Origin of the sequence: Pedobacter psychrodurus (assembly GCF_032678585.1) — a bacterium.
GTDB classification, from domain to species: domain Bacteria; phylum Bacteroidota; class Bacteroidia; order Sphingobacteriales; family Sphingobacteriaceae; genus Pedobacter; species Pedobacter psychrodurus_A.
The window spans coordinates 1-45,005 of record NZ_JAVTSN010000055.1 but is presented as its reverse complement, the minus strand read 5'-3'; the positions used below and the strand labels follow the sequence as shown (position 1 = coordinate 45,005).

At 40.0% G+C, this 45,005-nt stretch carries 32 protein-coding genes; 7 read left to right on the top strand and 25 right to left on the bottom strand.

Annotated features, from left to right (window positions below):
• Positions 1-22: 22 nt before the first annotated feature.
• Positions 23-892: a serine protease gene (locus R2S57_RS26230; protein WP_316847882.1), complete on the bottom strand. Its 870-nt coding sequence runs from the start codon at positions 890-892 to the stop codon at positions 23-25.
• Between the two features lie 336 nt (positions 893-1,228).
• Between R2S57_RS26230 and R2S57_RS26225 the strand changes: the two genes are divergently transcribed.
• Positions 1,229-1,786, top strand: a complete 558-nt coding sequence (locus R2S57_RS26225; RefSeq protein ID WP_316847881.1) for a hypothetical protein — start codon at positions 1,229-1,231, stop codon at positions 1,784-1,786.
• Between the two features lie 36 nt (positions 1,787-1,822).
• Here the strand turns inward: R2S57_RS26225 and R2S57_RS26220 are convergent, their stop codons facing one another.
• The 7 genes from R2S57_RS26220 to R2S57_RS26190 form a co-directional block, all read right to left on the bottom strand.
• Positions 1,823-2,923, bottom strand: a complete 1,101-nt coding sequence (locus R2S57_RS26220; protein ID WP_316847880.1) for a TlpA disulfide reductase family protein — start codon at positions 2,921-2,923, stop codon at positions 1,823-1,825.
• 18 nt (positions 2,924-2,941) lie between these two features.
• Positions 2,942-4,495: a PKD-like family lipoprotein gene (locus R2S57_RS26215; RefSeq protein WP_316847879.1), complete on the bottom strand. Its 1,554-nt coding sequence runs from the start codon at positions 4,493-4,495 to the stop codon at positions 2,942-2,944.
• A 20-nt stretch (positions 4,496-4,515) separates the two neighbouring features.
• Entirely contained in the window at positions 4,516-5,205 is a 690-nt protein-coding gene (locus R2S57_RS26210) for a DUF4843 domain-containing protein (protein ID WP_316847878.1), read from the bottom strand.
• Between the two features lie 10 nt (positions 5,206-5,215).
• Positions 5,216-6,691, bottom strand: a complete 1,476-nt coding sequence (locus tag R2S57_RS26205) for a RagB/SusD family nutrient uptake outer membrane protein (RefSeq protein ID WP_316847877.1) — start codon at positions 6,689-6,691, stop codon at positions 5,216-5,218.
• Positions 6,692-6,713: 22 nt separating this feature from the next.
• Positions 6,714-10,139, bottom strand: coding sequence for a SusC/RagA family TonB-linked outer membrane protein (locus R2S57_RS26200; RefSeq protein ID WP_316847876.1), 3,426 nt, complete (start codon positions 10,137-10,139; stop codon positions 6,714-6,716).
• Positions 10,140-10,296: 157 nt separating this feature from the next.
• On the bottom strand, positions 10,297-11,436 hold the full coding sequence (locus tag R2S57_RS26195) for a FecR family protein (protein WP_316847875.1): 1,140 nt from the start codon (positions 11,434-11,436) through the stop codon (positions 10,297-10,299).
• A gap of 144 nt (positions 11,437-11,580) precedes the next feature.
• Entirely contained in the window at positions 11,581-12,159 is a 579-nt protein-coding gene (locus R2S57_RS26190) for an RNA polymerase sigma-70 factor (protein ID WP_316847874.1), read from the bottom strand.
• 413 nt (positions 12,160-12,572) lie between these two features.
• Here R2S57_RS26190 and R2S57_RS26185 point away from each other — a divergent pair, with 413 nt between their 5' ends.
• Positions 12,573-12,914, top strand: coding sequence for a hypothetical protein (locus R2S57_RS26185; protein WP_316847873.1), 342 nt, complete (start codon positions 12,573-12,575; stop codon positions 12,912-12,914).
• A 1-nt stretch (position 12,915) separates the two neighbouring features.
• On the opposite strand, the gene R2S57_RS26180 is transcribed toward R2S57_RS26185, so the two are convergent.
• From R2S57_RS26180 to R2S57_RS26135, 10 genes are all read right to left on the bottom strand, one after another.
• Positions 12,916-13,587 carry a hypothetical protein gene (locus R2S57_RS26180; protein WP_316847872.1) on the bottom strand — a complete coding sequence of 224 codons (672 nt, stop codon included), beginning with the start codon at positions 13,585-13,587 and terminating at the stop codon, positions 12,916-12,918.
• A gap of 246 nt (positions 13,588-13,833) precedes the next feature.
• Positions 13,834-14,022 (bottom strand): cold-shock protein, encoded by a 189-nt coding sequence (locus R2S57_RS26175; protein ID WP_055906587.1) that lies wholly within the window; start codon positions 14,020-14,022, stop codon positions 13,834-13,836.
• A gap of 163 nt (positions 14,023-14,185) precedes the next feature.
• On the bottom strand, positions 14,186-14,476 hold the full coding sequence (locus tag R2S57_RS26170; RefSeq protein WP_316847871.1) for a hypothetical protein: 291 nt from the start codon (positions 14,474-14,476) through the stop codon (positions 14,186-14,188).
• Positions 14,477-14,833: 357 nt separating this feature from the next.
• Positions 14,834-17,260, bottom strand: coding sequence for a DUF4982 domain-containing protein (locus R2S57_RS26165; RefSeq protein ID WP_316847870.1), 2,427 nt, complete (start codon positions 17,258-17,260; stop codon positions 14,834-14,836).
• A 21-nt stretch (positions 17,261-17,281) separates the two neighbouring features.
• Positions 17,282-18,745 (bottom strand): hypothetical protein, encoded by a 1,464-nt coding sequence (locus R2S57_RS26160; RefSeq protein WP_316847869.1) that lies wholly within the window; start codon positions 18,743-18,745, stop codon positions 17,282-17,284.
• 27 nt (positions 18,746-18,772) lie between these two features.
• Positions 18,773-19,822, bottom strand: a complete 1,050-nt coding sequence (locus R2S57_RS26155) for a hypothetical protein (RefSeq protein WP_316847868.1) — start codon at positions 19,820-19,822, stop codon at positions 18,773-18,775.
• Positions 19,823-20,018: 196 nt separating this feature from the next.
• Positions 20,019-21,071 carry an arabinogalactan endo-beta-1,4-galactanase gene (locus R2S57_RS26150; RefSeq protein WP_316847867.1) on the bottom strand — a complete coding sequence of 351 codons (1,053 nt, stop codon included), beginning with the start codon at positions 21,069-21,071 and terminating at the stop codon, positions 20,019-20,021.
• Positions 21,072-21,218: 147 nt separating this feature from the next.
• Positions 21,219-22,331: a SusE domain-containing protein gene (locus R2S57_RS26145; RefSeq protein ID WP_316847866.1), complete on the bottom strand. Its 1,113-nt coding sequence runs from the start codon at positions 22,329-22,331 to the stop codon at positions 21,219-21,221.
• Positions 22,332-22,342: 11 nt separating this feature from the next.
• A complete protein-coding gene (locus tag R2S57_RS26140; RefSeq protein ID WP_316847865.1) occupies positions 22,343-23,950 on the bottom strand; it encodes a RagB/SusD family nutrient uptake outer membrane protein in 1,608 nt (535 codons plus the stop codon).
• 28 nt (positions 23,951-23,978) lie between these two features.
• Positions 23,979-26,963, bottom strand: a complete 2,985-nt coding sequence (locus R2S57_RS26135; protein ID WP_316847864.1) for a TonB-dependent receptor — start codon at positions 26,961-26,963, stop codon at positions 23,979-23,981.
• Between the two features lie 654 nt (positions 26,964-27,617).
• On the opposite strand from R2S57_RS26135, the gene R2S57_RS26130 reads away from it, so the two are divergent.
• Positions 27,618-31,697 carry a two-component regulator propeller domain-containing protein gene (locus R2S57_RS26130; RefSeq protein ID WP_316847863.1) on the top strand — a complete coding sequence of 1,360 codons (4,080 nt, stop codon included), beginning with the start codon at positions 27,618-27,620 and terminating at the stop codon, positions 31,695-31,697.
• A gap of 273 nt (positions 31,698-31,970) precedes the next feature.
• On the opposite strand, the gene R2S57_RS26125 is transcribed toward R2S57_RS26130, so the two are convergent.
• The 4 genes from R2S57_RS26125 to R2S57_RS26110 form a co-directional block, all read right to left on the bottom strand.
• The gene (locus R2S57_RS26125) at positions 31,971-32,861 is read right to left on the bottom strand and encodes an SMP-30/gluconolactonase/LRE family protein (protein WP_316847862.1); all 891 of its coding nucleotides are present in this window, start codon (positions 32,859-32,861) and stop codon (positions 31,971-31,973) included.
• 133 nt (positions 32,862-32,994) lie between these two features.
• Positions 32,995-34,755, bottom strand: a complete 1,761-nt coding sequence (locus R2S57_RS26120) for an ABC transporter ATP-binding protein (protein WP_316847861.1) — start codon at positions 34,753-34,755, stop codon at positions 32,995-32,997.
• Positions 34,739-36,475 (bottom strand): ABC transporter ATP-binding protein, encoded by a 1,737-nt coding sequence (locus tag R2S57_RS26115; RefSeq protein ID WP_316847860.1) that lies wholly within the window; start codon positions 36,473-36,475, stop codon positions 34,739-34,741. Before R2S57_RS26115 ends, R2S57_RS26120 begins: the two co-directional genes overlap by 17 nt.
• Positions 36,476-36,753: 278 nt before the next feature.
• Positions 36,754-37,356 carry an LURP-one-related/scramblase family protein gene (locus R2S57_RS26110; RefSeq protein WP_316847859.1) on the bottom strand — a complete coding sequence of 201 codons (603 nt, stop codon included), beginning with the start codon at positions 37,354-37,356 and terminating at the stop codon, positions 36,754-36,756.
• Positions 37,357-37,627: 271 nt separating this feature from the next.
• Here R2S57_RS26110 and R2S57_RS26105 point away from each other — a divergent pair, with 271 nt between their 5' ends.
• Positions 37,628-38,473, top strand: a complete 846-nt coding sequence (locus R2S57_RS26105; protein WP_316847858.1) for a S1 RNA-binding domain-containing protein — start codon at positions 37,628-37,630, stop codon at positions 38,471-38,473.
• A gap of 376 nt (positions 38,474-38,849) precedes the next feature.
• Here R2S57_RS26105 and R2S57_RS26100 read toward each other — a convergent pair whose 3' ends face one another.
• The 3 genes from R2S57_RS26100 to R2S57_RS26090 form a co-directional block, all read right to left on the bottom strand.
• Positions 38,850-39,512, bottom strand: coding sequence for an MCP four helix bundle domain-containing protein (locus R2S57_RS26100; RefSeq protein WP_316847857.1), 663 nt, complete (start codon positions 39,510-39,512; stop codon positions 38,850-38,852).
• A 135-nt stretch (positions 39,513-39,647) separates the two neighbouring features.
• Positions 39,648-41,081, bottom strand: a complete 1,434-nt coding sequence (locus tag R2S57_RS26095) for an ATP-dependent RecD-like DNA helicase (RefSeq protein ID WP_316847856.1) — start codon at positions 41,079-41,081, stop codon at positions 39,648-39,650.
• 264 nt (positions 41,082-41,345) lie between these two features.
• Entirely contained in the window at positions 41,346-42,485 is a 1,140-nt protein-coding gene (locus tag R2S57_RS26090) for a putative sensor domain DACNV-containing protein (RefSeq protein WP_316847855.1), read from the bottom strand.
• A gap of 367 nt (positions 42,486-42,852) precedes the next feature.
• On the opposite strand from R2S57_RS26090, the gene R2S57_RS26085 reads away from it, so the two are divergent.
• The 3 genes from R2S57_RS26085 (at position 42,853) to coaD (ending at position 44,771) form a co-directional block, all read left to right on the top strand.
• On the top strand, positions 42,853-43,659 hold the full coding sequence (locus R2S57_RS26085) for a DUF3822 family protein (protein WP_316847854.1): 807 nt from the start codon (positions 42,853-42,855) through the stop codon (positions 43,657-43,659).
• A complete protein-coding gene (rsmD, locus tag R2S57_RS26080; protein WP_316847853.1) occupies positions 43,650-44,186 on the top strand; it encodes a 16S rRNA (guanine(966)-N(2))-methyltransferase RsmD in 537 nt (178 codons plus the stop codon). The genes R2S57_RS26085 and rsmD overlap by 10 nt, the downstream gene beginning before the upstream one ends.
• A gap of 123 nt (positions 44,187-44,309) precedes the next feature.
• On the top strand, positions 44,310-44,771 hold the full coding sequence (coaD, locus tag R2S57_RS26075) for a pantetheine-phosphate adenylyltransferase (RefSeq protein ID WP_316847852.1): 462 nt from the start codon (positions 44,310-44,312) through the stop codon (positions 44,769-44,771).
• The last annotated feature ends 234 nt before the right edge of the window (positions 44,772-45,005 follow it).

The following is a 45,005-nucleotide window of genomic DNA, read 5'->3' as shown; positions in this document are numbered from 1 at the left end:
AACAATATATTTAAGCTACAATTTATTCTGCCAGCAGTTTCTTGATCGCAATCACGGGAATTGCATTTTTGAAAGACATCTGCGGATTAATTTTCTGTTGTGGATTGCCATACAAAGCAACTGCCGAAGACACCAAACCAATCAGATTTCCATTGTTATCTACAATTGGTCCACCGCTCATTCCTAAACTGTAATCGGCCGTTACCGCCATCCTAAAATCTTCATCATCTTTTTGGTTTGATGGATTTCGGATAAAATTCCGGGCAACAATGCCCTTGCTAAAAAAGTAGGTAATATGTGCCGGATGTCCCATCACATAGATATCAGCCCCTTCTGGTGCAGTATCTCCAATGGCTACCGGATTCAGCTTTTGTTTGTCCAAGCCACCTATTTTAATGATGGCCAGATCATTTACTTTTGAGCAGGCTAAAATTTGGATTATTGGGTAAAAAATACCAGCATTGGTCATGGCAAACATTGGCTGATTGTTCTTTCTTAGCGTATCGCCAAACATTTCCAATACGTGGTAATTGGTTAATAATATACCGTCTTCATCCAATACAACTGCTGTTGCACGCAATCCACTCGAAATCAATATCAAAGTAGAACGTTTCAAGCCAGGGTAAATCTCTTTACCCGAAAGTTCCTTTTTTGAAGGTTTGGTAAGGGCGATTTTAATTTTAGTATTTATTGTTTTGTTCAGTTGGCCTGTTACATCGACCGATTTCAGGTAAGCACCACTTTGTGCTAATTCTTTAATCAATGGTGCAACGCGATCGAAACTGATCGCCCCCATTTCGTTTTCAACTTTAGTAATTTGGGCAAAACCACTAAAAGTTAAACCTGCAAGAAGAAAGATAATGATCAGTTTTATGCTTAATTTATTTTTCATGCCTATAAAAAGAGATTGTATCATAAATATATAATTGTCATTCTGAGGGTTAATTTCTTTTATAAATCAATATAAATGACAGGAGATAATGATGGTAAATCTCCTCAAAGTATCGTCATCCGATAGCTATCGGATGCGAGAAGGCTTTTTCAGCCGACGAAGCAATCTTACAACGATCGCTTTACTGGAGTCTGTCAATGGTAGCCCGTTGGAGCACTAGCTTAAATATCACAGCGGGTCAAGATCACAGATCCTGACCAACGACGGGATCTAAACCACCTAAAAGCTCCGATAGAGCACTTAAAAGCACCGACGCCGGACCTAAAAGCATCGACATTGCACCTAAAAGCTCCGATCAACCACTTAAAAGCACCGACGCCGGACCTAAAAGCATCGACACTGCACCTAAAAGCTCCGATCGATCACTTAAAAGCTCCGATGCCGGACCTAAAAGCATCGACACTGCACCTAAAAGCTCCGATCGACCACTTAAAAGCTCCGATCGACCACTTAAAAGCCCCGACACCGGACCTAAAAGCATCGACACTGCACCTAAAAGCTCCGATCGACCACTTAAAAGCCCCGACACCGGACCTAAAAGCATCGACACTGCACCTAAAAGCATCGACACTGCACCTAAAAGCTCCGATCGACCACTTAAAAGCTCCGACACCGGACCAAAAAGCATCGGCGATGCACCTAAAAGCTCCGATCGACCACTTAAAAGCTCCGACACCGGACCAAAAAGCATCGGCGATGCACCTAAAAGCTCCTATCGACCACTTAAAAGCCCCGACGTCGAACCTAAAAGCTTCGGCAATGCACCTAGAAGCTCCAAAATTGTACCAAGGCACACCAATTGGTGCGGGTCTGTTCAATAAACTGTGTCATTGATGCGCTTTGGTACTTTCAGATCTTACTAAAGCCTTTTTATTTTAAAATGCTTTCTAATTTCTTATCCAGTTGATCACCTCTTAAATCTTTTGCGATGATTTTTCCTGATGCATCAACCAGGAAACTCGTAGGAATTGCTTTAATGCCATATTCTGCTGCCAAATCGCTTTTCCAACCTTTAAGATCAGAAACATGCATCCAGCCCAATTGATCAGCCTCAATTGCTTTTAACCAGGCATCTTTTTTATTGTCTAAAGAAACACCAATAATCTCAAAACCTTTGTCGTGGTACTTGGCATAAGCTTTTACCAAATTCGGGTTTTCTTTACGGCATGGTGCACACCAGCTTGCCCAAAAATCAACAAGCACTACTTTTCCTTTTAAAGAAGACAGCGTTACATTTTTCCCATCACGGTCAGGCAAGGTAAAATCAGGTTTCACGCCTATTCCGGTTTTAGCGCTAATGGCTAAAGATGCCGCGATTTCCTTTCCATAAACAGAATTTTTTCCTGCTGCTGTTAAGGCAGCATAGGTACTTTTTGCTTTTTCCAAATTTGGGTAATTGATAAACCTATCGATAATGATATAAGGTGTTACTCCAGAAGAAGGATATTTTTTCACGATAACTTCTACTGAATCCACCAACCTTTGGTTCAGTTTACTAAACTCAGCATCTACGTAAGTGCGGTCGCCATCTTTACCTAAACTATCCAACTTTTTGTACAATTGACCAGCCCTGGCGGTTATCGTTTGCCAGCCTTTAGTCCACTCCTGCCAGATATGCTGGTCTTTTGCACCTGTTATCGAAACCTCATTCAGCTTTGCAAGGCTTCCGTTAATCACCACTTTTTCATTAGGCTGAACAGCCAGTACCAGGTATTTTTTTTCGGCACGAATGCCATAAATTAGGGTGCCAGGAGCCGTTCCTTTAAAGGTAAAACTTCCGTTTTGTGCAACCACCGAATCGGTAATGTTTTTATTATCGTAAGAGGTGCTTAAAAAAACCTTGTTGTTACCCAGGTCGTCAAATTTTCCACTGATCTGGTAGGTACCTGTAGTTTGTGCAATGGCAGTTGATCCAGCAAGGCACAGCACGCCAAATAAAACCGATTTTAATGTTGTATGATATAATTTCATGTTGTTTTTTGTTTTAGATTAATATTTATAAGCTACATCGACAATTTTACCAAAGCCGGTAAATTGTTTGGTTGGTTCGCCCATGGCGCCTGTTTGACTAATGGCAAAGTAATAAAGCTTGCCTTCGGTGCCGTTCCAGGTACCTACAACCAGGCGCGATTTTTTAACGGCGTCTTTATCGTTAAAATTGTATTTAGCATATTTAACCGCCGTAACCTGTTCGTTCGCTGGGAAACTGTAAGTTTCTACAATGGTATTCGATCCGGTTTCATATCTGGATAACACATTGTTATTGCTATAATAAATATGTCCGGTATTGGTAGAACCGGCAGCAGCAGTATAATTTAAAATGCCCGGTGCGTTCATTAAAGTTTTGCTTACCGATAAATTTGGTGTCGCAGTACTTGTATTGATCGTTTTGAAACGCAACAGGTAAGCATCACTTCCGCTTTTCATAATGGCATTATAATTATGCACTACATCGGCCGAATCCTGAAAAATCATTGTCATGCCCACGTTATTCATATCAAAGGCAGGCGAACTCGCATTTGCAGGCAATGGTGTCAACGATCCTGCGGCTGGTGTGGCACTAAAGGCAATAATGGTGTAAAAACGTTGCGCCGTATTGTCGTAAACAATGGAGGCCACATTTGGTCCGCCAGCGGTGTACGGTGCCAGAGCATAATTGGTATTGCCCTGATCGTTTAAAGCAATATCTCCCCATTTTTTTACGCCCGGGAAGCCACCCACCAGGTTTGAATGTGCTTTTCCGTTATTGATTACAATACCAATGTTTGGCGAGCGTGTGGCACCAGATGTGGTAGAGAGCCAGGTCATTACTTGCGGTTTAATAATAGCCGGTGCGCTAAAAAACTCAAAGCTGTAATCAAACTTTTTTACCATGGTTAAATAATTATATTCCTGGCTTCCACTTTCAGCAAGGATATACAACCTTTTTCCAACGGCAGAAATATCATCTGTTACCACAAAAGGCGTTAATTCCAGTTTTTTAGGACCAAGTAAGGGCGCAGTATTTCTACTGCTATAAATCTGGTGTTCTACCGAGCTGTCGGGAAAAATGAACGACATATCGCCTTTACCAGCCTTATCTTCCAGCACGAGCCAGCCACTTCCATATTTATTACCGATGGTAACGCGGTAGTTGAAGTATGAACTAACACCTGTTTCGGTATCTTTTACCTGCAAACGCAGCACATAGGGTTCGCCTAAGATAAAAGGATCACCTTTTATTGGATATTTGAGTTCATACTGATCGGAAATCTGTGTGCGCGGAGAAGCCAAACTGATGGCGCCATTGCTGTTGTACACCAACCAGGAGAACTGTAGTTTATTTATTTTCTCCGCCATACTTAGGGTTAACGTTGGCTTCAATTTAAGGGTATCGCCCTGAAAAACCGTGATATTGGTTAATGAAAGCGGGTCGCTGATCAATATGGTATTGATCGGTGTAAGGCCATCATTACTTTCATCTTTAGAACAACTTTGCAGCATGATGGCCACTAAGCATAGCAAAGCGCCAATTAACTTATAGTTTTTTATATTGATCTTCATGTTATGTTTGATAATGGTTGTTAAGGAAAATAAACCTGTGCGCCGTTTTCGTCAATCAGCGGACCATTTTGCTGGTTGTATTCTAACAGGGCATTTCTGGCCCGTTGCGATAGATAACGCGAATCTTGTGGAAGCGGTGAACTGTTCCAGTTGGTTTTTCCGGTAACCGTAAGCAGGAATCTAAATTTCACCTGCGAGTATTCCCCGAAATAGTTTTTCCAGGTGGTTTCCCAATTGGTGGGTTTCGAAAGGATATCCGTAATCGTTAATTTGTACCGTAATTGTGCAGGGAAACCTGCTTTAAGATCGGCATTGTCTTTAATATCGAAAATCACCTGGACCGTACTATCCTTTAAACCAGCTTTTCGGTAAACGTATACAGGAACAGTTGCTGCAAACTCATTGGCTTTTACAATAGCAGGCCCTAGTTTGTAATGATAACCTGCTTTTGCGGTTGCTCCGTTTCTTACCTCTAAATTTATCGTGCGATCTACAGTAGCAGCATTACCTATAATGCGATAAGTCATTAATACAGTATCGGTTACTCTCGAGGTTGGTGCCGTAGCAAAGGTATACTCGGTACTATCGGGCAGGGAGTTTACATAAACAGCCGTTGGCTCATCAAACAAGAGTGTTTTATCTTTGCTACAGGAAACAATAATGGATATCAACACCAATACTGCAAGCCCGTTTTTTAAAATTGATTTCATAGTCATAATCTTAGTTTCCAGATGATCCAAATTCTAATTCAGTGTTAGGCAATGGGAAGATATATTTAGCCTTTGTCATCACTATTGTGCCACTTCCATTGGCTATTGAGGCCAGATTTTTACGTTTATAATAGAACCAGAGCTGCCCTTCGGCATAAAACTCTTTTCTATACTCCAGTAAAATCTGTGTGTCTAAGGCCTCGGTAGACGCAGGGACAGTAATCTCTGGGATCAAACGGCTTGCACGTACCGCATTCAGGTATTTTGCTGCATCGGTAAACGTTGCGGCCGATTCTGCCGCGATGTAGTACATTTCGGATAGTTTAATTACCGGAATAATCCTTTGTGCCACATTACTTGCATTATCACTATAGTATTTTTTAGTGTAAACAACATTGGCAGAAACTTCATTCCATAAGCTTTTTGATGCTGTAACAGATCTGATATCGGTGCCATGATTAGGCAATGTTGGCTGATAAATCGTATTAAGGTTAGCTTTTGTCGTCCATAAATCTGTTGGATCTCCTGCCGCCAACGTATTTTTAAATACATCGTCAACAACCGCTTTCAACCCTGAAACATAAATCGAAAATACATGTTCCCTGCTAAAAGTAAGATCGGAATTAAGTGCTGTAGGATCAACATTTAGCGTGCTCTGGTTAACAAAAGTAAATTTTGTACTATTGATTACATCGGTAGCATATTTAAGTGCATTCACTTTATCGCCTTTATACAAATATAACCTGGCCAATACCGCTTTTACCGCCCAGTAGTTTAAATGGTTCTGGCGGAACTGTAAAAACAGGTCTGGATTGGTACTTCCCTGATTATCGGAAATAGGATCTATCGTTTGATTAATCGATAATAATTGTTCTGCTTCTTTCAGGTCGGCCTCACAAAGCAAAAGTGCAGCGCCTACCGAAATCCTGGAGGTGGGCGAAACGGTAAACGATTTTAAATAAGAAATAGATTGTGCATTCGCATTTGTCCCGTCTGCATACACATCAGAGAAAAGGCGGATCAGATCAAAGTGTAAAAATCCGCGCATACCTATCGATTCTCCTTTAATTATTCTTCTGGTATTTTCATCCAGCACACCATTATCTACGTTTTTAAGCACATAATTGGCCTGTGCAATACTGGCATAGCTGTTGGCAAAAGTGGCATCAACCATAGCTTGAACCTCAGCATCGGTATAATTATAGGCGGCCAGTTTTGCGTATAAGCTGGTTCCTATTGATTTATTTTCATATTGTTGCGCAAGAATATCCAATAAGCCAAAGGTTAAATTGCGACCATATCCAGACGATTTTGCCGAATTTTGATAGATCCCAAATAAGGCATCGGTAAAACCCTGTTTAGTACTAAATTGGGCATCCTCCTTAATCTGTGTTTTTGGTGTTACATCAAGCCATTTTTTGCAAGAGGTGAACAACAACAGCATCGCCAGGATAAATGCCGGAAATAGTTGTTTAATAGATTTCATATCATTTAAAATTAATGGTCAGTTAAAAGGTGGTTTGCAACTGTAGCGTATAACTGCGACTGAAAGGATAATCCAGACCGCGTTCGCGTTTGATACTGGCTATCCTGAATACATCACTTGTAAACAGTGTAATTTTGGTATTTTGCAAGCCTAAACGTTTATTCAATCGCTCTGGCAAACGATAATAAGCCGACATACTTTCTCCTGTAATGAAGTTGTTTTTCTGTACAAAGCGTGAAGTAACATAAGTAATGTTGGAGTTTACAGCGCCTGCAAAATTTACAATTGCACGGTAAAGCGCCACATCACCTGGCTTTTGCCAACGTTCTTCAGCAACTCTTCTATCCACATTGTACTGGTTTACATTCACATTCTCAACCCGATCTACCAAAGTTTGGTTATAGGCATCGCCGCCAACATTAAAACGGAGGTAAACATTTAGTCCGATTCCCTTAACTTCTAAATTGGTCCCAAAAGTGCCCGATAATGTTGGTGTGGCATCGCCAATAATCACCTGATCGGCAGGATCGTAAGTGGTGGTGATGGTACCATTACGTTTTCTGAACAACTCATTTCCAGATGCCGGATCGATACCCAATGATTCTACCCCCCAGATTACATTAACCGATTGCCCTTCAGCATATCGCGGTAGTGGCGTGGAAGACAATGTTGTGTTTGCCCTATCGTTTAAGGCTTTAATGGTTGAAGAAATCTTCTCAATTTTATTCGTTACATGGAACACATTGGCAAATACCGAAAGATTATTCCTGCTGGATGGAGTAGCAATGATATTATATCGGCCGTAAAGCTCATATCCTTTGTTCACCACATCGCCCATATTATCATAATAACCCGCAAAACCGCTAGATGGTGCACTCGAAATGAAAGCAATACTGCCTTTAGTGCGTTCGTTAAAGTAATTGGCATTTAAGGTAAACCTGTTGAACAAGGTAATATCTAAACCAATATTGCTCTTCAACGTTTTTTGCCAGGCCAGTGCCGAATTACCATAGCCCAACAAATAAGAGGCAATAACACCACGGTAATCGCGATCAGTGTAATATTGACTGGTGGTTATTCCTTTATAACTTTCGAAACTTTCAGAGCCTGTTGTACCGATGGTATACCTTAACCTTAGCTCGTTAACTGCGTTGTTTCCTTTTAAAAATTCTTCATTGTGTGCATTCCATCCTGCGCCCAACGACCAAAAAGGTGCAAATCTTTTGTCTGATCCAAACAAGGAAGATCCATCCAAACGGTAAGTTGCATCTACCAGATACCTGTTATCGTACGCATATGCCAAACGTGCAAGCGTACCAACCGATCTGGAAAGGCTTTCGGTACCAGTTGGGTGGGTATTGGCTGGATATTGGTTACCCAAAATCAGTTCACTCAAATTTGGGTTTGGAAAACCGATCACCCGTATACTTTGCGTATTGTATGAATTTTCCTGAATATTGAGGGTTGCCGAAGCTGATAAGAAATGTTTACCAAAACTTTTGTTCGCTTCGCCAGTTAAAAAGCCTTCAACACGTTGCGTTTTACCATAACCTTTGGTATAAGAACCTTTTTCGAAAGTGGTTACATTGGCAAAGGAACTGTGTTGAGCAGGCAAGAAGATATCCGATTCATCCGACTGTTGGTTGTAGGATAACCTGGCGGTTAACCTTAACCAATCTTTGGGCTGCCAACGGGTTTCGAAATTATTGGTTACCCTTTTATATGAGGTTTGATCTGTAATATTTAATGATGCATTGTAAAGTGGATTTACCGGACGGCCAACATATCCGTTTAAATTATCGTAAAAATCGGTTAAATTAGAACCAACCCTCAATCCTGTTTGAGGATCGATTACTTCTTCCAGATAAACCTTAAGATTCCCCGCATCATCATAAGGGCTCCAATAAGGGTTCAGTTGTGCATATTGCCTAAATGAACCATATGGTGAGTTATTCGCCTTGTTAAAACCCAATGTTAAATCATTTCTGAACTGGAAATTTTTAAGCCTGTAACTGAGAAATGAATTTGCAGTTGTAGTCGTTCTATCCGAACCTTTCATTGCACCGCTTTTTTGATCGTAAGTAAGATTTAAGCCATAGGTAACCGCTTCTGCCCCACCTTCAACATAAATATTATGCTTTTGGCCAACGCCTGTTTGTAGAGGTTTAGCAATCCAATCGGTATTAACCCCTTTTCTAATGGCAGCCAAACGATTTTCCCTTACCAGATCGAGTGCATTTTGAGTGGTGTTAAAGGTATTTTTATACACACCGGTGCGGTCTTCCAGATCGAATTTCTCCTGTGCGTTTAATAAATCGTAACCGCTTATATCCGGCTGCTCTACCACTACGCTTGCGTTGTACGAAACGCGGAGTTTACCTTCGGCAGGCCTTACCTGCTCAATTACAATTACACCGTTTGCTCCTCTGGATCCGTAAATCGCTGTTGCACCAGCATCCTTTAAGATGGTTACACTGGCAATCCGGTTCATATCAAGGTCGTTTATACGTTGCAGAGAGGTTTCAAAACCATCTAATATGAATAGCGGTGCATTTGGTGCTGACTGATAATTAAAAGGATCGGCCTGTGCGCTCTGTCTGATATCAACCAAAGTATTTCCCCCGCGTAAAACCACATCAGGCAATACATTCGGGTTAGAACCTGTATTCAGGTTTTCGGGTAACTGAAAAGATGGATCGAGTGATTTTAATGCGGTAAGTACATTATTGTTCGAAACTTTCGACAGTTCCTGGGCGCTAAACGTTTTGGCTGCACCTGTAAAGGTAGATTTTGATTGGGCAAAAATACCGGTTACCACCACTCCGCTCAACGATTGTGCTGTTTCGTTAAGCGCAATATCCAGTCTGGTACCGGTAACGGTTACTTCTTTCGATTCGTAACCCACATAACTCACCTGTAATATGGCTCCTCTAACCGCGGTAATCCGAAAATTACCCCGCGCATCGGTAACTGTTTTGGTACCCGAGTTTTTTAGCTTTAGGTTAACACCAGGCAGACGGTCTTTCGTTTTGGCATCGTAAACCGTTCCACTGATTACAGAGTCTACCACCGCTGATGGAGACCGGTCCAATTTTCTGATCACCACAATCCGGTTATCAACAGAAAAGGTTAATGGTAAACCAGAAAGTGTTTTTTGAATGGCTTGTTCTAAGGAAGCATTTTTGATGCTCAGTTCATTAATATTTATACCGCGGACAAGATCCTGGTTATAAAAAAAATCATATCCGCTCTGCAACCTGATTTGCTTTAACACTTTCTCCAGCGGAACATTTTTTTCAGTAATATTAATGTTCTGGGCAAAAGTTACGGCAGCACTGGTTTGCATTATCGTTATAATAAGGATAACAACGCTTAACTTCATAATAAGCAGTAATTTAAGGGCATAGCCGGGCGGCTTACCGATATTTCCGATAAAATTTTTATACATTTGAATAGTTTGGTCTCTACGTATTACTGCCTATTTTAAGGTTCGCAGTAATCGTAATTGGTTGATAATCTTCACAAATTTTCAGTCTGGTTCCAATCTTTCGCCGGGTGATGTTTGCAGCATTCCCGGCTTTTTTATTGAACCATTATAACGTACATTATTTAATCATAATGATCCTCCTTCCTTCAACTTTAAATTTCAGATCGCCAGTGGCCTGCAACATCTTAATTACAGCCGATAGGTTCTGCGATCGGGAAACTACGCCACCAAAATGTAGGTTTTTGAGGTTTTCAGAATCATCTATTTCTACATCATACCAACGGCTTAACATCCGCAAGGAAGTCTCTCCATCCTGACCATTGAAAACAAAATCGCCGTTTTTCCAGGCAACAGCTGCCTCGGGGTCTGCTTCGGAGATTTTAATTTTATTATTTTCGAAAACCGATTGGTACCCGGGTTTCAACAGTTGATCGTTCACTTTAACCGATCCTACCAACAAAGTGGTTATAATGGCAGGTTCATCAGCATAAGCGTTAATGTTAAAATGTGTGCCTAAAACCTCAACCTCATGTGCTTTACCATTGGTTTTAAAAGCCGGGGTAATGACTAAAAAGGGCTGTGCCTTATTGTGTGCAACTTCAAAATAAGCTTCGCCTTTTAACTCTACCTGCCTTTTATCGGCACCTATAAATGTGGTTGGGTATTTTAGCGAAGAAGCCGCATTGAGCCAAACTTTCGTTCCATCCGGAAGTAAAATCTGGTATTGCCCACCGCGTGGAGTTTCTATCGTATTATATGTAACCGTTTGAATATTTGGCTGTTCTTGTTCCTCTTGAATCGTATACACCAATTGACCATCGGCCGCCTTGGTAATTTTTATTCCTGCCTGTTCGGCAAGTTCTCCATTGCCTACATCGGTTAAACTAATTCTTCGTCCGTCTGCCAGCGTTAAAAATGCTTTATTTCCTCCAGGAGCAATCTCTTGTGCAACTTCTGCTTTAGGGGTACCTATTACGTGATATTTGATCATATAAAAATAAATCCCGATGCTCAGCGTACAAAGTAACAATGCCGCAGCCGAAAGGCTTAACCACATAGGCCGGGGTTTATATTTCGTCCTGGCGTTAATCAGCGCCCAATTATTGCGACGATCTTCAGCCAATGCAACCGCAGGCACACTTTCTTTGCTGGTTTCATTGAGGTTTAAGTACCAGGATTCTAACCAAGCCTCTTCTTCCTCAGTACATAACCCTGATTGATATTTTTTTAAGAGATCTTTAAATTTATTGTCTTCCATAACGGAGCATTTGTTGGCTGCTTTATAGTAAGACTGTTCAGAAATATAAATCGGGGATATGAAAGCTAAAAAAAGATAGATTTATTTATTTTCTTTCAAAATCACGAGAAAAAGACGAACTATAGCAACATTATTTAAGCAGAATTATTTATTCAGCAGGTAAAAGATGATCATTGCTGGTCCCCCAACCTTTAATCTTAGCTGTTTGAGTGCTTTTTTTATCTGATCGGCAACAGTATGTTCTGATAAATTCAGTTTTTCAGCAATTTGTTTATTGCTTAAATATTCTTTCCTGCTCAATTCAAAAATTTCGCGCATTCTAGGTGGCAATGCAGCTATTTCTTTGTTGATAATTTCATTAAGTTGTTTTTCACGGATCAGGTAATCTGCTTCCACTGATCCGTTTTGTTTAAAATCCTGGAATGAATTGCTATAAACACTTACTACTTCTTTGTGTTGGATCAAAGAAAAAATCTGGTTTCTCACCATGGTATACAAGTAAGCTGAAAGATTTTGTACCTGGGTACCAGCCTTAATGTTCCAGAGTTTTACAAAAACTTCCTGAATTACATCATTTGCTTCATCCCTATCCCGAACTTTATTGTAGGCATGTTGATAAAGAAGATCATGGTAACGTTCAAAAATCTCCGCAAAGGCTTTTCTATCGCCTTCCATGGAAGAAGCCAGTAACTCTAAATCTGTACGCAACTGTAAATTATCCAAAATGGGATGTTTAGAATTTATAGGGATAATAGCTCATCATAGGGGGTAGACTAAGAGCGTTGCTAGGGTAAAACTAATAAAATTATAGACTTTACCCTATATTAATGTGTCATTTTTTAACACAAGGTTAAAATATTGTAATACTTTAATGAAATTAACGGCTAAAACTATCAAAACGGAGTACCGCAAGCATATTAAGCCACTATTATCCAACATTCTTTTTTCATTAGACTGAGATATAGCATAATTTAACTTACCAAATAAATCGTCATGTCGTTTAACTTATACAGGAATCTGATAGCCAATGACTAATCAACCAAAGAAATTGTTGATATAAATCAAAGTTCAACAATATTAAATCTAAACAGCAAAAATCTCTTTTGTGATAAAAAATTTAGTCCTATTTTTGCGGCATGCCGTCTAAATATAAGATTTTATACTTTTTCCAAAATTCAGATACCGTTATATTAGAAATCAAGCGTTTGGATCTGCCCGACAATGCAGATGCTGAGGCAACTTTTCACTGGCTTTATTTCGATAAAATTACAGGCTCTTTAATCAAATTATGGTTTAGGTCGATGGATTCTTCTACCGAAATTGAGGAACGTTATTTTGAGCAGGGTTATTTAAAATTTAATAAAACAGAGGCTACTTATATCGAAAAACACAATTCTTCGCAACAAAAACTTAATAATATGGGCAATAGGGCTATTGGCGAGGATATAAGCGAATTATTGGAAAATTACCTGAAATAATTTAAGCCATTTCTGGCAGCTCAGATTCTAAACCAATTTTACTTAAAGGATACCTCGAAGCATGGAAAGTTTTAAGCGAGGCACAAAAGCCAGGGTACCACTCTTGCTTTTGCATACTTTCTAAAAGCTGTGCGCAGGCCAGCACATCGGCATCGGCCTGGTTAATGGCATGAGCCACAAAATTGACCACATCCCAAATGCCATCCATCATAAAAAACCTGAATGTAGATAGGATTGCCGACCATTGTACCTTTTTAGCCTGTAACAAAAAGAAACGCGAAACAGGACTGCACAAACGTTTAAACGCCATATAATCCTCTTCTGCACCTTCCAGATTTAGAAGTCCATCGCTATAGGGAAGATTTACAATTTCTGCGGCAATTTTATCGCGGCCATGGAAATAAACACTACCTGCACAGATAGACGATATCGAGATCAGCGACAAATGATCATAAATTTCGGGATGCATTTTAAGCTTGCCATTACGCACAAACACCAGTCCACCTTTTTTGGCATTACCCAATTGATTATTCATTGCTGAAAGGCTCAAAAGTTCAAATTCGCCATCAAAATTAAGTGCCGTTACAAACTGCGCCGCAGCCATAAAGGTACCACGATCAAGAGATTTGTTGTTTATAACAGTTTCCTGAATTGAAAAAATAGAGAGTTGCAAAAATATTTAATTTGTTTGGTTCCGGCCGAGTGTATCGACAATAACAAAAATAAAAATCCAATCCAGAAAACAACCATACAAAACACTGGCAAAGCCAATCAGATCGGTAATCAACTAGAAATGAGTAGGAAATTTTTTCAACCTTTTTGTTCAATCAAAAACTTTCCCAATTTAGCTACCATTATACAATTTTGGGGCAAAAAAAAAGCAGGACTAAATCCTGCTCAAAATCTTTTGGGGGAAGAATTAAACAACTCTTACTTTCACTGCATTAAGGCCTTTTTTGCCTTCTTGAACTTCGTATTCAACTGTATCATTCTCTCTGATTTCATCAATCAGGCCTGATGCATGCACAAAAATCTCAGATCCGCTGTCTTCTTTAATAAAGCCAAAGCCTTTTTCTGAGTTAAAAAATTTTACTGTTCCGTTTTTCATTATACTGGATGTTTTTAAATTAAAAATCAAAAATAGGATTAAAACCCAAAAACCAAAATAACTGACAAATAAAATTGAGTTTTATATGCAAAATATTTACAACCTTGAGGATTGTTACCGCTATTTTACAGTAGCAGTATTTATTTACGAATATTTACCGGACTTATAAAGATTTCCTTTGTGCGATGGAAGAGTACCAATTAATGGGGTGCGATCTTAAATTCATGCCGTCACTTTCGATATGGTATAAAATGATCGGCATACTGAAATCGACGAAACGCTCTACCTGACGGGAAAGTTTGCCGAGGAAGTCGATACTCGATATACCTTCTTTTAAATGAACGTAAATTACACTGCCTGTTTTAAACTCAAAGCGCTCCACAACTCCTGGCCACTCTGCTTTTATCCTGGTGAGGAAAGCTTTGATTTTGGTTTCTTCTTTTAGATTTTCCATAAGCTTATCAGGTTTTTTGATATATGCTAATTTAAAAAATTATTCCCAATAAGATTAATTGTAACAGTACCTATACAATTAGATGGTTATAGCTACATAATCATGGAAAACCCCACACAACGCTACGCTTTTAAGATTTTTTTTATATAAAACAGATATTATTAATAATTAACATGTTAAAAATCAACGATTCATAGTAAAAAAATGACAGTAGAACAATAGAAGCACAAAAAATTCTTTCTTTTTGTTATTCTGAGCGCAGCGAAGAATCTTTTATGTAATACATTTCAACTGTATAAGAAACATAAGACCATCAGTGGGATTCTTCACTGCGTTCAGAATGACAGTACTAAAAAATTAATTAACAACCGAAACAATTTCTGTATTTCCATTTTCTAACCCTTTTCCTTTAACGCTCAATTGTATTGGCCCATCTTTTTTACCTGCCTGCACCACTACCACCAATTTTCCGCTGAACAATTTCATCGTTGGTTTTACAAAAGATTCTAATGAAGTGGCATCACCATTACAAACTGCTTTAAATACCCCTACTCCTTTTACTTCAAAAGTTAAGGCATTGCTAGCGGTTGGACAGGGAATTCCATCTTTATCAACCACCGATACGGTTACAAAAGATAAATCTTTTCCATCGGCTGTAATTTGTTTTCGATCCGGAGTGAGCACAATTTTATAAGGTTTACCAGCTGTGGTTACCTTTTCCTCTGCTACAGGTTTTCCGTCGCCATCAAAGGCTACTACTTTTAATGTTCCAGGTTCGTATTTTACATCCATCCACATCAACCTATATCGGTTTTGTGGTGATGAGTTATCTTTTTTACGTATGCCGAGACTTTTACCATTCAAAAAAAGTTCGGCACTATCGTAACTGGTGTACACAAAAACAGGCGTGGTTTGTCCTTCTCTTCCCGCCCAGTTCCAATGTGGAAGTAAATGCAACGTAGGCTTTGTTTTATTCCAACGGCTTCTGTACAGGTAATAACGGTCTTTTGGCAAACCCGCAAGATCGGAAATTCCAAAATAAGAGCTGCGCGATGGCCAGCTGTTATCGTAAGGTGTAGGCTCACCAAGATAATCGAAACCTGTCCAAACAAACTCCCCGATTACCCATGGTTTGTCGTCTTGCATTACAAAATCATCATCAGGCACATTAGACCAGCTGCAATATTCAAGATCGTAAGATGAAGATTGAAAATCAGGATACTGTTTATCAAATCCTTTTACAACCGGAAATTTATAAATGCCTCTCGAGCTTACTGTTGACGCCGTTTCGGATCCCAAAATAAAGCCCTGCGGAAAAACTTTATTGGCTTCTTCATACAAATGCACCCTGTAGTTTAATCCTGGAATATCCATGAGCGCACCAAAGCCCGATTGCATGGTAGCCTTTACCTGATCCATCCCTACTGTAACAGGGCGTGTAGGATCTTCGCGGTGAAAAATTTCCTGAAGCCATTTTGCCCTTTTCACACCTTCGGCACCAAACTGATCGGGCACCTCATTTCCCGAACTCCACATCACGATACAAGGGTGGTTTTTGTTCGCCTGCACCAGGTTTACAATATCCTTTTCAGCATCGGTATCGAAATACAGGTGATAACCATTTTCTACTTTTGCCTTTGCCCATTCATCGAAACTCTCTGCCAGAAACATAAAGCCCATTTCATCACAGAGTTCCAGCTGCTCTGGCGAGGGCATATTGTGTGAACTTCTGATGGCATCGCAGCCCATATCTTTCAAAATCGTCAATTGTCTTCTTAGAGCTGCTGTATTAATGGCAGCACCAAGCGGTCCCAGATCGTGGTGCAAACAAACACCCTTAAATTTTCTCACCTGACCATTCAAACTAAATCCGGTTGCTGCACTAAAGCTGATTGACCTGATTCCCACTCTTGTTTTAACTACATCCTTTAAAACAGCCCCCTCATAAACACGCGATACCGCGGTGTACAGGTAAGGCCTTTCCGGACTCCAGAGATCAGGATTTTTGATTTCTATATTCTGATCGGTTTCCTTACCAAAAATGGATTTTGCGGTGTCAATTGCCACTTGTTTCCCCAAACTATCCAAAATCTGCGTTACGAGGCGAAGCCCCTTACTGCTTAGTTTGGTTTTGATGTTTACTTTGGCAAATTCTTTATTTATTATTGGTGTGGTTACTGTAATACCCCATTGCTCGATGCTTTTTTCCTCTTTGATGATCAAATGTACATTACGGAACAAACCTGCGCCCGGGTACCAGCGTGAAGATTTAGCCATATTCTTCAGGTGGATGGCCAATACATTATCATTTGCTTTTAAATCGTTGGTAATATCAATATAAAAGTAGTTGTAACCATAATTCCACTCTCCAACCTGTTTTCCGTTGAGGTAAACGCGGGGTTCGCTCATGGCACCATCTATTTGCAGCAACACTTTTTGATTTGCCTTAAGTGCTGGTAAATTCAGTTTTTTCCTATACCATCCTTCGCCTATATAAGGTAAAGCTCCCGTGCGGCCGGTTTTCTCACTAGCCTTGTTTTCGTTATTTTGTGTAATGGCAATTACCTGTTTGTCTATTTCTTTATCGAATGGTCCGCTAATGGCCCAATCGTGTGGAACAGAAACAGTTTCCCAGCGTGTATCATTAAAAGTCGCTTCGGCTGCATTTGGAAAATTCCCTTTCGAAAATTTCCAACCTTCATCTAACAAGATTTCGGTTCTTTGTGCAAGGGCAGTTAAATGGAAAAGCGCAGCTATAAAAAAAAGTGTGCATATTTTTTTCAATCGGAACATGTATAGAGATGATTATTTTAAATAAATAGATTCGATAACAATATTGGTTGGTTCGGTATTGCTGCCATAACCAAAAGTAACTTCAAGTTTTTCGGCATTTTTTAAATGGAATGCAGATTGATTTGATGATTGATAATAAAGTGGCAAAAAGCCTGGATAAGGACGTGGGAGCAACAGCTGCTGATCAGTTTTAAGCTGATTTAACGGAATTTCTATCCATTGAAATTCCTGATTGGCCATCATTTCTGAAGAGAAAAAATGTGCCTCAGCATCGATTAAACCAATTTTAACTTTTGTGTTTGCTGTATTTGCCTTTATTTTAATGACTAAAGTTTTCATGTTGCTCAGTTCTGAGGTCCTACCTGCCATTTTATTTGCAAAGAAACTTTGAAAACCCATTAATCGACCATTTTTAGGCACATTTATGGAAAGTTTCATCTGCAATACTGATGGATTTTCTTCAGAAACATAATCAACCTTATTATTTCCCCAATCGGGACTGTATATATTGCTATTTTTCCCATCAATACCCGCATTAAAGATTTCCAAACGGGCATCTTTTGCCGCTACATTTGTTTGGTAGCTTTGGGTTTCGACATTATCCCATGCATTGGGATTGCCCTTTACATTGGCAGGAAAAGTAACATCATCGCCATTTACTTTATGTACAATGATCTGGTATTTAAATAAACCATTTTTTACCAGCTCGGCTGGGATTGATGTCGAATATTCGTATTCCTGCGTTTTTTGTAATGCGATAGTTTTCCAACGGTTGCCAGCATTCAGCTGAACAAAAGCAGAATCTTTCAAACCTAAACCCAGAATTTCTGCCTTGATTTGGAAAGCAATATCTTCTGAAACTGTTGATAATGGCTGATGTTTAACGAAAACATCACCATCAGAAGCTTTAGGCGCAACAAATTCGCCTAAAGTGATATTTTGATAAATGCTTTGCCCATTCAAGCTGCTTTTCAGGTTTTTCTTCACCAATAAATATACACCAGGGCTAACCAAGAAATGATGTTGCGCTGCTTTCGAATCAAAATTATTACCTGTGTTTAATGCTTTCACCTTAAAATCTGAACCTAAGTCAGGCAGATCAATATCCATTGGTAAACTGGCCCAAATAATCCGTGTGACTTCCTTTTTGGGTGAAGCCTTTTCAAAAGGATCCCTGATCTGAACGGCATCAGGCATCACTTCCAAACGCCAAAGCCCTGCAGCAATTTGATCAATAAAGTAAGCCCCCCTGCCCTGATACTGAACAATTTTGGAACTTCCTACACCAGCAATGTGTTTCAATTTTTTGGCATTGGTTATTTCCGAGGTAGTGGTATTTGAATAATAAAATTCCTCACCATTATTCATTTCACTTAGCGAACTTTTGTAATCGATTTTAAAAGGGCCAAAACTATTGCCATTGTTCAAACTATCTAAACGGGAAGTTTGGTGAAAAACATTTGAAGCAATTAACATACTGATTGCCTTTGATGGTGTGTACGCTTAGTTTAGATAATGGGTTTGATATTCAGTATTCGCATAAGCCGTTGCCATCGGATCGTAGGCAAACTGCGTTGCCCATTGAAAACCCGCAGCCCTGAAACTTCTGGCCATTGCAGGGTACATGATTGGCGCCATTACATCGCCTGCATCAAATTCGTACACCGCTTTAGCACGGTTTTTAAAAGCTGGAATGGTATCGAAAGGAATTTTATATTTTGCCACATTCGGCAGATAATTTCCCTGTAAAGTATGTCCGGCGACCAAACCTGTTGGGTACCACTGGAAAGTATGCCCCTGAACACCTGCCTTTACAATGGCATCGGCGTACCAGGGCGATTCGCTGATGTTGTAAAATATGGGTTTCGTCCAGCCAGCGCTTTTGATGGCTGCCGTCATGCGGTTAACGTATTCGGTTGCTCTTTCTTTAGGGCCACTGTGATGCGGTTCGTTATTGATTTCGGCAGCTAAAATATCGGCATCCTGCTGATAGGTTAAACCGGTATAAGGATTTTTGTGTTTAAAAAACTGTTTCAGGTAATTTTCCTGCGCTTTAAATGCTGCTTCAGTCACTACCGATTTATCCTTACCATACTTATTGGCGAAACTCCCTGTATTTTCGTCCTTCTCGGGATAACCGTTTCCCCAAAAGGCAATCGGTGTAACCAACGTTTTGATCTTACGTTTTTTAAGCTCGGCCAATAAGAAATCAAAAAGCCTTAAATGTTCGTTATTGATCAGATTACCTTCTGCATCTGATATTTCCTGATCCCAAACATGCACGCGGAATGCATCTAAACCCAATCTGGAGAAATGATATACATCGTCTTTTATCGCTTGCTCAGCTGTAACGCCCATTCTTAAAATAGCGCGGTTACCGTAAGCAAAAGGCGCAGTATAGTTGGTGCCGAAAAAAGCTGCTTCTTTATGGTCTTTCTCCCAGCGGATTACACCCGATGCATCTACATAAACACCTTGTTTATTTTGGGCATTGGCAACCATTGCCATAAAGACAAAAGCAAGTGAAAGAGACAGTTTTTTGAGTGAAATCATAAATAAAGTTTGTTGGTCGGGATTACAAATCCCGACTTTATTAATATACGATTCATTTCGACCAGACTAGCCGAAATGATGCTTTCTGCCTGTGAATATATGTCTTTTTGTTAGTCGGGATTTGCAATCCCGACGCTTTTACTGCGGATTTTAAATCCGTATCCTGCTAAGTCCGGATTGCAAATCCAGACCAACTCTAAGGCAGAAAAGCATCCATGGCAACGGTTGGTTTGCCCGAATCATCAAAAGCGCCCAATTTATAACCGCTCCAACTGTTATAGGATTGCGGTTCCCAATAGAAAACCCCCAAACCTTTATTATTTGGTAACGATTTATTCTTTACAATTAAATCTTTGATAAAAGCTTTGCAAGCCACAGCTTCTGAAACTGGCATCCCCAATTCGCAGATCATCACTTCTGATCCGTAACGAGCAACCATATCTGTCATATTGGTTAAACATTGTGCATTTTTTGCCGACCAATCTGCAGCTGTAGGATACATCGACATGCCGATTACATCCCATTTGGCACCATTATTTTTTAACCCATCGAACATCCATCTAAACAAACTGTTATCATAGCCATTAGAAATATGCACCACCACTTTCGACGTTGGATTTACCGCTTTTACGCCATTGTAACCTGAAAGCACAAGTTCTGCAAAGTTTTTCATGTTTACAGAGGCTTTTCCATCATTCCACAACATACCGTTATTGGTTTCGTTACCTACCTGCACCCATTCAGGTACAATTTTATTGGTTTTTAAAACCGTTAAAACGTCAACGGTGTGGTTGTAAACCGAAGTCTTTAAGGTTGCAAAATCCTGTGCTGCCCATGCGGCAGGTTTGTTTTGCTGCCCCGGATCAGCCCAGGAGTCGCTATAATGAAAATCGATCAACAAACGCATGTTCATGGCTTTCGCTCTTTTTGCTTTCGCTAAAACATCAGCAGTATTGCAATAACCTGCAGCTGGATTTACCCAAACCCTCAGGCGAATGGTATTGATGCCTTTATCTTTCAAGATCTGTAACAGATCTTGCTGTGCTCCGGCAGCATTGTAAAACTTTTTACCAGCCGCTTCCATTTCTGTGAGCCAGCTTACATCGGCACCTAAAGCATAAGTACCAACGGGATCTGGAGCTGGATAAAGCTGCGTTTCACCTTTGATTGATTTTTTGCAGCCTGCATTAATTAGGCTAAGCAGTAAAATAAGGCCTAGCCAGTTTATGGTTTTTATTTTTTTCAACATCTTTATATTCTTAAGCAAGTTTGAACTTAATTTTCAGTTGTTATATTTCAACTTTTTGCCATGTCTTTATCCACAGATGTTTAGGATGCGCACAGATAAGACATCTGTGTTTATCTGTGTACATCTGTGGTTAAATCCTACCTTTATTTATTTAACCGAATACGTATAATTTCCATCACCCGCACTTAAATCCAAGGTAACCGTAAAAACACCTGTTTTGGCAACTGGTATATTAATACCGCCCCAGGTTGGTGCACCTGCATAAACCAATGCACCATTGGCATCAACTTTATAACTGATATCGTAACCACCATTACAGGTAAAAACAAATGTTTTGCCTGCAGTTAACGATACATTAGCGGCAACCCATTTACCAGTTGTTGCATTGTAAATTAAAGGTGTTGATGAAGTGCTCCAGGCATTGTCATCACCCGAAATAAAGAACTTCACAGGCGTATAGGTAATGGTTAATGCATCTACATCGGCGTTCACTTTCATGTAAGCTGGTGCAGGGGTAAGGTATAAATTACCTCCTGTTAAGCTCATCGTGGTTGAAGTACCTCCCCAACCATAAACCTTGCTTGCATCTTTGGTTGATACCAATTGAAAAGCATCTCCGCCATATCCATCGGCATTTGGCAGGTTGAGATAACCTTCATATTTCGAATTAAATTTGGCAGAGGTTAACACAAAACCATTGGTGCGTGCGGTTGGCGTTTTCCAGGAGTTGCCTCCTTTTACCATTAGCGCGGGATATTCTATAGTGGCTTTGTAGGGATTAACCGTCATGCTTAAACTAGCGTAAATGGGTTTGATGCTAGAAGCTGTTCCGGTATTCTGTGTTACTTCGGCTTTTAAGCGTACCACTAGTGTATTTGCAATGCCTGTTGGCAACAATAACTGATTGGCCATAAGAGAATTGAAATCTGCTCCTAAATATGCCTTTTCAAAAGTGCCTGTAGCAAGTTTAACCACTACGGCATTCGCCCAGGCATTTGCGCCAACAGTATCGGCAGGCACGTCAAATTCGAGAGAATAGGTTGGGATAATGTTTACTCCAAAGTTTGCAGCCTTAAAACTAAAGGTAGCTACATTGCTTGCATCATTGGCTGATGTTAATACCACATTGGCGGCCGAACTTTTAAAAGCAAGACTAGCCGCATTTGGTGGGCTAACTATATTTGTACTTTCTTCTTTTTTACAACCAAAAAACAGGCTGATTAAAAACAAAGTATAGATGATCTGAATAAATTTTTTCATGATAATGTAGATTAATAACCTGTATTCTGACGAAGATTTGGATTGGCCGAAAGATCGGTTGGCGGCAATGGATAAAGATTGTATTTACCATTTACGGCAGTACCATCTTTAACACCACCTTTCCAGGCCCATAAATAGGCGGCAGTGGTAAATTTCCCGAAACGGATCAAATCTGTTCTGCGGGTGGCTTCGTACCAAAGTTCACGGCCGCGTTCATCTAAAATAAAATCGGTGGTTAAAGCACTCGAAGTAATATTACCAGCTACACTTCCATTATAGGCACGGGTGCGCAACTGGTTAATGTAAGTTAGCGCCTGTGTTAAACTGCCACCACTACCACCGCGCAAAACAGCTTCTGCATAGGTTAAATAGGTTTCTCCTAAACGGAAAAGTGGAAAATCGATATCTGAAAAGTCTTTTGCAACATCCTGATGTGGAGCCGGACCTCCAGAGCCTGTTTTATTGCGAAATTTGGTGCTTGAGTAACCATCGTTCGAATTGTATAAATCGTTCACCTCCATATTTTGTCCCGACATGTAAAACTGTGCCCTCGTATCTGTAGCACCTGATTTATCAGCGAATAGATTCACAAACTGTTGTGTGATTCTTAAACCGCCCCAATCGCCGTTCGATCCTGAAACTTCTGCCGGAACGTGTGCCGGACCATGCATCAGAAAAGTGGTACCACCAAAATTTTGGGTACTGGTACCATCGTAATTGATCGTAAAAATATTCTCGTCGGTATTTAAGTGGTTATCGGCAATGGTAAGTTCGCGGTAGTTGCCATGTAACGTATAACCTGCAGCGGTAATTTTGTTGCAATAAGTAATCGCATCGGTATATCTGGCCGTACCAGTGTACACTTCCGCATTTAAGTACATTCTTGACAATAAAGCCCAGGATGCCGCTCTATCGGCACGACCATATTCGTTGGTTTTTGGTGCAGCCAGATCATTTTCAATGGCTTTAAGCTCTGATTCTACATAAGCGAATAAATCTTTACGGGCAATCTGTTTTGGCAGATCCTTACCTCCTATTTCGGTAGTTTCGGTAACCAGTGGCGGATTGCCATAAATATCCATCAATACCGCATATTGATAAGCCCTGATAAAACGGGCTTCGGCCCTGAATTTACGCACCTGATCTGCATCGGCGCCCGCAATTCCCCTTTTACTTAAATTATCCTCAGAAGATTGATTGATAAAATCGTTACAAAGTGTGATCTGGAAGAATGAACGGTAATATAAACCATTAATAATCGAATTGATCGACGACCAGCTCATTTCGTGCAAGCCCTGAATACCTGCATCGTTTTGCCACGACCAAACCGCCTCATCGGTAGTTAATTCCTGCAAATTCCAGTACAAACGAAGAAAATCGGAATTACCTTCATCTTTGATAATTTCAACAGGGATATCGGGCTGACCAACCGATGCATTTCCGGTGAGCGCAAAAGCACCATAAACCTTTGCTAACGATTGTTTGTAACCCGCTGCCGAAGTATATACTTTATCGGCGGTAAGGTCATTTGTGGGTACTAAATCTAATTTGTTGCACGATGTGGCAAGCATACCAATGGCACAAACGAGTGTGAATAATTGTAAAACACGTAGTTTCATATATTTTGTATTAAAACAGTTCATCATCCTAGAAATTAACATTTAAGCCTAAAGAGAAAATACGTGGTCGGGGATAAATGTTATTATCCACACCAGAGGCCACCTCTGGATCTAAACCTTTGTATTTGGTGATTACAAACACATTTTGTACACTGGCAGTTAAACCTAAGTTTGCTTTGGTTTTTAAGATTTTCCCAAAAGCATAACCCAGATTAACATTGTCCATTCTTAAAAAAGAAGCATTTTGGACATAATAATCGCTCAGTAACTGCTGCGTTTTAAAGTTTGTGGTGAGGTAATTTGGTGAAGCATTTAAAATAACTGCTGTACCCAAAATCTGGTTTAAATTACCGCTCTGGCTATAATTATTGTTGTATACATAATTACCTAAGTTGGCTCTTAGGGTGAAAGAAAGGTTCCACTTTTTGTAGCTTAAATTATTGCTAAAACCCAGAAATACTTTTGGATCGGCCTGTTTTCCTTTTTTGAAATCGTTCTGATTGATGACACCATCGCCATTCTGATCTACATATACCCCCTCAATCGGGTTGCCATTCTGGTCGTAAGTTTGTTCGAACAGATTGAAAGTATTTTTAGGTCCGCCAACGGCATTGATAAAGGCATTTTGTCCGCCAACACCACCAGCAATGGTTCCGCTAGGGAAACCCGCATAATTAGGATCGTTTGGCACCACCGTTAAATTGGTAATCGTATTTTTGTTATACGTGGCATTGAAGCTAAAATCCCAATTGAAATCTTTCTCTTTTATTGGGTTAAAATTCAGGGTTAACTCGGCGCCTTTGTTTTCCATATCGCCCACGTTTACAATTGCCGTTGCGGCAAAGTTTGTTCCGGCAGGCTGGGGAATTAAATTCAATAAATCGCTGGTTTTTTTGCGGTAAACTTCGAGAGTACCCGTAATGCGGTTATCCAAAAATCCGAAATCTAAACCAATGTTGGCCGTTGCAGTTTCTTCCCACTTGATGTTGGCGATGTAAGCACTTGGGCGGTACATCTGGTAAAAGGTATTGCCAAACTGATAAGAGGCATTTAAGGCGCTCAAACCATAGGTAGACATGTATCCGTAATTGCCAATCCCATCTTGCTGACCGGTGATGCCGTAACCCACACGCAGTTTTAATGCAGAAACGATTTTGCTATCCTTCAGAAAAGATTCATTTTTAATCGTCCAGGCTAAGGCCGCAGATGGGAAAACGCCATATTTAAAAGAAGGACCGAAACGGGATGAACCATCCCGACGGATTGTTCCCGTTAACAGGAACCGATCATCATAGTTGTAATTTAATCTTCCAAAGTAAGAAATCAAACGGTATTGGGGTTTGTTAAAAGCAAAAGCAGGATCAGAATTCACTACTTTATTCCCAAAAGCATCAAAACTTGGATAGTTATACTGTGTTGTTAAATAATCATTGTAAGAGTAACCTGCGGTGGCATCTACCCTACTTTTAATCGATTTAAATTCTTTAATATAGTTCAGGTAAAAATCCAGAACGGTATTTCTTCTGTTCTGCTTATATTGATTGCTTACGCCATTGCTTAAAATAGATTCGGCGGCATTTGGATCTACAGAAACCGTTCCTTTACCCGAAGCAACATCATAAGCGGCATTTAAATTGGCATGCAATTCTGGCAAAAAGTGAAAACTATAATCCAGTTGAAGGTTACCAATGCTGCGCATTGGTTTTGCACGATCTTCCCTTTGTTCTAACAACCCAACCGGGTTACGGCCAACCAAATTAACCAGGCCGGTTGGTGTACTTGGATCTAACCACTCCCAATAACCATTATAATCAGATCGGTTGGTATAAGTAGCCTGCGTAGGATCGAAACTTACCGCTCCACCGATTGCCGAAGTATTTGCAAAACGTGTGTTCTGCATACTTCCTTTCAGGTTGATATCCAGTTTTAAATGATTATCAAAAAACCTTGGGTTGAAAACAACAGCTGCCGAAGTTTTCTGCAACTCATCCGTCCTTAATACACCTGTTTGATTTTGATAACCCAGCGATAAACGGTAAGGCAGTTTTTTAATTCCTCCGCTAATGCTGATGTTGTTATCAGTAGAAAAACCATCCTGGTAAATCAAATCCTGCCAGTTGGTATTAAAAGTTCCCAATTGCGCCTTTTGTGCCGAGGTACCTTTAGCGTTCACAATGGAGCGGATTTCATCAGCACTTAGTACATCTAGCTGCTTGCTTAATTTGGAAACAGAATTCACTGAATTAAAGGTCACCTTTAAGGCATCGCCCAATCCTTTTTTTGTGGTGATGATGATTACCCCATTAGACGCCCTGGCACCGTAAATGGCCGCTGCCGAGGCATCTTTTAACACCGTGAAAGTTTCAATATCATTCGGATTAATAAAACTTAAAGGATTGGATGCCCCCGAAACGCCACCACTTTCTAAGGGTACGCCATCGATTACAAACAAAGGATCGTTACTCGCATTTAAAGAAGAACCACCACGGATACGGATCGTACTCCCACTTCCCGGCTGACCGCTGTTTGAGGTAATCGAAACGCCCGACACCTTACCCGACAACATCTGTTCTGGTGTACTGATACTTCCCTTTTGAAAATCTTTCACCCCTACAACGGCTACAGAGCCTGTAAGGTCTTGTTTTCGCGTAGTTCCGTAACCTACCACAACCACATCATTTAAAGTAGAAGCATCTTCCATTAAAGTGATGTTTAAAGCAGTGGTTTTAGAAACAGGAACTTCCTGTACTTTATAACCCACAGAGGTAAATTCGAGGATACCCGCTTTAGCTGGTATCTTAATGCTAAAGTTTCCATTGGCATCAGTTGAGGTAGCAATCGCTGTTCCTTTTAAGCGAACGCTTACGCCAGGCATACCCAAATTATCGGGTGCTGTTTTAACAACACCGGTAATGATAGCCTGTTGAGCAAAAAGATAGCCATGGGTAAAAATCAGTAGTAAAAGCATTAACATCCGCTTGTTACTCTTGATGAAAGATGTAAAAATGTGCATAGAATATTATGGTTAGAATTAACGATACAAATCAAGGATTTATCCCATTATCCGTCTTGTGCTATTGTTCATTTCTTTTGTGCTAATCGACATATTATTGGTTTAACCCTCTCATACGTCATCCCCGCGCAGGTGGGGACCCTAATGCAACCTGCAAGCCTAACACAGCGTTAAGATTCCCAATCGGGTTGGTAATGACGATCGCGCTAATCCCCCCACGCGTCATCCCCGCACAGGCCGGAATCCTAATACGTAAGAAAAACCTACCACAGCATTACCATTCCCAATCAAGTTGGTAATGACGACAGCTCTAACCCCTCATTCGTCATCCCCGCACAGGCCGGAATCCTAATGCGTAAGAAAAACCTACCACAGCATTACGATTCCCAATCAAGTTGGGAATGACGATCGCGCTAATCCCCTCACGCGTCATCCCCGCGCAGGCAAGGACCCTAATGCAACCTGCAAGCCTAACACAGCGTTAAGATTCCCAATCGGGTTGGGAATGACGATCGCACTAATCCCCTCATGCGTCATCCCCGCGCAGGCGGGGATCCTAATGCAAAAGAAAAGAACTACCACAGCAATTTTAACAAACGTTGCTAAAAAATCAATTATCTTTATCGCTTCAGAACTCCCTGACCAAACCTTTAAATGAATACGCTAACGAAATCCTTTTTCCTGCTCCTCTTTATTTTTTCGATAGGAGACGTTGGCGCACAAAACCTAAAGTTTAAACATGTTAGTGTAGAAGACGGATTATCGAACAGCACTATCGAATGTATATTTCAAGATCACCGGGGTTTTATTTGGTTTGGCACACGCGATGGCCTGAATAAATACGATGGCAACCAGATCACCGTTTTTAAACACAGCAAAAACGAGAACAGTATCAGCGATAATTTTATCAGGTGCATCTTTGAAGATAAAAACCATATCTTATGGATCGGTACTTCAGACGGATTGAATAAGTTTAATGCCGAAAAGAACAACTTTTTAACTTATCGGGCCAAAGACAAAAAAAATCAGACCAATAACATCATTACCTCGGTTAAAGAAACCAATAAAGGAATCTGGGTAGGTACTTATGGCAACGGACTCAACTTACTTGATCAAAAATCGAATATCTTTAAACCCTACCTCTATCAATCCAAGCTAAAAACCGACCGAACAGATTATATCAATGATTTATACTGCGATACCAGCGGAAATATCTGGATGGCCACCGATGCGGGCATTCGTGTTTTAAATCCAAAATCGGGTAATGTAATGGCCATAAAAGGCCTGGAAAAGGAAAGTTTTAGGGTAATTAAAAAAGATCCAAATGGTTCTTTCTGGTTTGGAACAGAAGAAAATGGTTTAATCCATTTCGACCCAGACAAGAATACCATTAAAACCTACCAGCATCAGGAAAAAAACAGCAACAGTATCGGTAGCAATCTGGTGCGGGCCATTGTGTTCGACAAAGAAAAAAACTTATGGATAGGTGGCATCAACGGAGGTTTAAACCTTTTTAATTCAAACACCGAAACATTTACGCATTACCAGAATGAACCTGGTAATGCTTTCAGTTTATCGCAACGTACCGTTTCGTCGCTTTTTATCGATCAGCAGGAAAACTTATGGATTGGTACACACCGCGGTGGAGTAAATCTATACAGTCCACAAGCTGAAAAATTTAAGCTGATTCGTCAGGAGCCTAACAAAAACAGCCTAAGTTATAATGACGTGAGGGCTTTCCATGAGGATAAAGCCGGCAATATTTATATCGGAACAGATGGTGGCGGACTCGATATCTATAACAAAACCAGTAAAACTTTTATTCACCACCGCTACAATCCTTTTAACCAAAATAGCATTGGGGCCGATGCCATCCTCGATATTACAGAGGTAAAAAACAACATGTTACTGGTGGGTACATGGGCCGGTGGATTAAACCTGATGCACAGCGATGGCTCTTTTACCCGTTTTAACCACAGTGCCAATCCGAGCTCCATTTCTTCGGATTATGTTCAAAAATCATTCGAAGACAGCAACGGAAACATTTGGATAGGCACCTATTATGGCGGGCTCAATCTTTTTGACGCGCAAAGCAAATTGTTTAAACGCATTACGGAAGGAAAAAACGGCAGTCAGTTATCGGGCAACAACATTGTTTCCATTAATGAAGATCAATATAAAAACCTGTGGATAGGCACTGATGATGGTGGTTTAAACTGTTATAACCTCAACACGCAAGTGTTTACCCATTATTTTATGGGTAATGGAAAAAAGCCGGATTTAAGGGTAATTTTTATCGATAGCAAAGGAAATTTGTGGGTCGGTCAGGCTGGACTTTACCGTTTTAACCGGACCAAAAACAAATTTGAGCTTTATACCACTAAGGCAGGCCTATCTACCGAATTTATAAAAGGAATTATCGAGGATGATAAAGGCAATTTTTGGATATCTACTGCTCATGGATTAACCAGATTTAACCCACAAAACGAAACCTTTAAAAAATACAATACCGGCGATGGTTTACAAGGGCTTGAATTCGAGACCAATGCTTATTTAAAAACTCGGGATGGAGAAATGTTTTTTGGCGGGATAAATGGCTTCAATTCATTCTTTCCCGGCGATATCAAAACCAACAGGTTTATTCCCCCCGTTTACCTCACGGAGTTTCAGATTTTCAATCAAAAGATTTTGCCCAATGCCGAAGGCTCTGTTCTGGAAAACGACATTAGCTACACCAGAGAAATCGAGCTGGATTATGACCAGGCCTCCATATCTTTCCGTTTTGCCAGTCTAAATTACGTAGCGAACGAAAATAACAATTATGCCTACAGACTAGCAGGTGAAGATAAAGACTGGATTTTTGCAGGCCATGTGAAACAGGCCTTTTACACCAACCTCGATCCCGGAACGTATACCTTTAGCGTAAGAGCATCAAACAATGATAATGTTTGGAATACAAATGGCACTGTGTTAAAAATCGTAATCCATCCTCCGTTTTGGGCAACCTGGTGGTTTAGGCTCATTGTTATTGTCACCGCTTTATATTTAACTTATTTAGCATTAAGTTTTAAACGCAGGCTCGAAATCCGAAAAATCGAAGAAGAAAAAAGGGAAGAAATGCATCAAACACAGCTTCAGTTTTTCACCAACATTTCGCATGAGTTCCGCACACCACTTTCATTAATACTAGGGCCGATAGAACGCCTGTTAAGAGAAGATACGCAAGAAAGCTTCCAAACATACTACAATACAATCCACCGCAACGCCAACCGCTTATTAAGGCTCATTAACGAACTGATGGATTTCAGAAAAACGGCTTCAGGGGCTTTAAAGTTAAACGTAGTAAATGGCAACCTCAACCTGTTTATCGATGAGGTTGCCGAAGAGTTTTCGGAAATGGCCGCTAAAAAAGAGCTCAGCTTTACCGTAGAAAAGGAAAATATCCCTGCCGATATCTGGTTCGACAGGCAGGTGATCGAAAAAATCATCCTCAACCTGATCAACAATTCCATCAAATACACTAAATCCGGAGGAACACTTAAACTTCAGGTTTTTACTGATCTTAATGCCCACCAACCGGCTTTCGAAAACCAATTGGTAATCAAAAGTGATTATGAAGCCAATTCTTATATCTTTTTCCGCGTAATCGACAGTGGAATCGGGATTTCTAAAGATTCTATCCAGCATTTATTTGAACGTTATTACCGGATTACCGAAACACATCTGGGCTCAGGAGTTGGTTTGGCTTTCGTAAAAAGCCTAACTATCCTCCATAAAGGATTAATAAAGGTATCCAGCGAACGGAATAATGGAACAGAAATTATTATCGGTATCCCAGGTAGCAAAGCGGATTATACACAAAACGAACAGTTTAGCCAAAATAATGAACCTGGAGGAACACGATTAGAAAGCATCAATTATCGCTCGGAAACTGAGGTGCTACATGCCAGTATAGAACAGACACCTGCAGATGTTGCCACAAGTATCCTGATTGTAGACGACAATGAAGAGCTAAGAACATTTTTAAAGGATACCTTAAGCCCCTTTTACAGCATTGCCGAAGCTTCGGATGGCCATTCGGGACTTGAACAGGCTAAAAATAACCTACCAGACCTGATTATCAGTGATGTAATGATGCCTGGAATGAATGGAACCGATTTTTGCAGGCGTATTAAGGAAGATATTGAAACCAGCCATATTCCATTTTTAATGCTTACGGCGAAAAATAGTGTTGAAGCTGAAATTGAAGGTGCCGAGTCGGGGGCTGATCTGTATTTCACCAAACCCATCAACATTAACCTGTTGCAGCTCACCATCAAAAACATTTTTGAGCAAAGGCAGAAATTGAAAGATCACTATTTAAAAAATAAAGATACCGAACCCAAAGCACTTGCCCATTCGGAAAGAGACAAAGCTTTCATCACTAAATTATTGTCGATTATTGATGCTGAAATGATCAACCCTGAAATGGATATCGACTATCTCTGTAAAGAAATCGGCATGAGCAGAACCAAGTTATACCAGAAAATAAAATCGATAACAGGTCAGTCTATCGGGGAATTTGTACGTTCTGCACGACTTAGAAAAGCCATAGAGATTATGAAAACCGAAGATGTATTAATGACAGAGGTGATGTACCGGATCGGCATACAAACACAATCGTACTTCACCAAGGCCTTTAAAAAAGAATTTGGGGTAACACCAACAGGTTATATGCAAAACCTTAAATCTTAAAATTGAATATCAATCTGTCACGCTGAGCGGAGTCGAAGGGCCTATTACTACTTAGCCTGAAATCTTATTTTAAGGATGCCTGTAAAAGTAAAAAAGCCCTTCAATCCTGAGAGGGCTTTTTCATAGTCGTCTATCCCTATAAGTAGGAAGCCCAAAACTAATTAATGCGTTTAATATTTTTCGGGTTTGAATAAACTGAACAGAAAAAAATTTCCACTCAATTCATCTTTATTATTTTGGCTTTATGTGCCGTTAAACGGCTATAATGAGTGATTACTCTATTCCTTTTGCATTCATTGGAATTACATAAAGCGATTTTGAAGCCGTGATAAACAACATATTTTTGTTCTTTCCACCAAAACAAATGTTCCCACACCACTCTTCGGGTACATCAATATGCCCAATTTTTTCTCCGCTAGGCTTGTAAATGTTCACTCCTTTTCCAGTGACATAAACGTTCCCGTTGCTATCTAAAGTCATCCCGTCCGAATGTTGGTTAACAAAAAGTTGCCTGTCTGTTAATTTGGCATCGGCACCAATGCGATAACGGTATGTTTTATTAGCGTTCATATCGGCTATATATAATAATTTACCATCCGGAGTACCTACAATACCATTGGGTTTAATCACATCATCAGCAACTACGATGGCTTCTTTTTTTCCTTTGGGAAGATAATATACTTTCTGTCCCTCGATTTCAGGCGATTTACGCGTCCAGTAATCGCGTTGATAATAAGGATCGGTAAAATAAATACCGCCCTTCGCATCTAACCAGATATCGTTTGGCCCGTTTACCTTTTTACCCTCATAATCACTAAAGAGTACCTTTATCTTTTTGTTTTTATCGATAGACCAGATCTGGTTGTTTTCATCCGCACAAACAATCAGGTTGCCTTTCTTATCGAAATAAGTACCATTTGCCCTGCCTGATTTATCCATATACAAGCTTAGTTTGCCATCAATGCCATATTTCCAGATCTTATCGTTGGGTTGATCGGTAAAAAAAACGTTGCCTTTTTTATCAACCGATGCACCTTCTGTAAACTTAAACTGTGCAGAAATCACCTTTAAACTGTCCTGAACAAAAAGATTTTGACCATTGCTTTGTGCAAAAGAGACCATGCTTAAGGCAGAAAATGCCAGAGAGAAGAAATATTTTTTCATTTGTGTTTTATTATTGTTAGTCGGGATTTGTAATCCCGTCATATGAACTAAGGATTTTTAATCCTTTGGTGGATTGCAAATCCACAACTCAAACAGTCGAGATTACAAATCCCGACTAACCAATGTAAAGATATTAACTTACCCGCTTCCCTTTCAGTAACATGTTTAGTGCATCGTTCAGTGTTCCCGCCTTTTGCACCTCCCCTTCGTTTACAAAATAGATTTCATCGGCATTTCCGATGGTATTTAAACGGTGGGCAATGATCACAAGGGTAGTTTCTTTCGAAAGTTTATTCAAAATGCTGCCCAAAAGCTGTTCGGTTATGGTATCAATATTTGCTGTAGCTTCATCAAGGATCAATAATTCAGGATTACGTAAAACCGCACGCATAAAGGCAAGCAATTGTTTCTGCCCCAGGCTGATACTGTCTGATCCGGAAGTAATCGGTGTATTTAATCCTTCATCAAATATGGCCAATAGTGCGTTCAGATTAGCTTCTTCAATTATTTTCTCCAGTTCCGCATCACTTACATTTTTATACTGACTATTGCCATACAAAATATTTTCTTTTACTGTTCCGGTAAATAAAAATGGCTCCTGTAAAATAAAACCGATCTTTTGTGTTCTTTCCTCAGCAGAAAAAGAACGGATATCTTTACCATTTAACAAAACCGTTCCTTTTGTGGCGTCGTATAAACGGGAGATTAGCGAAGCCGTAGTGGTTTTTCCTCCTCCGGTTGGACCAATTAGCGCATAGGTTTTTCCTTTTTCGAACTTCAAATTAATATTGTGGAGAATTTCCTTACTATCGTCGTAAGAAAAATGTACGTTTTTAAACTCCAGTAAAGCATCAGACGTAACGGTTTCATTTACCGCTATCTGTTTCAGATTGCTTTCTAAGGATAAGATCTGCGATATCCTGTCCCAACTCGCCATGGCCACCTGAAAACTGGTCCAAAGGGCAGCCAGTTGCCTTAGCGGATTATAAAAATTGGTGGTATAAGCAATATAACTCACCAATAAACCCAATGTAAAGTTGCCTGTAGAAATCAGATGTATCCCGAATAATAAGGTAATCAACTGCGCGATGCTTGATAGCAGACCATAAACCGGTACAAAAATATTATTGGCCAAACCTGCGCCAATGGCCGTTTTATAGTTTTCGGTATTGGCCTCATCAAAACGTTTTCTAAAGTAATCTCTTCGGTTAAATGCAATGATCACCTTAAAATTGTTCAGGCTTTCCTGTATTTCGGCACTCATTCCGCCAACACTTTTTAAGTTTTTGGCGTTCTTTCCTTTTACCCATGGCGATAAAGCCACCGTAAAAAGTACAATCACCACTGCAGGCGACAATGTTGCCGCACCCAATTCAACATTAATCGAAAGCAGGAAAATACCGGCACCGATCATGGTTACGATGCTACCAATAAACTGCATTAACGACTGTGAGAAAAACTGATTGAGTTTATCGGTATCGTTATTCACTCTTGAGATCAGATCGCCAGCTTTATTCTGGTTAAAAAACGAAACGGGCAATTCCTGTAATTTATTAAAAATGGCATTGCGTAAAGTATATAACATGCGCTGGCCTACCCCGCCCATTAATCTGGTTTGGGTATAACCGGTAACCATGGCAATCATATACATCACCAATAATATACCGCCGAAAATAAGCACACCATGAAACTGTTTGGTACGGATATAGGTATCAACGGTATGGCCTACCAATAGCGGACCTAAAAGCAATAAACCCGAGTTCACCAAAATGGCAATCAACGCCAGCCAAAGATTTCTCCGCTCAGCAGAGATGAGTTTAAGCAGACTCTTTAACGCCTTATAAGTAGATTGCTTTTCCTGCTTGGTGCCAAGCTGGTTAAGATTGTAGTTCATAGTTGCTGGTGCTCTGTTGTGAATTGTAAATCTGAACATATTCAGGACTGCTTTTCAGCAATTCCTGATGGGTTCCTTCTGCAATGATTTCGCCCTGCATCAGCAAGATCACTTTGTCGTAATGTTCAACAGAAGCTATTTTTTGGGTAATCGAAAGTAAAGTTAAGCCAGGGTAATTCTGCTGGATATTCTCTAAAATCCTTTTTTCCGTGTTCGTATCTACACGGGCTGTAAAATCATCAAGCAACAAAATTTTAGGATTCACAGCCAAGGCCCTGGCCAGCATAATCCGTTGTTTTTGTCCGCCTGAAAGACTGTTACCCCTTTCCGAAACAATGGTATTCAATTGATCGGGCAAGGCATCTACAAAATCTTTAAGTTCGGCAGTGGCAATGGCTTTGGCCAGAGATTCATCCGTAACGGTATCGCTAAAGGCAATATTTTCCCTGATGCTCATGTTAAACATAATGCTGTCCTGGAATACAAAACCTACCTGCTGGTGAAAATTTTCCTGGTTATATTGTTTAATTTCTTCACCATCAAATAATACCGCGCCCGAATCGGCATCAATCAACCCCGTTAAAATATAAAGCAGTTGTGTTTTTCCCGCAGCTGTTGGACCAATTATCGCAGTTTTAGAACCTGGCTTTGCCGAAAATGAAACCGATTTTAAAATTGGTTTTTGTCCAAAGTTTAAGCTAATATCTCTCACTTCCACATCCCCATTCAACTGTGTAGTTAATGTACCGGGATGGTTGATCTCCGCCGCATTGAGTACACTTTCAATCCTTTGGTAAGAGGCCGTGGCCTGTGCAATCACATTACTCATAAAACCGATTACCAGAATGGGGAATATAATAAGGGTAAGGTAACTGCTAAAGGCGGTAAACTCTCCCAGGGTCATCGAATTGGTAATTACAAAGTGACCACCCAAAACCAAAATACATAAACCAGATAAATTGGCGGTAAAAACAATAACCGGAATCAGTGCCGCAAACATGCGGAGAATGGAAATCCCTAAATCCCTTGCTTTGGCATTCGCATCTAAAAACTTATTGTATTCTAATGCCTGTGAATTGATTACGCGGATTAATGCCGATCCCAAAATACTTTCGCTGATGACCTTGTTCAACCAGTCTATCACCTCCCTGCTCTTTTTGAAAAGTACCCTAACCTTGCTCAATACATAGAAAAACGCGCCGCCAATAATCGGTACAATGGCGATTACACAAAGTGCCAGTTTCCAGTTGATCATGAGCAGCAGAATGCTGGCGCCAACAATTAAAAAGATAGATGAACAAATGGAAACGATAGCCTGCGAAACAAACATCTTAATCGAATCGGCATCGGCAGTAAGGTTGGTGAGCAGTTTCGAGGGGTTAGCCTGAATAATATAGGCATGGCTCTGTCGCGAAATCTGATCAGACAACCTGGTTCTCAAATCTCTAGCCACACGTTCAGAAGCATAGGTTTGTACAATACTCTGTAAATAAGTAAAGATAAAAACCAGTACAATCGCCAATGAAAACTGGAACAGGATGGATTGAAGATTGAAAGTTTTGTTGGTATAAGAGTCGATACCGCTTGCAATAATCTTCGGTAAAAGCAGGTTGATGCCATTACTGAGTAATGCAAAGAGGATCAGCATAAAAATTAAGCCCCTGTAATTTCCAAGTAAACTGAAGATACTCGGCTTTTTGGCTCCTTTGGTTTTTTCCATATCAATGAAGATACCTTAAATTGTAGATGCCAAATTTAGCCGAAAGAAATGATTAAATGAGAAAATAATTAATTAGAGAATGATTGAATTTTGAGTGAGTGAATGTTTTAGGGGGATTTTAATTAAATCAATCTTCCTTACATTCAATTATCCACTCATTCAATAATTAATTAGAGAGTGATTGAATTTTGAGTGAGTGAATGTTTTAGCGGGATTTTAATTAAATCAATCTTCCTTACATTCAATCACTCAATCATTCAATCATTCAGTCATTTAAATTATTTGCTTTCCTTCAAAACCATATCAATGGTAATCGCTGTGGCTACAATCGCAACCTTTTGATTACTTTCGGCATAACTGGGATCGATAGAAACATTGTATTTATCGGCCGTAGTGAAAACTTCTTTCAAAGCGCCAGCCCATTTTTTGTTTATTTTGCCCATCTCAGCACCTGCATTATTGGTAATGCTAAAGTTCCAGGCCTTCCAATCGCCAGATATTTTGGCAATCTCCTCACCCGATGTTGGACTCGAAATGGTAAAAGTGGGTTTAAAGAACTTAAATTTTTGTTTAATAATACCCACTTCAACACCAAGCGGATCGGTAACAATAATTTTCGACATCCAGAACGTCCAGCCTCTGGTAATGGTGGCCTGTAGCTGGTCGTTGGTATCGGTAATTTCTAATTTAAAAGGCATCATACGCTTATCAATCAATAAGGTTAAAGCCTTTTGCCAGCCAGAAATACGCTGTTTAATAATCCCGATCTGAGCGCCCTGATCGTTATACACTTTGTACTCGTTTGCAAACTTTAAAAAGTTTACTTTCTCATCAATAAAATACTCGTCGCTTAAAAAAAATGGAGGAATCTGCTTGTTCATATTGTAGATTTAATATTAGATAAGCCGCTAAAATATATATTTTTTTTCACTGCAAGTTCTAATTAGGTGTATTCGCAACACAAGCGCTCATTTTAAACGGGATGGCAGCGATATGCCCCGATTTTTCATCGGGGATTTAGCGAACAGCCCGGCTACATTTCCCGATGAAAGACTACAGCACCTTTCCAAACGATTTAAAAACCAATTTGCCGCTAAACATTGTTAACTTTGCAGCAAAAGCCATTGAAGAAAATGGTTAAACCCAAAACACATGATTGAAATAGGAAAATACAACGAGTTAAGGATTTTAAGCAAAACAGAAGCTGGATTAAACTTAACCGACGGCGATAAACTGGTAATCCTGCCTTACCAATACGTTCCAAATGGCGTAGAAATAGGCGATAACATTACCGTTTTTGTTTTTGTACAAAAAGATGGCCGTTTAACCGGAACAACTCAAAAAGCTTATGCCGAAGTAGGCGACTTTGCTTTTTTGAAAGTAGTTTCTGATGGTGATGACGGTGTGTTTATGGATCTGGGTATCGATAAAGACGTATATGTGCCAGACCGCGAACAAAAAAGGCCGATGCAAAAAGGCTATAAATATGTGGTTTACCTATATCTCGACGAAAGTAACGACCGCTTATTGGCTTCTTCTAAACTCTACGATTTTGTGGAAGAAGATGGCTTCGATTTTGAAGAAGGTGATGAAGTGAGTTTATTGATTACCGAAGAAACCGATCTTGGTTTTAACGCCATCATCAACAACACTTACATTGGTTTATTGTATAATAACGAGGTTTTTGATAACATCCAACCGGGTGAAATGCGCAAGGGATGGATCAAGAAAATCCGTGTAGAAGGCAAGATTGATTTAACCCTGCAACCAAGTGGTTATGGCCATATCCTCGATTCGAAAGAGATGATGCTGAAAGAATTGAAAAAGAGCGGCGGTGTAATCGAACTGGGCGATAAAAGTTCTCCTGAAGATATTTATCACCGTTTCCAGATCAGTAAAAGTGCCTTCAAAAAAACCATTGGCTCATTGTATAAGGAGCGTTTAATCATACTTTCTGACGATTCGATCAGATTGATTACTGACGACGAAGCAGAATAAAACTAATTAGCCCCGCCTGCCCGATTGTTCAGGCGGGCGGAGCAAAAATAATGAAAGATTCCCGCCGTAGGTAGCGACCAATCATGAGGGTCATAAAAGCCTCCTGCAGTGTGCAGCGAGCAATCATGAGGGTCATGAAACCCTCCTGCAGTATGCAACGAGCAATCATGAGGGTCATGAAAGCTTCCCGCCGTAGGTGGCGACAAATCATGAGTAATCAAAAATCTATTCTACAGACCTCTCCACTACAGTTGAGGATGACGAAACTTAGTTAGCCACGGAAACACAGATTAACACGGAATCGACATATTTTTCCGTGATTCCCGTACCTCCCTGCCCTGCCGTTCAGGCGGGCGTGGCAAAATGGTAATGAAACTTAGTTCAAATTAAACTTATCGCTCTGAATCTTCACCGCATTAGAAGCTGAAACAATCGCCACGATCATAATCCCGATCACGATGGCCAAAATGACCTGTAGCGTAGAGTAAACTTTTGTGCCCGAAACAAATATTTCTGATCCTTTGATCAGTTCATTACCAACCTTGGATTGTATCTTAATCAGTGCCGAGAGTTTGGCCAGCGTTTGGTTTGCCGCATTTCTACCCATCGATTCATAAATGGCCCTGCCCTCCGCTCCGGCAATGTTCAATATTTTCACTTCTAAACCTTGTTGTACAACCAATGCCTTTTTAAGGTCGTTCAAAAAGCTTTTTTCTTGTTTCACCAATAAGGTAAGCTCGTATTTATTAATAACCGAATCAATTCTCCGGTTGTGTTTATTCATCTTCACTATTCCGGTTGAGGGATTTCCTGATAATGCTTCCTGAAGAATTTCACTTTTATAATACAGGTTCTCTGCTATAAAGTATAAATCTGTAGCCGGAACAAGTCTGTCGTTGTACATTGAAATAAATGATTCATTAATCTTTTCTACACTTTTATCTTCCAAAAACCGGATCAATAAGGTGCAGCACATGATACAGAAAAGTAAAAAAGCAATTTTCAGCTTGTTTTTGAGGCTAAAGGCAAATTTCATCATATAATTGGTTAGTTTCTAAACGTCTTAGTAATTATACCTCACTTAGATCCTCACCCTGATCCGATAGCTATCGGATTCATTTCAGGATCTCTTCATAAGATAGATGCTGAAATAAATTCAGCATGACGGTATTCCCTAAAAATAGTCCTCTAGCGCCGTCTTCGCAAAAAGCTGTGGTGCAAAATTGACTAAATATAACTCTTTTTTGGCTCTGGTTACGGCCGTATACAGCCAGCGGAGAAAATCTAGATCAATCATTTCTTCTGTTAGGTAACCCTGATCAGCAAAAACCGCATCCCATTGCCCACCCTGGGCTTTGTGACAGGTAACTGCATAAGCAAATTTAATCTGCAGGGCATTATAAAAAGGGTCGGCTTTAATGGCCAGCATCCGTTGCCGTTTATTGGCAATGTGTTCATAATCTTCATTAAGACCGTCAAAAAGCTTTTTATTTTGCTCATATGGCAAATTTGCGCTTTCCAGATTAAGGGTATCCAGCATTACTTTACAGCTGATCTGTCCGGCAGCAGGGAAATCCATAAATTCTAAAGTAGCATCTGCAAAGCGGAATCCATAACGTTCTTCTTCTCCCCTCACACGGATCACTTTTGCCATATCGCCGTTGGCGATAAAAGCAGTATCCTCATTTTCGGGCAGCCAGAAATAATTGTTCCGTACCACCATAATCTGATCACCGCCTGTCAATTCTTCTTCGCGATACAGCAGCCTTGCCCTAATCTGCTGGTTATACACATTGGCCGATTTATTGGAACGGCAAACCACCAGCGTATTTTCCATCCCGAATTTCCGGTAAGCATACTCCAATCCCTCAACTAAACGTGCGCCCGGCATATTATAAATGTCGGTATAATTTTTAGTCAGGAATTTAGGCAAAGGATTTTCAGGATTTTTGGCAATCTGGTTCCGCAGCATGGTAGCATTGGCCAAAATACCCGATTTTTTGCCCTGGCGAACCACTTCCTTTAACTCAACAGAAGAAACCGTTAAGGCAAATTTATCTTTAAGATATTGTTCGTTCAGCGCCGGACTATCTAAACTCCCAACGGGCGGTAACTGTGCGGTATCGCCCACAAAAAGCAGAAAACAGTTTTTGGTGTTGTATACAAACTCAAGCAGGTCTCTTAATATTGAAGAGCCCGTTTCATTAAATTCATCGGCAATCATCGAAGCCTCATCAATAATAAACAGGGTATTTTCGGAGAGGTTTGGCGCCAGCTGAAACTGCATTTCGGGCGATGCCGCCGATCGTTTTCGGTAAATGCGTTTATGTATGGTTAAGGCCTTACGAAAAGAATATTGGCTCATCACCTTTGCAGCCCTTCCTGTTGGAGCCAAAAGTTCGCTACGCAGGTTAAATTGTTTCAAAACCTTTACTAAAGCCGCAACCGAGGTGGTTTTACCCGTACCAGCATAACCTTTCAGCACAAAACAACGGTACTCATCATCCTGTTGCAAAAACACCGACATGCGCTCGCAAAAAAGCAATTGCTCCCTGGTAGGTGTATGTTCGTATGCCGAAGCAATAAGCTGACTTTTATTCTGAATCATTAAGGGTTAATTGTATAAATTGGTTAATCGGTTAACTGTTTTCAACTACCATTATTAAAAAATAACATCTTTATTTTGAAAAGCAATTATTGTGCTAATCGGTTCCGTTAGCCCGTCTTTCCGCTGTATCCCCGATTAAACCTGTGAAAAAATTAAAATGGATTTCAAATCGTGGGATGCCGCTTCAATACGGTTTAGGAGGCAAATATAGTGCTCTTTTTAAGCGACCCTTGCCTCAACAATAAAACGATTAAACAGTTTTCGTTATAAGAGTAAGGTTTCGATGCGATGTGCCATTACCATATTTTGTTTTTTGCTATAACTGAAAATGGTAAAATGACCATCCTGAGAAGCGACCAAACCGATAGACTGGGGTTGATCGTTAACAAACTGCGCAACAGAGAAATGCCTGGTTCCACCGAGCTGGCCAGGATAAAGAATCTTATCTTCACCACCAACAATCGGTTCCGAAAAGGCAATCTGCTCTACCGTTGGTTTGCCTTTAGCGCGACCGATTTTCGCACCGAATGCGATCAGTCCGAACTCCTCATTGATAATCGTTGCACCATCTACCGCCGTTAAACCGGCCAAATGGTCAACTTCGCGACGTACAGCACCCTGCGAGAAAATTTCACTTTGGTTACCACTTTGTTTCGCCAGATTGGATAAACCGCAAAATGGCGGCTCTACCAGATATTGTATCGGGTGGATAATCGATTCTTCCCATTTCGTATCGCCCTTGGGCACAATTAACAAGGCACCGCCTCGTCCATGGGCACGCATAGAAACCGAAAACTGGATGAGGATATTGATCGGGTCGTTCCAGCTCGCCAGAACAGTTAGATCTAACAAGGCCTGTAAAATAGGCGGACAGTCTTTATTCGTACAGCTCCGGTCGTCTACAATCCGGATCTGCTCTCCTTTTAATACCGCTACGTTGGTAAATTTACCTATGCCGTAAATCCTACGGTGTTTGATTACGATTAGTCCAGGTTCGGAAACATCTACAACAAAACAAAAATTAGGGATGTTTAAGGTTGTGCCCCAGATATACAGTTCGCCATCCTCCTCCCAAACGCCTAAGTGGATGCCCGAACGTTCTATTCCGGGCGCTATTTTGGTTAAGGTATTGGCGTTTAAGGCCAGCTTTTTTGCAAAACGCAATGGTTTTGACGCTTGTTCAGGAGGTAAAAATGCAATCGAAATCCGTGGCGAATGCCCTTCTTCCTTACGCAGGCTGCTCCAAAAAGCCACATCAATGATCGCTTCAATTATTTTACTATCCGGTTGAGTAGCCAGATCTATCTCACCCTGTTCAATTGCATTTTTGTGCAGCTTAACAAAATGTTGCTCAATAGTAGCCGCAATCGTGTTTGCAGCTTTATAAGTAGGCTTGTAACTCATGTCCCGAATTTAAGCCGAATATTTCGATTTTTGAATACCCGAAAGGTTTGATTTTGGTAAAAAAATCTTTAGGTTTTAACCGCAAAGTACGCAGAGAATGAGATTAACCACAAAGGCGCAAAGAACACAAAGTGAATTGTATATTTCTGGCCCATTATAAATCCCTCAAGTGAACTAAGATGTCTTAGGTGGTAAAAAAATAGGGTTCAATAGTTCACTTGTTCATTAGGGAATTGGTTAGCATGGTGTAGAAAATTATTCCGTGCTAATCCGTGTCTCCGTGGCAAAATCTCACACATTCCGTGTTAAAACCAAAAAATTAACCTCATCTTACCGTTAATCCTTAAAAAACTCTATTTTTGTTTCAATGAGTAACAACAGTCTCTTATTAGTCGACCCGAATTTTAAAGCTGGTGCATCTGCAAACTGCCATTTATTGTTAAAAATAACGAATGATAGCTTTTCTTATGCAGTAGTGAGTAAGGATGCTGAAGAGATTCATGTCATTTTTGATAAACAAGGTTGTGAAGATGTCCAGAAAGAACTGAAATCAGCTTTCGAAACCGATCATTACCTTTCTTTAAACTATGCAGCCGTAAAAGCGGCCATCCATACCTCAAACTTCCTTTTTATTCCCGACGAATGGTTTGATGAGGAAAATTTAGCTGTTTATTCTAAATATCTAGGTACAGAAGCAAAAATTTACACCAAACATAACGATGACCTTGGCTTTAACACCGTTTTTTGTTTAAACGAAAGCGTGAAAGCCCATTTGCCCGAAAAAGCGAATGTATTCCCACAATCAGAACCTTTAATGGTTTTATTTAGCCATTTGGCTGATGAATCGCTACTGATTGATTTTACTGCAGTATCTTTTAATGTATTGTATACAAAAGGTAAAAAGGTTGTTTTTCAAAATCATTACGAATCAGAAAATGCAGAGGAGTTTAATTATTTCTTATTGTTAATGATTGAACAATTGGGTTTAACTGAGGCCGTTCCGGTTTATATTCAAGGTATCATAAACGAAGATGACGAGCATTACAACTGTTTGTTAAAATATTTTAATCAACTTTATTTCTTCCTTCCAGCCGGAAAACAGAATAGCGAATTATTGGCCGATATGCCAAAACACTATTTCAGCGGCCTGCTTGCTTTAGATTTATGCGAATAATTGGTGGCAAATTAAAAGGCATCCGTTTGCAGCCTCCTGCAAATTTACCGGTACGCCCAACAACGGATATGGCCAAAGAAGCGCTATTCAATATCCTCAACAACAAATATGATTTTGAAACCTGTACCGTACTCGATTTATTTTGTGGAACAGGGAATTTAACCTTCGAATTTGCCTCACGCGGTGCAGAAAGTATTTTAGCGGTCGATATGGATTATGGCTGCGTAAACTGGGTAAAAAATACAGCAAAGCAACATCAGTTTAACCAGATTGATGTGCGCAAAGGCGATGTTTTTAAATTACTAAAACAGATGACTGGCGCTTACGATCTGATTTTCGCCGATCCGCCTTATAACATGCCGAATATCCCACAAATTCCAGTGATGGTTAAAGAACAACAGTTGCTAAAACCCGATGGTTTATTAATTGTAGAACACCAAAGCAATATGAAACTGAATAGTCAGCCCGGTTATACCGAAACCAGAAAATACGGCAATTCATCATTTAGCTTCTTTGAATTTAGTTAAATTGTTCATTCGTTCATTGCGAACTGCAAATGGTTAACTGCAAACTTTTTTGTTCTGCTCCAAACGCCAGGCATTTAGCGCTAGGCTATTTCTCCTTTCAGCATAAAAATCTATATTTGAATCATGAAGATAGCGCTATTTCCAGGCTCATTTGATCCGATCACCATTGCTCACGTAAACATTTTACAACGTGCCACACCACTTTTCGATAAAATAGTGGTTGGAATTGGATTAAACAGTTCGAAACAGAACTTCCTGAGTGCAGAACAACGACTTCAGATTTTACAGACCGTTTTTAAAGGTTACCAGAACATCGAAATCCAAACTTATGAAGGTTTAACGGTCGATTTCTGCAGAAAAATTAATGCCAAATACATGGTACGCGGCATCCGTTCGGCAGCAGATTTTGAATATGAAAGAGCCATTGCGCAGATCAATCAAACCATGATGCCCGAAGTAGAAACCATTTTACTTTTAAGCAAACCCGAATATTCTGCCATTAGCTCTACCATCGTCCGCGATATTTTAAGAAACCACGGCGATGTAAGTCCATTTGTACCCAAAAAAGCACTTAGTTTTTTATAATTGTGCTTTCAGGTGTTACCACCTGACTGATAGATACGTTTAGGTACATATTTATAGTTTGTATTTATTTGTGTCAGATAGAAATATCTGACACCACCATCATCATTCCCCTCTTTCAGCTAATCTTTACACACATTTATTTATAAAAAAATACATTATAACGACCTGTATATCAATTATTTACGGTTTATTTTTCGTATATTTAATGATGTTAGATCATTGTTATTCAGGTGT

Coding starts and splice junctions, on each gene's coding strand:
- R2S57_RS26090 (WP_316847855.1), bottom strand. CDS start 42,485: ATGAGTTACAAGCCTACTTATAAAGCTGCAAACACGATTGCGGCTACT.
- R2S57_RS26200 (WP_316847876.1), bottom strand. CDS start 10,139: ATGTATAAAAATTTTATCGGAAATATCGGTAAGCCGCCCGGCTATGCC.
- R2S57_RS26095 (WP_316847856.1), bottom strand. CDS start 41,081: ATGATTCAGAATAAAAGTCAGCTTATTGCTTCGGCATACGAACATACA.
- R2S57_RS26210 (WP_316847878.1), bottom strand. CDS start 5,205: ATGAAATCAATTTTAAAAAACGGGCTTGCAGTATTGGTGTTGATATCC.
- R2S57_RS26215 (WP_316847879.1), bottom strand. CDS start 4,495: ATGAAGATCAATATAAAAAACTATAAGTTAATTGGCGCTTTGCTATGC.
- R2S57_RS26120 (WP_316847861.1), bottom strand. CDS start 34,755: ATGAACTACAATCTTAACCAGCTTGGCACCAAGCAGGAAAAGCAATCT.
- rsmD (WP_316847853.1), top strand. CDS start 43,650: ATGCGAATAATTGGTGGCAAATTAAAAGGCATCCGTTTGCAGCCTCCT.
- R2S57_RS26205 (WP_316847877.1), bottom strand. CDS start 6,691: ATGAAATCTATTAAACAACTATTTCCGGCATTTATCCTGGCGATGCTG.
- R2S57_RS26175 (WP_055906587.1), bottom strand. CDS start 14,022: ATGAAAAACGGAACAGTAAAATTTTTTAACTCAGAAAAAGGCTTTGGC.
- R2S57_RS26220 (WP_316847880.1), bottom strand. CDS start 2,923: ATGAAATTATATCATACAACATTAAAATCGGTTTTATTTGGCGTGCTG.
- R2S57_RS26150 (WP_316847867.1), bottom strand. CDS start 21,071: ATGTTGAAAAAAATAAAAACCATAAACTGGCTAGGCCTTATTTTACTG.
- R2S57_RS26100 (WP_316847857.1), bottom strand. CDS start 39,512: ATGATGAAATTTGCCTTTAGCCTCAAAAACAAGCTGAAAATTGCTTTT.
- R2S57_RS26085 (WP_316847854.1), top strand. CDS start 42,853: ATGAGTAACAACAGTCTCTTATTAGTCGACCCGAATTTTAAAGCTGGT.
- R2S57_RS26135 (WP_316847864.1), bottom strand. CDS start 26,963: ATGCACATTTTTACATCTTTCATCAAGAGTAACAAGCGGATGTTAATG.
- R2S57_RS26110 (WP_316847859.1), bottom strand. CDS start 37,356: ATGAACAAGCAGATTCCTCCATTTTTTTTAAGCGACGAGTATTTTATT.
- R2S57_RS26230 (WP_316847882.1), bottom strand. CDS start 892: ATGAAAAATAAATTAAGCATAAAACTGATCATTATCTTTCTTCTTGCA.
- R2S57_RS26140 (WP_316847865.1), bottom strand. CDS start 23,950: ATGAAACTACGTGTTTTACAATTATTCACACTCGTTTGTGCCATTGGT.
- R2S57_RS26185 (WP_316847873.1), top strand. CDS start 12,573: ATGCCGTCTAAATATAAGATTTTATACTTTTTCCAAAATTCAGATACC.
- R2S57_RS26130 (WP_316847863.1), top strand. CDS start 27,618: ATGAATACGCTAACGAAATCCTTTTTCCTGCTCCTCTTTATTTTTTCG.
- R2S57_RS26160 (WP_316847869.1), bottom strand. CDS start 18,745: ATGTTAATTGCTTCAAATGTTTTTCACCAAACTTCCCGTTTAGATAGT.
- R2S57_RS26125 (WP_316847862.1), bottom strand. CDS start 32,861: ATGAAAAAATATTTCTTCTCTCTGGCATTTTCTGCCTTAAGCATGGTC.
- coaD (WP_316847852.1), top strand. CDS start 44,310: ATGAAGATAGCGCTATTTCCAGGCTCATTTGATCCGATCACCATTGCT.
- R2S57_RS26105 (WP_316847858.1), top strand. CDS start 37,628: ATGATTGAAATAGGAAAATACAACGAGTTAAGGATTTTAAGCAAAACA.
- R2S57_RS26155 (WP_316847868.1), bottom strand. CDS start 19,822: ATGATTTCACTCAAAAAACTGTCTCTTTCACTTGCTTTTGTCTTTATG.
- R2S57_RS26195 (WP_316847875.1), bottom strand. CDS start 11,436: ATGGAAGACAATAAATTTAAAGATCTCTTAAAAAAATATCAATCAGGG.
- R2S57_RS26170 (WP_316847871.1), bottom strand. CDS start 14,476: ATGGAAAATCTAAAAGAAGAAACCAAAATCAAAGCTTTCCTCACCAGG.
- R2S57_RS26145 (WP_316847866.1), bottom strand. CDS start 22,331: ATGAAAAAATTTATTCAGATCATCTATACTTTGTTTTTAATCAGCCTG.
- R2S57_RS26115 (WP_316847860.1), bottom strand. CDS start 36,475: ATGGAAAAAACCAAAGGAGCCAAAAAGCCGAGTATCTTCAGTTTACTT.